Origin of the sequence: Acinetobacter sp. YH12102 (genome assembly GCF_013419125.1) — a bacterium.
GTDB lineage: Bacteria > Pseudomonadota > Gammaproteobacteria > Pseudomonadales > Moraxellaceae > Acinetobacter > Acinetobacter pseudolwoffii.
On the sequence record NZ_VPAS01000015.1, the window covers coordinates 1 to 48,835 of the forward strand.

General features: G+C 35.0%; 34 protein-coding genes, 1 pseudogene and 1 other annotated feature. Of the genes and pseudogenes, 32 read left to right on the top strand and 3 right to left on the bottom strand.

Going from position 1 to position 48,835, the window contains the following annotated elements:
- From FTU42_RS12730 to FTU42_RS12740, 3 genes are all read left to right on the top strand, one after another.
- Positions 1–96 (top strand): transposase domain-containing protein (locus FTU42_RS12730; RefSeq protein WP_141192730.1); only part of this gene is annotated, 96 nt, incomplete at its 5' end.
- Positions 97–179: 83 nt separating this feature from the next.
- Entirely contained in the window at positions 180–1,805 is a 1,626-nt protein-coding gene (locus FTU42_RS12735) for a tyrosine-type recombinase/integrase (RefSeq protein ID WP_180083488.1), read from the top strand.
- 115 nt (positions 1,806–1,920) lie between these two features.
- A complete protein-coding gene (locus tag FTU42_RS12740) occupies positions 1,921–2,211 on the top strand; it encodes a hypothetical protein (protein WP_125275018.1) in 291 nt (96 codons plus the stop codon).
- A 479-nt stretch (positions 2,212–2,690) separates the two neighbouring features.
- Here the strand turns inward: FTU42_RS12740 and FTU42_RS12745 are convergent, their stop codons facing one another.
- Entirely contained in the window at positions 2,691–2,873 is a 183-nt protein-coding gene (locus tag FTU42_RS12745; RefSeq protein ID WP_163120790.1) for a hypothetical protein, read from the bottom strand.
- A gap of 514 nt (positions 2,874–3,387) precedes the next feature.
- On the bottom strand, positions 3,388–4,137 hold the full coding sequence (locus tag FTU42_RS12750) for a metallophosphoesterase (protein ID WP_125275063.1): 750 nt from the start codon (positions 4,135–4,137) through the stop codon (positions 3,388–3,390).
- Between the two features lie 566 nt (positions 4,138–4,703).
- Between FTU42_RS12750 and FTU42_RS12755 the strand changes: the two genes are divergently transcribed.
- The 5 genes from FTU42_RS12755 (at position 4,704) to FTU42_RS12775 (ending at position 9,753) form a co-directional block, all read left to right on the top strand.
- Complete coding sequence (locus FTU42_RS12755; protein ID WP_125275062.1) at positions 4,704–6,329, top strand: HNH endonuclease; 1,626 nt, start codon at positions 4,704–4,706, stop codon at positions 6,327–6,329.
- Between the two features lie 145 nt (positions 6,330–6,474).
- A complete protein-coding gene (locus FTU42_RS12760) occupies positions 6,475–7,059 on the top strand; it encodes a class I SAM-dependent methyltransferase (protein WP_125275064.1) in 585 nt (194 codons plus the stop codon).
- The gene (locus FTU42_RS12765; protein ID WP_125275061.1) at positions 7,052–8,059 is read left to right on the top strand and encodes an HNH endonuclease domain-containing protein; all 1,008 of its coding nucleotides are present in this window, start codon (positions 7,052–7,054) and stop codon (positions 8,057–8,059) included. The genes FTU42_RS12760 and FTU42_RS12765 overlap by 8 nt, the downstream gene beginning before the upstream one ends.
- Before the next feature lie 17 nt (positions 8,060–8,076).
- Positions 8,077–9,090 carry a competence protein CoiA family protein gene (locus FTU42_RS12770; RefSeq protein WP_125275060.1) on the top strand — a complete coding sequence of 338 codons (1,014 nt, stop codon included), beginning with the start codon at positions 8,077–8,079 and terminating at the stop codon, positions 9,088–9,090.
- A 231-nt stretch (positions 9,091–9,321) separates the two neighbouring features.
- On the top strand, positions 9,322–9,753 hold the full coding sequence (locus FTU42_RS12775) for a hypothetical protein (protein ID WP_125275059.1): 432 nt from the start codon (positions 9,322–9,324) through the stop codon (positions 9,751–9,753).
- On the opposite strand, the gene FTU42_RS12780 is transcribed toward FTU42_RS12775, so the two are convergent.
- Entirely contained in the window at positions 9,750–10,859 is a 1,110-nt protein-coding gene (locus FTU42_RS12780; protein ID WP_180083490.1) for a hypothetical protein, read from the bottom strand. The two genes, FTU42_RS12775 and FTU42_RS12780, sit on opposite strands and share 4 nt — an antisense overlap.
- Positions 10,860–10,998: 139 nt before the next feature.
- Between FTU42_RS12780 and FTU42_RS12785 the strand changes: the two genes are divergently transcribed.
- The 24 genes and pseudogenes from FTU42_RS12785 to FTU42_RS12900 all read left to right on the top strand — a co-directional run.
- The gene (locus tag FTU42_RS12785) at positions 10,999–13,365 is read left to right on the top strand and encodes a class I SAM-dependent DNA methyltransferase (RefSeq protein ID WP_180083492.1); all 2,367 of its coding nucleotides are present in this window, start codon (positions 10,999–11,001) and stop codon (positions 13,363–13,365) included.
- Positions 13,366–13,373: 8 nt separating this feature from the next.
- On the top strand, positions 13,374–14,678 hold the full coding sequence (locus FTU42_RS12790; protein WP_218949828.1) for a restriction endonuclease subunit S: 1,305 nt from the start codon (positions 13,374–13,376) through the stop codon (positions 14,676–14,678).
- A 56-nt stretch (positions 14,679–14,734) separates the two neighbouring features.
- Positions 14,735–15,910 carry a DUF4268 domain-containing protein gene (locus FTU42_RS12795; protein WP_180083494.1) on the top strand — a complete coding sequence of 392 codons (1,176 nt, stop codon included), beginning with the start codon at positions 14,735–14,737 and terminating at the stop codon, positions 15,908–15,910.
- Positions 15,911–15,937: 27 nt separating this feature from the next.
- Positions 15,938–17,863 carry a DUF262 domain-containing protein gene (locus FTU42_RS12800; RefSeq protein ID WP_180083496.1) on the top strand — a complete coding sequence of 642 codons (1,926 nt, stop codon included), beginning with the start codon at positions 15,938–15,940 and terminating at the stop codon, positions 17,861–17,863.
- Positions 17,864–17,868: 5 nt separating this feature from the next.
- Positions 17,869–20,133 carry a DUF262 domain-containing protein gene (locus FTU42_RS12805; protein WP_180083497.1) on the top strand — a complete coding sequence of 755 codons (2,265 nt, stop codon included), beginning with the start codon at positions 17,869–17,871 and terminating at the stop codon, positions 20,131–20,133.
- Positions 20,133–23,195, top strand: coding sequence for a type I restriction endonuclease subunit R (locus tag FTU42_RS12810; protein WP_180083500.1), 3,063 nt, complete (start codon positions 20,133–20,135; stop codon positions 23,193–23,195). Before FTU42_RS12805 ends, FTU42_RS12810 begins: the two co-directional genes overlap by 1 nt.
- Before the next feature lie 555 nt (positions 23,196–23,750).
- On the top strand, positions 23,751–25,313 hold the full coding sequence (locus tag FTU42_RS12815; RefSeq protein ID WP_180083503.1) for an SAVED domain-containing protein: 1,563 nt from the start codon (positions 23,751–23,753) through the stop codon (positions 25,311–25,313).
- 33 nt (positions 25,314–25,346) lie between these two features.
- Positions 25,347–25,904: a 3'-5' exonuclease gene (locus tag FTU42_RS12820; RefSeq protein ID WP_180083506.1), complete on the top strand. Its 558-nt coding sequence runs from the start codon at positions 25,347–25,349 to the stop codon at positions 25,902–25,904.
- Between the two features lie 3 nt (positions 25,905–25,907).
- Positions 25,908–27,170, top strand: a complete 1,263-nt coding sequence (locus FTU42_RS12825; RefSeq protein WP_125274887.1) for a nucleotidyltransferase — start codon at positions 25,908–25,910, stop codon at positions 27,168–27,170.
- Position 27,171: 1 nt separating this feature from the next.
- Positions 27,172–28,950 (top strand): ThiF family adenylyltransferase, encoded by a 1,779-nt coding sequence (locus FTU42_RS12830; protein WP_180083509.1) that lies wholly within the window; start codon positions 27,172–27,174, stop codon positions 28,948–28,950.
- Positions 28,940–29,422, top strand: a complete 483-nt coding sequence (locus tag FTU42_RS12835; protein WP_373686738.1) for a Mov34/MPN/PAD-1 family protein — start codon at positions 28,940–28,942, stop codon at positions 29,420–29,422. The genes FTU42_RS12830 and FTU42_RS12835 overlap by 11 nt, the downstream gene beginning before the upstream one ends.
- An 825-nt stretch (positions 29,423–30,247) precedes the next feature.
- The gene (locus FTU42_RS12840) at positions 30,248–31,156 is read left to right on the top strand and encodes a YafY family protein (protein WP_125274943.1); all 909 of its coding nucleotides are present in this window, start codon (positions 30,248–30,250) and stop codon (positions 31,154–31,156) included.
- Between the two features lie 210 nt (positions 31,157–31,366).
- Positions 31,367–34,540 carry an ATP-binding protein gene (locus FTU42_RS12845; RefSeq protein ID WP_125274941.1) on the top strand — a complete coding sequence of 1,058 codons (3,174 nt, stop codon included), beginning with the start codon at positions 31,367–31,369 and terminating at the stop codon, positions 34,538–34,540.
- Positions 34,541–34,555: 15 nt separating this feature from the next.
- Complete coding sequence (locus FTU42_RS12850; RefSeq protein ID WP_125274940.1) at positions 34,556–34,795, top strand: hypothetical protein; 240 nt, start codon at positions 34,556–34,558, stop codon at positions 34,793–34,795.
- 1 nt (position 34,796) lies between these two features.
- A complete protein-coding gene (locus FTU42_RS12855; protein ID WP_151730859.1) occupies positions 34,797–35,498 on the top strand; it encodes a hypothetical protein in 702 nt (233 codons plus the stop codon).
- Positions 35,491–36,423 (top strand): hypothetical protein, encoded by a 933-nt coding sequence (locus FTU42_RS12860; RefSeq protein WP_168419107.1) that lies wholly within the window; start codon positions 35,491–35,493, stop codon positions 36,421–36,423. Before FTU42_RS12855 ends, FTU42_RS12860 begins: the two co-directional genes overlap by 8 nt.
- 2 nt (positions 36,424–36,425) lie before the next feature.
- Positions 36,426–37,316, top strand: a complete 891-nt coding sequence (locus tag FTU42_RS12865; protein ID WP_168419108.1) for a hypothetical protein — start codon at positions 36,426–36,428, stop codon at positions 37,314–37,316.
- 86 nt (positions 37,317–37,402) lie between these two features.
- Entirely contained in the window at positions 37,403–40,234 is a 2,832-nt protein-coding gene (locus FTU42_RS12870; RefSeq protein WP_180083515.1) for a DUF1566 domain-containing protein, read from the top strand.
- 60 nt (positions 40,235–40,294) lie between these two features.
- Entirely contained in the window at positions 40,295–43,036 is a 2,742-nt protein-coding gene (locus FTU42_RS12875) for a hypothetical protein (RefSeq protein WP_180083518.1), read from the top strand.
- A gap of 73 nt (positions 43,037–43,109) precedes the next feature.
- The gene (locus FTU42_RS12880; RefSeq protein WP_180083521.1) at positions 43,110–43,772 is read left to right on the top strand and encodes a HEPN domain-containing protein; all 663 of its coding nucleotides are present in this window, start codon (positions 43,110–43,112) and stop codon (positions 43,770–43,772) included.
- Positions 43,773–43,860: 88 nt separating this feature from the next.
- Complete coding sequence (locus FTU42_RS12885) at positions 43,861–46,350, top strand: dynamin family protein (RefSeq protein WP_180083524.1); 2,490 nt, start codon at positions 43,861–43,863, stop codon at positions 46,348–46,350.
- Positions 46,347–47,258, top strand: a complete 912-nt coding sequence (locus FTU42_RS12890; RefSeq protein WP_125275144.1) for a diguanylate cyclase regulator RdcB family protein — start codon at positions 46,347–46,349, stop codon at positions 47,256–47,258. The genes FTU42_RS12885 and FTU42_RS12890 overlap by 4 nt, the downstream gene beginning before the upstream one ends.
- Positions 47,251–48,351 (top strand): patatin-like phospholipase family protein, encoded by a 1,101-nt coding sequence (locus FTU42_RS12895; protein WP_125275145.1) that lies wholly within the window; start codon positions 47,251–47,253, stop codon positions 48,349–48,351. Before FTU42_RS12890 ends, FTU42_RS12895 begins: the two co-directional genes overlap by 8 nt.
- A gap of 80 nt (positions 48,352–48,431) precedes the next feature.
- A pseudogene (locus tag FTU42_RS12900) lies at positions 48,432–48,835 on the top strand (transposase); the annotation flags it as partial.
- Positions 48,707–48,823, top strand: a sequence feature (AL1L pseudoknot). Its footprint overlaps the pseudogene before it by 117 nt.

A 48,835-nucleotide genomic window follows, 5' to 3' on the forward strand; every position in this document is an offset into this window, starting at 1 on the left:
GCCTATTTAAGTGATGTTCTGAAAAGGTTGCCGACACATAAAGTGACCCAAATAGAAGAATTACTGCCACACCGCTGGAAATCCAACTCAAATTAAAAAATAGGCATGGGGTTCAGCGGACGCTTACTTATAAAACAGAGAATACTCAAGTTTGTCGTAGCGGATATATATCAAAAGATATGTTTAAATACATTATTGATAAATTATTGCCTAACTCAAAAAGACTTTTTAACCTAAAGATGGATTGTCATGACTTACGAATGGTAAGAATGATATGTATTTTGGGATATCGTTGTGGTCTGAGAATAAGTGAAATTTTAGGGCTTAAACTAAGTGACTTAACGACGTTAAGCTTAGAAAAACATGAAAATAATTCTAATAAAATTGAATATTGGTTATTTGATGAAAAAATAGAGTTTTTGAAAATACAAATTAGAAATAATTATGATCGACAGCTTAAAACTAGAAATGCACAACGTGCTTTGTGTTTAAGTGAATTACTGACTGAAGAAGAATTGCTAGAATTTTGTCATCTGCTCAAAATGATAGTTATAAATAAAAAAGAAAATCGTATTTGTTTAGGTGCTAACCGGTTCATCTTTGAAAAAAATGGTGCTGGACTTATTAAAGCAAGTTCAGTTAGACAAGTATTCAAATGTTGTTTGGATTTAATTTTTGGTGATGAACAATATAATTTCTCTTTTCATACATTGAGACACAGTGCAGCGAATAATCTTGCTATTGTGTTGAAGGGTAGTGATCAACTCAGAATAGCTTGGACAGATTATTCAGATAATCATGTTAAAAATATTCGAAACTATATTTTAGCTGAATCGACTTCTTTGGAAGATAGAGCCGATGTTTGGAAACATTTGGCTTATATGTTAGGTCATTCATCGATAGAAATGACAGCAAACCACTATTTGCATGTTGGAATGATTTTGTATGCCGATGCATGTAATCGACAAGAAAATTACATACCTAGAAAGTTGTTACAGCATTTGCTACCTAAGCATACTAAAGCGGGAGTAGGTCGTAGTAAAAAGTTTATTATTGATATTAATATTTTGAATTACAGAAAAATATTATGTGATTATTTGAGAAATAGGGTAGGTTATAAAAATGAATTGACCCCTGATTATAAAATGAATGGTCACCAGTCACACTTTTTGGGAGGGGATCATACATTGAGCTTAGACCAAGATGTTTTTTTAGAAGAGCTAAATACAATACAAAATCCTATAGTTTTTAGTTCAGACTCCGAACTAAGAAAATTTTTTTTAGAATATATAGAATTGATATATAGCAATCGGTATTACACCCAAAAACGTGGGAATCATAAAAGATCCTCTGAAGAATTATTGGAGTTTCTTGCAGAATATGCTCAGCATGATAATTATCAAGCAATGCGTTTGATAAAACAGGCTTATGGTAAAGCTCAAGATCAAATAAGATTTCAGGATCAACTGACTCGGTTATCAAATCTTTTTCTCGATCATGTTTTGATTGTAGATGCTAAAATTAAATTTTATATTAGAGATGAAATAAGTTATGCAAATTATTTGGAGTTTTTAGTAAATCTAAAGGCAATTGTAGGTAATGATTTTTTTCGCAATATCTATTATAGAGAGCATGAATGGGAAGAATTTAGTAAAGTGATGAAGATTCGGAAAAATAAAAAATATGAAGTACTAGTTTTAAAGAATATTAATCCTAAAGCTAAGTATATGCAGATATTGATTTCTATTCTTTTTTATAGTTTGTCTTTGAAGATTGTAAATAAACATTTAGATACAGTTACTTAAGCTGCATATTGAGCAAGTATTTTTATATGTTGTACTTTAAATAAAAGTATTTATACGTGCGTTAAATAATTTAACAGGTTTAAGAGTGCGATTTCAAAAAATGGAGGCGGACTAAATGAAGCATACGTATATAGATGTAGATCATTGTATTCAAGAAGCTTTACAAGGGAATATTGTCCACTTAAACGATAATTTATATTTTTTAAGTGCTGAAACAGCCTTACAGCAAGTCCTTATACCTGAGCATGTTTGCTGTACAGCACCATACTGGATCATTGGATATGAGTTGCCTAAACCGATTCAAAATAAACAGGAATTAGAGTCATTATTTGCATGGCATAACTTTTTTGTTAAATTTGCTAGCAATGCTGATGAATTTAAAGATTTCAATCCTAGAGATGAGTGATTAACCCTTATAGTGTCTCATCCATTCTAGTTTTTAAATTTATTAGTGCGAGCACGTGATAACTTCAGTATCAACTGGATATAAAAGGATTATTTGTGAGTAGAAGTATAAAAAGGCAACTCAGTTTCTTTTTAATCGTACTTTGCGGATTCATTACATATAATTATATTGCTACTCGTCAAGCGGAAAATATGGAATTGAATTCCAACGTTCAAGAGCGTGAGCGAGCATTTATGCTAAAACGAGCTGAATACATAAAAAATCACGGTGCGACCAGTATGCTGAGCAAGAGATTCATCAAGAATTGGCATTCAAAAGTGGGCATGCTTTAATGAATAGTTCGTCTTCGTATCAGAGTGTTGAAAAGCAAGAACTAGAGCAATCTGTAAAGTGAGGTAAATATTATGGTAGAGCGGATTGTTTCTAGAGAGAGCGCAAATAACAGTTGGGTCCGTAGTAAAAAATCAGCAAGATGAAATTCAGAGGGTCTTAAGGAAGTCCTCAACTGAGATTTCCTGTTCTACATAGAAAACACCATTTTGGTCTGCTTTCATTTTTTTAATAGAATTACCTTGGAGTTTGTTGATCTCGAGCAGATCTTTAAGTATTTGATCTGCAATTTTATTCTTCCAATCATTTTCTGGATCTAAAGAAATCGACATGAGTTTCTCCTAGTTCGGATGTGGTATAAATTTCATTATCAGTATCACAGAAAATTTGAAATAAATTGATGTGGTGGAAAAAGTGGCCAAATATAGGTATGAACATTTAAATGTGGATAATGAGCTTTATTTATAGGCAAGCTTTTGTAGTTCATCTCTATGTTGATGAATTATACGTTTTAAATGATGTGATACAATACGTTGCGTCGCTTGGTTGTTTTCAAATACCATAGGTATAACCTCAATAATTGGGCGTGATCTTTGTTCAATATTTTTAAAATCGATTAGTCTTCTCATTTTTCCATAAAATTTTAATGGTGTTATGTAATTTTATACTAATTAGAACCATGAGCTAAAGTTTAAAAGTCCTAATTGTACTATTGAGTATCAAAAAACCATGTGACATCACTTATTTTAGGTTTTGAAGGGACTGATGCTTCATCATTAATATTGCAGACAATTTTAAAATCGAGTTATCTGACGCTTTAAAAAGGTTTCAGAAAAATATATCTATTTAAACTTCGATAATCAAATTTTCTCTAAACCCATTTTTACCTTGCTCTGGCAGATAACCCAAAGGATTGATCACTAATCTACATCCGTCGACTACAGTATCCACTGATGTATGCGTATGTCCTGCAATCCATAACCTAAAGCCTTTTATATCTAGGTCATTAATAAAATAGGGATTGAGGGCTGATGCAACAGGATGCGTACCCCAATATGGATCAAGACAAGCTAAATGAGGCGGGAAGTGCGTAATGACAATCACATTATCTTGATCCTTAAATTGCATAATATTTTGATGATATTTTTTAAATAGTTCAATGTAGTCATTAGCAGTTATTGTTCGATGATCACTGCCAATCATGATTTGATCAAAATCATAAATCGATTGTTCAGCATCTTCTTTAAATTTTTGCAGATCGTTAGATGTTTTACGAGTTGAGTTGGAACGAAAGTTCGTAAACAATGTACCGCCAACAAATATTTTATCCTGTATCTTGATATGGTTGTCATCAAACAGAGCATTTTGAGGATAGTTTTCTTTTAAGAAATCCACGACTAAATCGTAGTTTGAGCAGTAATAATCATGATTACCCAAAACAAAGATAAATTTTTTATCCATCGTTTTACATTTTTCGGCAAACTCAATTGCACCACTTAAGCGATTAGAAAAATCGCCAGCGTGAATAATGACGTCAGCTTCATCTGATAATGAATATTTCGAATTGTGAGTATCCGATAAAATTTGCAGTTTCAATACACTTCCTTAATTAAACCGAATTACTAAATTTATAGAGTTTCGTAGCTAATTACTTTATACATCAACTAAATATTGTAGAAATTACACATATTAATCTGTATGGATAAGCTTTTAAAAATATTAGTTAATTATTTTTAAAGTCGATCGATTGTTTTTTGATCATTTAATTTGACCAATTGATTTTATGTACATAAGATAAAGATGTTGCAGCAAAATCTGTAATCAGGCGTAGGAAACCTGCATTTTCATAGGTAAGGAGCTATTTGTTATAAAAAGCTAATAGCTTCTTATAGGCTTTATTTTGCCCAAAATTATGGTGGGCTAAATAGGTGGCTTTACAGCCGGCCATCCCTATGAATGGTTTTCCTAAACTTATTTAGCTCGCCACCATTTCGCCGTAGGAAAGTGAAATGAATGGCCAAATAATCATAGGTGCAAAATGAGCCACACTACTATAAATACATCTTGAAGGTCTCCTCGGTCTACTGCGTATTTTCATGCAGTAGATCATTTCAACTTCACATCAAATTTATCTAACAAAATACGTGACTGGGAGATCTGTCATGGGAACAACTACGATTTTAAAAAATGTATTAGACCGCAAACCAATGGTCGCTTTTCCAACTCAATATGCTCTTAAACCTAGGCATTTTGAGGTAAAAATAAAAGATTTAGAAAATAGTCAAATTATTGAACAGCTGTATAAAGCAGATAATCAACGTTCTACAGAGTACTGGCGTCTGGAAGAAATTGTTGAGTTTATGCAGGAATGTATGTCCAATCCTAATACTTGGCTCACAGTGCTATATTGGATGGATGAAAATGGGAATATTTATGTAATTGATGGTGGGCATAGAGTTTCACTTCTCGTTGCATGGATTAAACGTTATTTTGCTGATGAGCAAGTTATTAGTGCCCCAAACTTTAATGATCAGCAAAAAGCTGATTTACGATATATTCGGGATAGAATAAAAGAATGCTCTGACTTTCAAAAAATAATGACTGATCCTAGTTTGATTAAAATAAAAGAAAATATCGAGAAGCTCAGTATTCGATTTATGCATGTAGTGGGTTCACCTGAAGATGCAAGAAAAGCATTTGAGTCCATTAATTCTAAATCAAAGCGTTTAGATCGTTGGGAAGAGGCCCATTTAAAAAATAGGGGAAGAGATACTTTCTATGCAATTTATGCATGCTGCTATCTGAGTGATAATAGAGCGAATTTAATTGATCTGGGTGAAAATGAAATTAACCGCATCATTGTTTTAGGCGAAAAAATTCATAATTTATTGTTTAGAAATATTTTACTAGATACAGACCTAACTCATGGTAAGCGGATTGGATTGGTCACAGAGCTACTTAATATCATATCTAACGATTCAGATATGGATTCAGATGAATCGGATGGCCAGGCTTTAAGAGTGTACGAAAGATTATCGGAGCTCTATACAATTCTATTTAGAATTGCCAAACCAGAGGGTGATAACCGAAATGTCAGTTTAGGTTTACATCCTCAATTATATTTCTTTAAAGATGGTCGTTTTCAAATCACATCGTTTTTGGCGTGGTTTGCAATTATTGCAGAATTACACAATGAAAATAAACTTCAGTATTTTACGAGTGTACGTAAAAGTGTAGAGACTTTAATTGCTAATTTTCCAATAGCAACTACAGAGACTGTTGGTAAATTTGGCAGTGGAATTAAAGGTTATGATCGACTACAAATCGTCTATAAAGCATTTATCAAAATTAGTTCTAAAGTTGACATTGATTTTGATGATGAATTAAACCTGAATACAATCATCTTGGCTTTGTCTAAATCATTTGATTATTTAAATTTTAATGAACACCTAGAAGCAGGCTTTCATGGGATCAGGGATGAACAGGCGATTAAAGATATTGTTGCCTACGTGCAAAAATTAAAACCAGATGAAAGACCAAAATCACATAAATTTTCATTAACAACCAAGACGATTCTTCGACAAAAATTTAATATTCATAATCAGAATTTTTGTCGTATATGTGACGGTCTTTTACATTCTTCTTCGACAGAAGTTGATCATCGTATTGCGATGTCATTGGGGGGAGAGGGTCATATAGATAATGCAGTTTTATTGCACCCTTACTGTAATCGTTTAAAATCGGATCGAACTGAGGAAGAAGCACGAGCAGCCTTGTTTGGTGCTTAGATTTTACTATAAAAGCACATCAAATTATGGTGTGCTTTTTTTATGAAAAAAATACATCAATAGCCTACGTTAATTTTTAAGTTGTTTAAATAATATAGTCGATTCTGATATGGTAATAGAATCAAATTTTTATTATTTTAAACGTATGAAAAAAATAGATTATTACAATCAGTTTGCGGATGAGTTTGCTCTAGCCACGTTGTATGTGGATATGGAAAGTATATACCAACCATTTTTAGCTGAGTTGCCCAATTCTGCATGGATTTTGGATTTAGGTTGTGGCTCAGGGCGTGACACTTTGGCTTTTAAAAATAAAGGTTATCAAGTAGGTGCCATAGACTATTCTGAAGTATTAGTCGAACGAGCGACTCAACTTACTGGTATCGCTGTTCAGCAGCAAAGTTTTTATGAGCTTGATATGCACGATGTTTATGATGGGGTATGGGCATGTGCCTCTTTACTACATTGTGCTCGTAATAGACTCCCTAATGTTTTAAAACGTATTCATGCTGCATTACGCCGTGGCGGTGTGTGCTATATGTCTTTTAAATATGGAACAGCAGATAGAGAAAAAGGCGGTAGGGCGTTTACTGACTTAAATGAAGAGCAGGCTCAGGAATTGTTAGACCAGTTGAATGGGGTTAGGGTATTAAAACAGTGGATTACAGTAGATCAGCGACCTGATCGACAAGAAAAATGGCTGAATGTACTTTGGAAAAAACATGCCTGACTTTATTCCTACTGCACAAGAACAACTTAAATTTCTAAAAAATATTCAGCTGATTTTACAGTCGGGTAGTTTTAGTAGCACCTATAAATTTGCATTGCTGATTAGCCTAAGCCGATTAGCTATTGAAAAAGGTGAAGATTCAGGTGAGAGTCTATCACTCGAATATACGGATATCGCTGAGAAGTTTATCGAGCTGTATTGGAAGCAAGCGGTACCCTATACCTTTAATGATGAAGGGCAGCTGATTTTAAATCAGAACAATGGTAAACAAGCTGCCATTGTGAATCGCATTATACAGCTTCGGCAAAGCTACTCTTCTTTGGGGTTATTAAGACGAGATTCATTGGTGTGGTTGAAGCTAGTTAAAGATGTCGCTCGCACTGTAAAAGACATGCCAGTCCGCTACTTGCAAAATATCAATGGTCAAAATTTTGAGTTTTTATATCAGCTTGATCGGTGTGGAAAGCAGCTCATCCTTTTGCCTCAAGTCATGTTTTGCTTACGACAGTTCAGTGAAATCATCGAAGAGCTTTGCCAGAAACGTTGGATTGACTATATCCGTAAGAACAGCAGCAATGCACCTATTTTGAATCAGTTGCCGAATCTTGAACAATTCATGTTTGAGCCGAGTCGGAACCAATTAAATGCTGTGGCTAATGTGTTGGTCGAGCTACAGGACTGTAAATGCTTCTACTGCAATAAACCGATGCGCAATGGCAATTACGCCGTTGATCATTTCATTCCATGGTCTATGTATCCCTCAGATACAGGTCATAACTTCGTGTTGGCAGATTCAAGCTGTAATTCTAAGAAAAGTAATCTACTCGCATCTGATGAGTTTTTGCATAAATGGCAGGAGCGAAATGAAGAGCAGAATTTGATTATTGTGGATCGGATATCAGTGCTCGGTTTTTTGACGGATAAAGAGCGGTCGCATAAGGTGGCTGAGTGGGCTTATGCACAGGGAAAAGAAAATAATTATTTGATGTGGACGGGTTAAATTTATAAGGAAGTGAAATGGCACGTTATCAATATGCAAAAAATGAACATGGTGAAATTGTCAAAGCAGTTGATTTAGTCGGACAAGAAGAAAAATCTGAATACATTTGCCTGGGCTGTGACAATCCTTTAATTGCTAAGGTGAATGGCAAAATCAAGAAACCTCATTTTGCCCATAAAACTGTACTAGAGTGCAATGGTGAAACTTACTTACACCGTTTGGGTAAACGTGCTTTTTTTGAAACATATCAAAAATGTTTAGCTGAAAATGAACCATTTTACATTACTTTTCATGTGCCTAAGAAATGCCAAAAATTTAAAAGAACCATTCGAAAACATTGTGATCTTGGTTATACAGAGAAATGCTTTGATCTCACAAATTATTTTTCACAAATACAAGTTGAAAAAAGGCACGATCAGTTTATTCCAGACCTATTGTTAACCCGTCAAAATAATGCCGAAGATTGTATTTATATTGAAATTGCTGTGACTCATTTTTTGAGTGAGAAAAAAGAAAGCTCAGGCAAACGAATTATTGAAATACCATTAGATTGCGAAGAGGATGTCGAAAAAATATATAGGGCAGATTTGAAGCCAAGCGATGCTCTCTTTTTGGGATTCAATCAAGAAAGTGCTCCCATAGTTGATGCTGATTGTAAATGTATGCACAAACGGTATTTTTTATTTCTTGTTTGGGATTCAGGTAAGGCTTGGCTAGGTTTGGAATATTTAGCAGATATAAAAGCTAAGTTATCGAAGTATCAAGATAAAATTGAATATAGCAATATTATTGAAACTGATTTAGAATTTGAGAACTCAAATGTACTGATGGGTTATGCACATGGGGATATGTTTATTTCACAGTTAAAACTTGCGGTTGAAAAGAAAGTACCTGTGAAAAGTTGTTTCTTGTGTAAATATAGTGGGGATAATTATAACTATACAGAAGGTTTACCTATCTATTGCAAAGCAAAAAAGAAAGCATGTAATTCAAATCAGGCTGCGGAATGTGATTGGTATCGTTTGGCTTGATATAAAAATAGGTAAAGTGATATTTGTTTAATTTTTATCCTGAATTGTTGGGTTTCCGGCAAAATCAAAAAAATACTTCTTCCATAATGAATCTATCAGCTCGAAGTGAAGCTGAATTTACATGAATGCAGGAGAAACATAATGAGTAAAGCTGGCTGGCCAAGTACAACAGGGAATCCTTCAGGCGGTGGTCGTGATAATAATCCACCACGGAAGTAAGGAGTTTTTTAGATGAGTCTTCATATCCAGATTTCAGGATTAAATGGTCAAGGACTGTATAGCCCGAACTCAATTAATGAAATGGAAACGCTAATAGGAGGCAAAGTTGTTCTTTTGAAAGAACCAAAGCCTCAGTTAGGGCTTGGTGGAATAGTGAATGTTTTTAGAACAGCAAAAGTGCTTAATATACATTTAGATATAGGTGATAAAGATGACACGTGGGGATTCTTAATAATTCCAGATGAAACGCTACGTGTAAACGGAATTAAGTCATTTGAGCGAGAAGCTTTATGGCAGATTAGAAGGTCGTATACGGATTATCCGTTATGGTCTAAAGAGGATTATGACGATACAGTAAAATTTTTTACTGAGTTGACAAATGAGGCGGGGTGGCCAAGTAAAACAGGCAACCCCTCTGGCTCAGGTCGCTACAATAATGTCTAAGTGATCTTCGCTATATCATTAAATTGGCTAGGCCACTGAAAAGTGGCCTTTTTGCCATTGGGTGCATAAAACATTTTCCATAAATCCATAAACTCACGGGAAGCGCTAAGTCCCTGTAAAACCTCAGGAGAATTTGTTTTCTGTGCTTCGTAGACTAGGAATTGGAAGTAGTAGATGAGCCACAGTGCGTTCATATCGTTGAAGGCTACGAAATCCTCATCGTTGATGGTTCGTGAAAGTAGAAAACGAGCATTCGATTCTGCAACTTTTTCATAGTTTTCATCGCTAAAGAAATCACTCATATCAGAAGCTAATTTAAAAAATAGATCAATATCGGTTAAGTAGCAAAAGCGATCCTCAGCTCTCATTTTCTTAATCAGTTGACGTATTTGTTTTATATTTGGATGGTCTTCATGTTCATCTATGTGATCTTGATTTTCAAACAATGTATTGAGGGGATAACTTTCTAGTGAGCTGATTGATGGCACTTTGTCTAAAGGCTTTTTAAATGATAGTGAAGTCACTAAATAAACTAGAAATTCTGAAAAACTATTTGATGGGCTATAAGGCTTTTTTTTGTTTTTAAATCGAAATTTAAATAACTGAGTAAAGCACAATGGTTCAAATTTACTGTCTAAGGTGATGATCGTATCAAGATGAATTAAGAGCTGGATAACGAGACAGGAGGGCTGTTTCATTTGCTCAAGGGATAGATGTACTTGGTTATGTCCTGTGACAACAATGCTCTGAATAAATTGATGCAACTCAGCAATACTTTGCTCTGAAAAACCAGTCAGTTCCGCTTGGTCGAATAGCGCAACATGCTTATTCCAATTTTGATACATCTCATTTTGCAAAGGGTAGAGCGATAGGCATTTCAAAATATACGCAAATGTGATCTGGATATTTTCACCCTGATCAACCACTTGACTGGAGTTGCTATCTAAAATATCTAACCCAAGAGCTTCACAAAGCATGCCCTTTAATTCAAAAGGTGCAAGTTCTTCATTAATCTGACTTGCTTTTTTAACCAGTTGTTCTAAATTTCCTTCAAGCTGTCTATCAAACTTATTGAGTATTGAATAATAAAACTGTGTTAAATCCACAAGATATCCTTTATTTTCTGGAAATTTTATGAGACAAGATTTGGTGTATAAGCCTAAAGAATCCACTATATAGTCTGCCGAATTACTTGAAAATAGTGTTAAATACAAACTTTAAAAATAATGTTTTATTTGGGTTCCTATGGATCATTCAGTACATAACAAATTGGTTTCATTTATCTGGTCTATCGCTGATGATTGTCTTCGAGATGTCTATGTACGTGGTAAATATCGTGATGTGATTTTGCCGATGGTGGTATTACGCCGTCTGGATACTTTATTGGAGCCGACCAAAGATGCAGTACTCGAAGAAGTCCGCTACCAACAAGTCGAAATGGAACTCACCGAGTTTGATGATGAGCCACTTAAAGAAGCATCAGGCTATGTATTCTATAACACCTCTAAATGGACATTACGTTCGCTGTATACCGCGGCATCAAACAACCCTGAAATTTTATTGGCGAACTTTGAAGAATATTTAGAAGGTTTTAGCGACAACGTTAAAGAAATTATTCAGTGCTTTAACCTTTACGCTCAAATTCGTCATATGTCGCATAAAAATGTGCTGTTAGATGTGGTTGAAAAGTTTTTATCACCATACATCAACTTAACTCCTGAAGATGCAGTTGACCCAGATGGCTACCGTTTACCTGCATTGACTAACTTAGGTATGGGTTATGTCTTTGAAGAATTAATTCGTAAATTTAACGAAGAAAATAACGAAGAGGCGGGTGAGCACTTTACCCCACGTGAAGTGATTGAGTTAATGACGCATTTTGTCTTTGACCCAATTCAGGAAAAATTACCTTTAACCATCACTGTCTATGACCCTGCATGCGGTTCAGGTGGGATGTTGACCGAAGCGCAGAACTTTATTGAAGAGCGTTATAGCGTTGAAAATGGCAACCGTGATGTACTTTTGTATGGTAAAGAGATCAATGACGAGACGTATGCAATCTGTAAGTCAGACATGATGATTAAGGGCAATAACCCTGAAAATATTCGTGTAGGTTCAACACTGACAACAGATGAGTTTGTCGGCACTAAGTTTGACTTCATGCTGTCAAACCCACCGTATGGTAAGAGCTGGGCATCTGAGCAAAAGTACATTAAAGATGGTTCAGATGTGGTTGATCCACGTTTTATCGTGAAGTTAAAAGACTATTGGGGCAATGAAGAAAATTGTGATGCAACACCACGTTCAAGCGATGGTCAGCTTCTATTCCTCATGGAAATGGTCAATAAGATGAAATCACCTGAGCATAACGGCATTGGTGGTCGTATTGCCTCAGTTCATAATGGTTCAAGCTTATTTACAGGTGATGCAGGTGGCGGTGAAAGTAATATTCGTCGTTATATCATCGAAAATGATTTACTGAATGCAATTGTGCAGTTGCCAAACAACTTGTTCTATAACACTGGTATTACGACATATATTTGGTTGTTGTCGAATAACAAGCCAGTACAGCGCAAAGGCAAAGTACAACTGATTGATGCAAGTTTGATGTTTCGCAAGTTGCGTAAAAACTTAGGCAATAAAAACTGTGAGTTTGCCCCTGAGCATATTGCGGAAATTATGCAGACTTATCTTGCAGGTCAAGACGTAGAGCGTCAGCTTGATGATCAAAATGATCCTTTCGGCATCGCAAGCAAGGTGTTTGATAACCAAGATTTTGGTTATTACAAAGTCAATATTGAGCGTCCAGACCGCCGTAGAGCACAGTTTAGTGCAGAGCGTTTACAAGGTTTACGTTTTGATAAGTCTTTGTCTGAGCCGATGGAATATATGTATAGCACCTATGGTGATGACATCTATACCGAAGCGAAGCTTAATGATGTGAAAAAAGAAGTATTGGCATGGTGTGAAGCGCAAGAGATTACGCTGAACAATAAAGCCCAAGCCAAGCTGTTTGATGTGAAGCATTGGAATGCTTTAAAAACAGCGTTGGACAATGCGTTAAGCATCATGCAACAGGTAGGCACGGATGAGTTTTCCGACTTTAACGTGTTTAAGAAAAAAGTCGATGAAGCAATCAAAGCGTTAAAGATGAAGCTATCGAATTCTGAAAAGAATAACATTTTAAATGCGGTAAGTTGGTATGACGAAAACGCAAAAAAAGTGGTGAAAAAAGTCGTGAAGTTAAATGACGCTGAGCTTGCCAATTTGCTTGCACATTTAGGTTGTACAGAAGCTGATTTGGCTGACTTTGGCTACTATGCAACAGCGAAGAAAGGCGAGTTCACAACCTATGAAAGCAATAGCGACTTACGTGATAGTGAATCTGTACCATTAAAACAGCAGATTCATCAGTATTTCTTAGATGAAGTGAAACCGCATGTGGCTGAAGCATGGATTAATCTTGATTCTGTGAAGATTGGTTATGAAATTAGCTTTAATAAGTACTTCTACCAGCATAAGCCGTTGCGTTCTTTAGAAGATGTGGCTCAGGATATTTTAAGTCTTGAGAAGCAAGCCGATGGTTTGATTGCACAGATTTTGGGTCTTTAAGGAGAAGCATGATGTTTGAAAAATATGATGCTTACAAAGATTCGGGTGTAGATTGGATTGGGAGTATTCCAAGTCATTGGTACATCAAAAAGGCTAAATTTCTATTTGTTGAAAGTGATGAAAGATCAAATACAGGAAGTGAGGAGCTTTTATCAGTTTCTCATATGACAGGTGTTACACCGAGAGCTGAAAAAAACGTTTCAATGTTTATGGCTGAAGACTATTCAGGTTCTAAATTATGTAAAAGAGATGATTTAGTCATGAATATTATGTGGGCATGGATGGGAGCATTAGGTGTATCAGCATATGAGGGTATTGTCAGCCCATCTTACGGTGTATACAGACAAAAAAATCCAAAATCATTTAATAGTAAGTATTTAGAATACTTATTAAAAAGTACCAAATATATTGAATACTATAATCAGGTTTCAACTGGTTTACATTCTTCAAGATTAAGATTCTATGGGCATATGTTTTTAAATATGAAGTTAGGTTTTCCTGATCTAAATGAGCAGGACAATATTATAGGTTTCTTGAATAAAAAAACTACTGAAATTGACCAAGCTATTTCGATTAAAGAACAGCAAATAGCCTTACTTAATGAGCGTAAGCAAATTGTCATTCAACAAGCTGTGACTCAAGGTTTAGATCCAAATGTGCCAATGAAAGATTCAGATGTGGAATGGATTGGTCTAATTCCTGAGCATTGGGAACTGAAAAAGATCAAGCATGTAACTTCAAAAATTGGTAGTGGAGTAACCCCATCAGGCGGAGGAGCTACTTATTTAGATGAAGGTATCCCTTTACTTCGTAGTCAGAATATCCATTTTGATCGCATAGACTTAAATGATGTAGCAAGAATTTCTGAAAAAGTTCATCACAGTATGTCAAATAGTAAAGTCCGTAAAAATGATGTTTTATTAAATATTACGGGTGGTTCTATTGGTAGATGTTATTTTGTTGAAACGTCAGATGAAATGAATGTTAATCAACATGTTTGTATTTTGCGACCAAAGAAAAATATCACTTCAATTTTCTTAAATGCTGTTCTTGCATCTGAAGTTGGTCAAGGACAAATTTGGTATTTCCAGCAAGGTGGCGGACGTGAGGGATTAAATTTCCAAGCTCTTAAAAACTTTGATATAGCTCTACCACCAATAGGGGAGCAAATTCTTATTTCTAAAAAGGTTGAAGAAATTTATCAACAGTTTGGGAATGTGAATGCACATATTCAAATGCAAATCGAAAAGCTAAAAGAATATAAAACCACACTCATTAATGACGCTGTGACAGGCAAAATTAAAGTGGCATAAAAAATAAAACCTAGCGAACTTTGGTTGGCTAGGTTTTTTAATATTTCGGGGGGAATATGAGCTTATATACAGTAGACACAACCAATAAAAAACTGAAACCATTAGACGGTACGAAACTCAGCGAACAACAGTTGACAGAGCGTTATGACTTGCAAGAATGGTTAGTCAGCCATCCTGAAGCATTGGGCGAAGAACTACTGATTATCCAAAAAGAATTTGATGGCTTTGATGGCACAGGCGAACGCTTAGACCTGTTGGCCTTAGACACCAAAGGACAATTGGTACTGATTGAAAACAAACGTGATGACAGTGGACGTGATGCCGTATGGCAGGCACTCAAGTATGCGTCTTATGTTGCGCCGTTTACCGCAAAAGATATTATTAACGTTTATGCCAATTACCTAAGTAAGTACAGACCAATTGATCCTGATCTAGATGCTGATGCTTATGAGCCTGAACATGTTCATCATACAGCACGTGTATTGATTGAAAAATTCTTAGGTGAAAACGCTGATATAGATTGGATGAGTAAGCTGAATCCCAAAGCCACGCAACGCATCATTCTCGTTGCAGGTGAATTTAGAAAAGAAGTCACCAATACTGCGCTTTGGTTAATTGAGCGCGAGATTGATGTTAAATGTGTAAAGATTTCGCCATATATATTGAATAGTCAGTTATTGGTCGATATTCAGCAAATTATTCCTGTACCAGAAGCATCAGAATATATGGTGCGTTTAAGCCGTAAAGATGCGGAAATCAAAGTCATTAAAGAAAGAGAAAGTTCACTTGGACAATTGAGAATAGCCTATTGGACACAGTTGTTAGAGGATTTTCAAAATCGGAACTTTGACCTTTTCCGCAATGTAAATCCAGTTGGTGCAGGATGGCGTAGTGCAGGTACAACAATTGCACAGTGTAACTACAACTTGATTTTCGCCCAAAAAGAACTCCGTGTAGAACTTGAGTTTGCAACAAGCAATATCGAAAAAAATAAAAAGCTCTTTGATTTCTTCTATGCACGTAAAGCAGAAATTGAGCAAAGTTGTGGTCTACAGTTAGATTGGCGTAGATCAGAAGATCAAAAATTATCAAAGATTGTGGTTGTTAACGCCGTAGAGGGTTATAACAAAGCATTTTGGCCTGAATATATTCAATGGCATTTTGAACACGTGCAAAAGTTTGAGCAGGTGTTTAAGCCGTATATGAAAGATGCGTATCAAGTAATTAAGTAAGTAAAGATTTAAAAATTGGGGGATAGGGTGAATACAGCAAATTTATTGGTACAGATTAGCCAACTTTTAGAGGATAAGCCTGACTTATCTGAAATAGCAGATGATCGATTAGGGCAACTCATTTCTTATTTAGAACAAAAAGAAAATTCATTGGAATTGAAAACCATTAATGAATTACAGAAGGCTCATTTTTTTGTTGATAGTTATCAACGAGGCTATAAATGGAAGGAACAACAGGTTACGGAATTGCTGGATGACATTGATGAGTTTGAACCAAAGCAAGAAAGTGATTTCTATTGCTTGCAACCTGTAGTTGTAAAAAGAAAGACCGAGGGAACCCAATACTATTGGGAACTCATTGACGGTCAGCAACGGATGACCACAATTTTTATTATTTTGACTTACTTAACCAATGAGCAATATTTCTCTCTTCGTTATGACACCAGAGAATCTAGTACAGAGCATTTAAATAACTTAGCTGGACTCACTGAAAATAACCTACCAACGATTGATGCTCATTACTTCTATACGGCTTATCAAGCTGTAAAAACATGGTTTGAGAAAAAGGGTACAGAATTTAACAGGGAGCATTGGAAAGATAAGCTCCTGCATCATACAAAAGTCATTTGGTACGCTGTACGTGTGGATCGAAATCAAGATTCTAAAAAGCAATCTATTGAAATCTTTAGCCGACTGAATCAGGGTAAGATTCCACTCACCGATGCAGAGCTGATAAAAGCATTATTCTTACAAAAAATTGCGAAATCTTATGGCAATGATCATCTGGCAGTGCAGAAGCAAACTGAAATGGCGAATCAATGGGATGCTATCGAGCAAGCCCTACAAAATGATGAATTTTGGGCATTCTTGAGTCCAGCACAACAAACCAATAAACACACACGTATTGAACTGATTTTTGATCTGATTGCGAATAAAAAAACGGATAGAAAAGCGTTAAAACTGAAAGAAGACCATCAAACTTTTATCTATTACGCAAATGAGTTTAAATCAACCCAAGATGTGAAAGATTTAATTGAAAAAGAGTGGCTAAAGGTTCTCACAGGATTTCAGTATTTAAATGAGTGGTATGAAAATGATCGTTTATACCATCTGATCGGCTATTTGGTAGGTCAGAAATATAAAACAATCCAAGAGATTTGGTTAGTTGCTCAGAACTGTAAACGAGATGAATTTGAAGCGAAGCTAAAAAACTTTATCCGAATTGAATTAAGCAATCTTTTTAAGAAAGATAAAAATGCTAAAGAATTAGATTTTGATTATGTATTCTATGATGCAGATGACACTTCATGTCGATCAAAAATTAAATCAATACTCGTATTATTTAATATTTTTAGATATGAGCGACACAATACACGTTTTTCCTTTAAACGCTATAACCAAGTAAAGTGGGATATTGAGCATATCCATGCCCAGCAAAGCGAGGAACTGTCCAAAAAGAATGATCAAATCAAGGTTTGGGTATCTGAACAAAAAGCATTGTTGGAGGAAATAACAGATAGTTTTTCTAAAGAGAAGCTTGGAGAAATATTAACTCAATATGAGACAGTCTCAGATCCTAAGCAAAAAGAGCATCTATATAATCAATATAATGAAACTTTAGAAACGCTGATCGGTAATTTCTCAGAAAATATTCAAACGCTTGATAATTTGTGTCTTTTACCAGAAAGTGATAATCGCTCTATAGGAAATGATCCGTTTTTTATTAAAAGAAAAAAGGTTTTACAAGCAGAGAAAGAGCTGTATGAATTAGGTAAAACCAACACATCAAACTTTATTCCTTTGGCATCACAACAGGTCTTTTCTAAATATTTTAGTGACGATGTAAACCACATGCTGAAGTGGGATACAGCAGATAGGAAAAACTATAAAAAAGCATTGTTAGACTGCTTTAAACAATATGGTATTGAATTTCACGATGAAAATGAGGGGTGATCAAAATGGCTAAATTGACATTGTGGAAAGCATTGGAACAATATCATATTGTTATTCCTACAATTCAGCGTGATTACGCACAGGGTCGAAAGAATGATCCAAAGATTACTCAAATCCGTAAAGCATTTTTGCAGGCCTTAGTACAAAGTTTGACGGAACATCACGAACTTGAACTAGATTTTGTCTATGGGTCTTTAAATCAAAAAACACTTGAATTGTTAGATGGGCAACAACGTCTAACGACTTTGTTCCTTTTACATTGTTATCTTGTGAATAAAAATAAGGCAAATATAAATGAAATTGATTTAATCAAACAACAATTACAGAAATTCAGTTATCAAACGCGCACAAGTTCTAAGCTGTTCATTTCTCAAATGATTGAGAAGTTAGTTGAAATGGAATGGGGTGGTAAACCATCCGTGGCGATTGAAAACGAAGCATGGTTTTTAGCAGTATGGCGTAAAGATCCAACCATTATTTCGATATTAACGATGTTGGATGAATTACATTCATTGCTGGGATTCAAGCATACAGATGAACTTGATGAATTATGGGTGAGATTGAGTAGTCATTCGATTTTGAATTTTTATCTGTTACCAATGAATGAATTTTCATTAACCGATGAGCTATATATCAAAATGAATGCCAGAGGTGTTCAGTTGACAGAATTTGAAAACTTTAAAGCATGGCTTCAGGGTTTTCTTGAAAATAAAATTGATACAAGTAAAGCAAATGCTTTTTTTCAGAGTATTGATACAACATGGACAGATTTAATTTGGACTACGAGTAAAGATTGGAGTAAATCTTTTGATGCGAGTTTTATCCATTTCTTTAAAATCTGTTTACTATGCGAGCATCAAAAATATTTATCGAAGAATAAAAGTGTTGGTAGCATTAACGAAGCTGACATCGAAAGTTTAGTGAGTCGTTTGAGGCTGAATTTATTTATTTCGCAAACTGAATATATAGATCTATTCTCAAATGAAGTGAGCAATACGATTGATCACATAACAGCGCTTTTAGATTTTACTGTTGTAAAGCAAAAAAGCCAAAACAATATTTTTGAAATCTTAAGTAAAGATAAGCCTTCCTATGAAGAGCAAGCAAATTTCGCAGCTGCTTATTATTTTACTAAGTATATTCAAAACATTGATCAATTTGAGGATTGGAACAGAATCAGTGGATGGTTGGTAAAAAATGCAAAAGGTTATTATAACTCTGAAAAATTGATGCTTTCGGTGCTCGAAGCGTTAGAACAATTAGCAATTTATATTGGTCATGACAGTGTCCTCAATAAAATAAGTACTTTGCACCAACATCAAAATATTATAGAGCTTTGTAGTAAGACTGCTTTTGAGAAATCACATATTGAACATGAAATTGAGAAAGCCAAACTCATACTTCAAAATCCAGCTTGGAAAGAATTATTAAAGAAATATGAAGAGCATAACTATTTCTATGGTCGCGTTGACTTTATACTTGACTATGCAAAGGCAGATGATGGCATCATTTGTAGTGATAAGTTTACTTATTATGCTGAAATTGCGGCACAGTTATTTACAGATGAATTTATAAAAGACAAGGAATATCGACTACATCGGTGTTTTTTAAGTCTAGGAAACTATTGTGTAAAATACGGAATAAATTTAAGCTTTTGTTCAGACTCATACAATTCCTATCGTGATAGAGCTGAAAATTGGCGGGCTGTATTTGATAAAAATAGAGTGTCTGAAGAAAATAAAGAACCACAACTTAAAATATTATTTGATTTGTTAGATGATGATGTAAGTTTTACGAAACTTGAAAGTATTAGAAATGAAAAGTTAGCTCAAATCTATGATTGGAGAAGATATTTTATCCTTAATGACAGAATATTTAGCTATTGCTCATATGCTCTGATTAGAAAGGAAAGCAATGATCTTATTTATCTTTTAAAAACTTCCGTGCTTAGAGGGAAACACGCTGAACTAAGAAGTTATTTTTTATATTTCACCTTGCTTTCCTCAGAATACGGTTTAGCAAAAACAGATATTGATTATGTATCTGTTTCCAACAGAGAGACAATGCCAAGTTTAAGGGTTAAAAATAAGCTTCGAATCACGTTTAAGAATGGTGAATTTATCAATGAAATAATTGAGAAAAATTTAGAAGATGGTGAGTTTTTTAGATCAATAACCAGTGAAGAAATGTACGAGTTTAAAAATATCATCAAAGCACAACAGCAAGTAATAGATGAAATTAAACATCCAGAAAGAGAAGAGGTTGCTTAATGGTCAGTTTAACAAATGAACGTGCTTTAGAAATGGCAATTGAAAAAGCCCTGACTGGAACATGCCTTGAAAATATCAAAGCAGGTTTAACCGACATTGCTCAACCTCATCATGGCTTTGTATCAGGTTCACCTGCAAATTTTGACATGCTGTATGCCTTAGATACTCAATATTTTTGGCAGTTTTTAGAACAAACACAAGCTGATGAACTGGCAAAGATTCAAAAATTTAATCCACACGATTGGCAACGTAAAATCTATGAACGCTTTGATCGAATGATCCGTAAGCATGGGGTAATTCATCTACTGAAAAAAGGTCTCGCCGTAGACCAAGCACATTTTCAGTTGATGTACCCAGCGCCGTTGGCAAGTAGTTCTCAGAAGATTAAAGACCGATTCAAGCAGAACATTTTTAGTGTAACTCGCCAATTACGTTACTCAAAAGCCAATCCACTACAAGAAATTGACATGGTGGTATTTGTAAATGGTATTCCAATTATTACTTTTGAATTAAAGAATGATTGGACAGGGCAAAATGCTCGTTATCATGGGCAGAAGCAATATAAACAAGATCGTGATATCACACAGCCCTTATTGAGCTTTGCTCGTTGTATTGTACATATGGCTGTCGATACCGATGAAGTCTATATGACCACGAAATTGGCTGGGGCGAACACCTTCTTCTTACCGTTTAACAAGGGACATAATGCAGGTGCAGGAAATCCGCCAAATGCAGAGGGGCATAAAACAGCATATCTTTGGAAGGAGCTACTTTCAAAAGAAAGTTTGGCAAATATCGTTCAGCACTTCGTACGACTAGATGGTGATGAGAAAACCTTATTAGATAAAAGGAATCTCTATTTCCCGCGTTATCATCAACTCAGTGTAGTACGCCGTCTCATTCATGATGTTTCAACATGTGGCGTAGGGCAGACATATCTTATTCAACATTCCGCAGGTTCAGGTAAGTCAAACTCGATTACATGGGCAGCATTTCAGTTGATTGAAGCCTACCCAGTAGAAAAAGACATTGCAGGAAGCCGAGGGCTAGAACATCCCTTATTTGATTCAGTGATTGTGGTGACGGATCGCCGTATTCTGGATAAACAGCTTAAAGAGAACATCAAGGAATTCTCAGAAGTTAAGAATATTATGGCACATGCCCATAAGTCTTCAGAGCTGAAATCTGCTTTAGAAAATGGCAAAAAGATTATTATTACTACGATTCAAAAATTCCCTTTTATTATTGATGGAATTGCAGACTTAAGTGAAAAGCGTTTTGCTGTGATCATTGATGAGGCGCATAGCTCTCAATCGGGTGTTGCACATGACAAAATGAATGAAGTCATGGGTAAAGGCAATGAAGACAGTGATAATGTAGATCCTCAAGACAAAATCTTAAGTGCGATGTTGGCACGTAAGATGAAAGGCAATGCATCCTATTTTGCTTTTACTGCAACGCCAAAAAACACGACTTTAGAAAAGTTTGGTGAAAAGCAAGTAGATGGTTCTTTTAAACCTTTTGATCTGTATTCGATGAAACAGGCAATCGAAGAAGGGTTTATTTTAGATGTCTTGTCAAATTACACGACATATAAGAGCTTCTATGAAATTGAGAAGTCGATTCTAGACAATCCGTTATTTGATACTAAAAAAGCGCAGAAAACCTTAAGAAGTTATGTAGAGAAAACCCAACAGACCATTGATATCAAAGCTGAAGTGATGCTGGATCATTTTATTCAGCATGTGGTAAATACCAAGAAATTAAAAGGCAAGGCCAAAGGGATGATAGTGACTCAAAATATTGAGTCTGCAATCCGTTATTACAAAGCGATTGACCGTTTGCTTGAGCAAGCAGGGTATCCATTTAAAGCCATTATTGCTTTCTCTGGTGAGAAGAAAGTAGATGGTATTGAATATTCAGAAGCGATTCTCAATGGATTCTCTGACAACGATACCAAAGATATGTTTGATCGAAGTTATGTGGGGGAAAAGAAGCCTGTAGGCGTGAATGAAGATCAGTATCGATTGCTTATTGTTGCGAACAAATACCTGACTGGTTTTGATCAGCCTAAGCTATGTACGATGTACGTTGATAAAAAGTTGGCCGATGTACTCTGCGTACAAGCGCTGTCTCGCTTAAATCGTTCTGCACCTAAATTAGGTAAGAGAACTGAAGATCTCTTTGTGCTCGATTTCTTCAATGAGATAGAAGATATCAAACAATCATTTGATCGTTTCTACACGTCGACTACGTTGTCACAAGCGACTGATATTAATGTACTCAACGAACTAAAAGATGAGTTGGATACTGTTGGAGTATATGAATCTACTGAAGTGGAAGATTTCGCTACGAAGTATTTCGATTCAGTCGATGCAGAAAAATTAAGCCCGATGATTGATATCGCCGTGGCACGTTTTGATGCTGAATTAGAACTCACTCCTGAAGATAAAGCTGATTTCAAGATCAAGGCAAAGCAATTCGTGAAGATTTATGGACAGATGGCTTCAATCTTGCCATATGAAGTTCCCGCGTGGGAAAAGTTGTATTGGTTCTTAAAGTTCTTGATTCCGAAACTCAAAATTGAAGATCCAGAAGCAGATGCTTTAGACGAGTTATTAAACTCAGTTGATTTAAACTCATATGGTTTACAGCGTAAAAAACTGAATGAACAAATTGAGTTAGATACTGAAGAGACAGTTCTAGATCCGACAAATTCGAATCCTCGTGGTGCGCATGGCGGTGAAACTGAAGAAGATCCATTAGATGAAATCATTAAAACTTTTAATGAACGCTGGTTTGGTGGTTGGGCTGCAACGCCTGAAGAGCAAAAAGTAAAATTTGTAAATATCTTAAAACAGATAAAAGAACATGCTGATTTCGAAAGTAAGTACTTAAATAATCCCGATCCGCATACCAAAGATTTGGCCTTTGATAAAATCATGAATGAAGTGATGTTACGTCAAAGAAAGATCGATATGGATATGTATAAGCATTATTCAAAAGATACTGCATTTAGAATGTCATGGAAATATAGTCTGCAACAGGGTGTTATGCGATAAGGACAATATATGTGGAATTGGATACAAGGGGGATTTTATATTTTTCTGATGGTTTTGGAACATTATCCAAAAGTATGGATAGTTCCTTGTATCTTTTTCCTATTCTGTGTTGGACTCATAGCATTGCTTAATGGGCAACTCGCGCATTATTTTGAGACACGTCATGTGAGGCAAATGTCATCTTTTTTAGATCAAGTTATTGTGAGTATTTACGATAAAATTCGTGGGAAAATGATAAGTCGCTATTTGATATTGGGGACATTAGTTTTATTTGTTATTGGATATTTGAGAGCAAGGAAGAAATGCTATTGAAGTTTTATTAAGCCAAAAAAATCTCAAAATTTGGAAGATTGGGATAAGTTTTTATTAAATATCACTTATTGTAAGCGTTCTAGATGAAGTTTGAGGTTGTTCTTATAATTTTCTGAACACTTATATATTTAAGGGTAGTTGTTTGCACGACAAAACTTGTCGTTTTTAAAGTTGGACTCACTTCTTAGTATTCTATATTAAAGTTAAAATATTAAAATATAAGTAAAATGAGATAAAGACATAATGTCACACCCATTTGATGATGCTGAATTTGCAACCGTTTTAAAGCAGAAAGTTTCTAATACTTCCTTGAAGGTTCTACTTTTTGTGAATAAGTTTTATACCAAAATTTATGTAAATAACGAAAATAATGATTGGATAGAGTTGGGGTATGGAGAATTAGGAAGAGAAACACGTGATTATCTAAAATCACTAATAAAGGCTAAAAGAGTAATGATACTTGAGTCTGCTACTAAAGATCTGACATTGGAGAAGCCTAAGTTTGAAGATGCGCAAGATTTATCCACTTTAAAGAAACTTGATGAATGGATCAAGATTTCTATCAATTTGACTGCAGGTAGATTGGGAGAGGTAAAAACTCATACTAAAAACAAAGTTATGTATGATGCAGCTTGGAGATGTCAATTCTCAGGTTGTGGAGTTGATTTAAGAGAACATTTAACTTCTAGTATGAGTGGAAACTATAGCTATTATGCTCATATTGTTGCATCTTCTGAGGATGGACCAAGGGGTAATAGTGATTCTGAAAAACTTGCGGATGAACCAACCAATATCATGCTTTTATGCGATAAGTGTCATCGTTTAATAGATAAAATTGAGCCTCATAACTACAGTGTTGAAATTCTAAGAGATATGAGGGAAAAAAGTGTAAACGAAGTAAAGCGATTATTAGATTGTTTGAAATTTCCAGAAGCGGAAATGATAGTTATTGGTGGAAAAATCGAGGGGCAACCTTTTATTTTTAATAGTCAAGATGCTGAGGAGGCTATGTGGCGACAAGAAATGAAAAGCTTTTCTCAACCGCACCGAATTTTAAAGAATCCAGACTATTTTAGTGCATCTAATAACCCAAATTATTGGGTGAATATATTTGAATTATTTAAATCAGAAGATTTTCCTATTTTAAAAAAGATATTGCACAAGGCTGCAAATGACTATAGACCAAAGATACTAGCAATCTTTCCATTACATGGAATGTCGGTTTTAATTTTGAGTGGGAGAATTATAGGTGATGCTTCAAGTATTGTGTTATTTCAGTTTCATAGACAAAAAGTTTTTGGTAAAGGCAAACAATGGGCATGGCCTGAAGTAGTTGAACCACAAGGTAATAAGTTTAAAGTCATAACACATAAAGACAACCTTGATGGAGAAAGTGAAGCTCTTTTATTGGTGAATATAACTGCTAAAATCCCTGAATCTGAGTTGCCTGAGTATTTATTTAATAATGGATATACTCTACCAACCATAGAAATAACACTTGATGAGTGTTCTTTTAATGCTATCTGTCACCCGAAAGATTTAGAGCATTTAGGTGAAGCGATTGATAGCGCTTATAAAAAGATTCAAGATGAATGGAGACTTCAGAAAGTTCACTTAATTATGGTTGCACCAACGACTGCATGTGTACGCTTAGGTCAAAAAATGCAGGCTCGCCATCATGCTGATTTTATCTTATATGAACGTAAACCTGGTACTGGCAACAAAGGCCCATTTGAACCTACTATCCAAATTGGTGCAAAAAAAGTTAGTTTAGTTGGAACAGATCAGGAAATAGATATTTCCTAAATTTTACTCAATAAGTATGCCTTGAACTAGAATATGACTATTAAGAAAAAAGAAGTTTTCATCTCAGTGGATGTAGAAACATCAGGTCCTATACCAGGTGATTATGATCTATTGTCAATTGGCATGTGTTTGGTTGATAAACCAACTGTTAATTTCTACTGTGAGTTAAAGCCAATCTCAAACAAGTATGACCCTGAAGCATTATCAGTGACAGGGTTTAACTTAGATACTCTATTAAGTACAGGGTTATTGGCAAATGTGGCTATGGCTGAGTGTTGTAAGTGGATTGATCAAAATGTTACAGCCAACGAAATACCTATGTTTGTTGGTTTTAACGTTGGATTTGATTGGTCATTTATAAACTATTACTTCCATAAATATCTAGGAAATAATCCATTTGGCTATACCTCAGTAGATATTAAATCTATGTATTTTGGCTGTTTTGGTGGTGATTGGTCAGAAACTAAATCAAGTAAAATAGTTGAAAAGTTAAAGCCGAAATTTACTGGTAATCATCACGCTTTGCAGGATGCGATATTTCAAGCAGAGTTATTTAATTTAATTTTAGAAGAAGTAAACAGAAGGGGGTGAATTATGAATTTGGTAGCACAAGCGCAGCATCCAACACAAATAGATAGTTGGGAAGTGGTTTTAATTAATATTGTTCAAAAAATTTCATTAACTCCTGCTCAATACGATCTAATAACAGATAGATATAGTAATCTACAAGCGATTTTAAATGTAGCTGAAGATGAAATATTAAAAGATGCTCATATTTTTGTACAAGGTTCAATTGGATTAAAGACAACAATTAAGCCAGCTCCTGAAGCAGAAGGGGATATGGTCAATGTTGATGCTGATGCTATTGTCTTACTTCCTAACGCACAAAATGTAGATTCAAAAGAAGTATTAGATGCACTAACAAGGCGTTTCGAAGAAGGGACTAGAACTAGTACCCCCATTAAACCTTTGCGTAGAGGCATTAGAATTGTTTATGCAGATGAAAATCCAGGTTTCCACATAGATGTTACACCAGCACGAAATGCACGAGGTAATGGTCAATCAGCTGGTTACGGAAATTTAGAGGTCCCAGATAGAGAGACTGGTTGGAAATGCAGTACACCTCGTGATTATTCACTGTGGTTAGAAAATTTGGCTAAGCTTGAAATCCAAATCATTCGAAAAATGGCTGATAATAAAGTTCTGATGGATAGTGCAACTCAAGATCCATTGCCTTTGTATGAAGACTACACTGAACATAATCCATTAAGAGCAACTATTAAATTACTAAAAAGACATCGCGATCAGTGGGCATTAAATTCAGAAAGTCCTGAGTATCGACCGATTTCTGCAGTGATAACAACTCTAGCTGCCAAAGCATATGAGAAAGTTTATAAAGAATCCCAGGCTCAGGCTCTAAGGCCAATTGAGGCAATTGTAAAAATCATTGCATACATGCCGCAGTTTATAACTCAAACTGAAGATGGTTTTGCTGTTCTTAACCCTATGGATAAAGGCGAAAACTTTGCCGAGAAATGGAATCGTCCAAATGGTGAGGGCGAATCTTATCGAGAAGCATTTTTTGAGTGGCATTCACAAGCTTTAGAAAGTATGAAGATAGGGCTTTATGATCTAGAAAGTCAAAAGAACTTCGAAGATAGACTTATTGAAAGCTTTGGCATCCCAAGAACGTTTATTCAAGAGCAAATTAGAAATGTTCCTGATAGGTCATGGACATTACCAGGGAGAAATTCAAATGTATCTCTCAATACAATTTCATTAGGTGCCTTAGCTGGGACGTCATCAACAGCTGCTTCTGTACATACATCAACAGAACCAGTGGGTCGTCTTGGTTAATATGAAAAAAATCACTCCAAAAATACAACAAGGTGTAGACTTTTTACACCAATATTTAGGCCAAGATGCTTCATCTTGGCTGAGAGTAGTAGATCCAAAGGACAAGGAAGTTGTGGCTTATGAGTTTCCTTTACCTGAGGACTTCTTAGGTGTTTCACGAATACTCAGGATTAGCTTTTGCGAAGGCTTTCCAACAGTTGGATTGCGTCTACAGATAAGTCCTTCACCTTGGCTCTTATGGCCCCATGCAATGCGACAATCTTTATGTTTGTATGGATTTGGAGAACATCCAGCAGCTAATTCTCCTGAGAGTGTAGTAAATGATGCATTGAAAAGGCTATTAAAGATCTTAGAGCTAGTATTGCCTTCCTCTAATATAGAAGAAAGAAACGAGGAATTTTATAGGGAAATAAGTTCTTATTGGAGATTACAATTAAATTTTAATAACCATCAGCTTGTTGTTTTGGAACATCCCTCAACTAATGGTGAACTTTTTGGACTCACTGATCAAAGGGGAGGAGTAAAACGTCATCAAGTTGTATGGTTAGCATCGCAGCAACCAATGATAGAAAAACATCTTTCTAAAATATTAAACAGGGTAGAGAAAGTATCGGTTTTAGCACCAGTGGCATATTTTATTCGCTTAAATTCTTATCCAACTGTTGAAATTCCTAATTCCAATAAAGTCTTTGAATGGATTGAAAATCATATATCTTCAGTAGATTTTCAGAAGTTATTAGAATGGGATAAAAGAAATAATAGTTATCCTATTAGATGGTTGCTATTAGAACTCCCGAATACTGAGCCACCCATTATTCAAGCGATAACTCTTAAACACAAAGGTATCAAAAGTGATAGCCATCAAGTTTATGGTAAACGAGCTGGACGTCGATTACGTGAGCAACAGAATAACAATGTAACATTGTCCAGTTTGGAACATAGTCCAGTTCATTTGCTAGCAAAAAATGTAATCCATTCAAGAAACATAGAACTATCAAATAATGATATAGCAAACAAAAAAATAGCAGTGATTGGTGCAGGTTCTTTAGGTAGTTCGGTCGTTATGCATCTAGTGAGAGCAGGTATTACTAACATCACCATTGTTGATCCTGATAGATTTGAAAGTGCAAATTTAGGAAGACATATTTTAGGGGTAGATGATTTAGGTAAATATAAAACCCAAGCATTAAAAGAGCGAATCCAAAAAGATTTGTCTCATATCACTATTACATCAATTCCACAATATATTCAGTATGAATGTATTAAGAATATTGGCATGCTTGATGAAATGGATGTGGTGGTAATTACAACTGCTGATTGGAATTCAGAAGAGTTTATATGGTTATTGCATGAAGTTAGGCAACCTAAGTGGGCTTTAATCCAAGCTTGGGCTGAGCCTCATGCAATTATAGGGCATGTGCTGATAACTAGGCCAAATAGTATTGTTGATGGACGCTACTTATTCGATGAGCATGGAAGCTTTTTACACCGACATTCAGAATGGAAGGATAATGGGGTCATCCCACTTCCTGGTTGTGGAGAAGCGTTTATCCCTGGTGGTCCTATTGGAATTAATACAATAGCGGCAATAACAGCTCAATCGGTATTTGATGTACTTACTGGAAAAGTAGAATCTGAGACATGGGTTACTAGTATAGGTGATATTGAAAAGATACGTGAATTGAATGGTATGTACGTTGGACCGAATGTACCTGAAGGTTGTAAGCAAATTGTCATTTCCAGAGAGTGGCCAAAGGAGCAGTGTACTAGTGAGCTATGATCTAGCTTGGGAATGGCGATGGAAAACGCTTGATGTTGAATTAAAAGTGTCCACAGAGGTGGTAGACATATTCTTTTCTCATCAACAAAAATTAAAAGAAGATGAGAAAGGCGGGCAGTTATTTATTGATACAAGTATGTCGGATGGTTTATGGCTTGCAGTAGCTACACCTCCACATAATTCTGACCTTTCTGGTCCCACATGGTTGGAACTAGATGTCAATAGGTGTAAGCAGGAGGCTATTGAGTATCAAAATCAAGGGTTAGTTTTGGTAGGATACTGGCATACCCATGCTGAGTTAACCCCTAATTTGTCCCCGCAAGATATAAAAAGCTTTCGTGAATTCTCACGAAAGAATATTAGCTCGTTACCGAACCCTTTAGCTGTAATTATTGGTAATGGTAGTAATCGCGATACAATTAGAGCTTGGTCCTTTCAAGAAAATGGGATGATATTGGCTTCTTTAAAATAGAGCAATATCCGATCGAGTTTGAACTAATATAGTTAATTATAAGAAGCATAACCTCCAGTTCAATTTCTGTTTTCACAGAGATGACCTTATACATGAGATATACAATTGGTTATATTAATTGAATTAAAATTTATTTATTTCAAATACTTATTTTTGAGTTAGGCTGACGCCATCATAAATTAATTGAATTTTTTTTAAACTAATTTAAGTCTTAAATATATGAACTAAAGATTACAGTAGTAATCTTTAGTTTGTTAAAACCTGCTATTTATAACTTTTATACTGGGTAAAATTTGGTAAAAATCTAACTTAATTTTCTCTTAATTATAAGTTTTTAAAGGAAACGGAAGTTGAGTTAAGATGCCACCATCTCAGCAAAAAAAAATCAAATAAGAAAAGTAGATATTCAATAAATTAAATAATTTTTAAGCTTTATGACATCACCTGTCATTTTCTCTTTCTATATTTGTCTTGTTTAGTTGAGGCTCTTAAGCTTAATCAACTGCCGCAATGAAAAGTACTCAGGAAAAGAAAATCGATATGATAATACGTTCAGGCCCATTTACCAATAAGCATAGGAAGAATGCTTTAAAGCGTATTTTTAGAGCATTAATACAGGGAAAAATAAAGTGGGCTGAATTAAAGAGATTCTATTTAGCAATGTTGCACCTAGAACGTTATTTAGAAAGACTAAACATTGTTTAAAATAAAATTAATGGTTTTTTTGTTATTTATTGTGAATTTTTGTTTTTGTAATGTGTTATATTTCAAGCATATCAAAACCTTAAAAGTTTGGTATATGTTTTAAATAATTAGAGAAAATTTATGCAACGTGATGATTCTATTCATGAGCGTTTAGCTGACCGATTAGCAAATATTTTAACAAAGTTAAATATGGGGTATCAGTTAAGTATAAAAGAGCTGGCATCTGAGTTTGGGGTAAGTACACGTACTATTTCGAGAGATTTTGATCGCATTAACACTTATTTGCCTTTGTTACAGGATAATGAAAATAAAAAATTTTACCTAGATTTAAATTATTTGGGAAAAATTGCTCCAAAGGATATCCGTAATTTTGCACAGCTCTCAGGAATTAGTCATTTGTATCCCTCATTGGATATGTCTTTTCTGCGTGAGCTTTTAGATAGTCGAGCGCATCAGATTTATAGTGCTAAGGGTTACTCTTTTGAAGATGCTAGTCAGTTTAAAGAATTATTCAAAGTTCTTGGAAAAGCAATTCAAGAGCAGCGACAAATTGGTTTTCTATATAAAGGAGAATCTAGACTGGTTCAACCTTATCGCTTGATTCATCATCATGGTAGCTGGTATTTGGCAGCAGTTAGAAAAGATCAATTACGTACTTATCGCATTTCACATATTCAACTTATGCACGCTACGCATGAATATCCTCAATTTATTCCAGATCAAGATATTGTAAAAGTTGTGGAAGATGATGACAGCATCTGGTTCGGACAGGATAAACAGGAAATCATTTTATCTATTGATAGTCAGGTTGCTTTTTATTTTAAACAGAGATCAATACTACCTGAGCAACAAATTGTAAGAGAGTTGGGGGATGGTGGGTTGTTGGTTTCTTCTAAAATTAATCATGATATGCAGTTATTGCCTTTAATTCGTTTTTGGATTCCACATCTTAAAATTGTAAATCCAGAAAGATTGCAAGATGAGATGGAAAAGGGACTAAAGGAATATTTAGAGCGTAGGAGTTCATAATGGCGTGGAAGCCTAAACCAATGAAAATACAATGCCATCAATGTAAAAAAATAGGAATTTTTGCACCAAAAAGTGATGTGATTTTAGGTTTTCCACGATGTGTAAAATGTGGAATGGTAATGAAAGTTGTAGGAAAAGTGACATTATTAGATTGGGTGATATATCCACTAACTTATATACGTAATATTTAGAATTTTTAGAGCATAAATAATGGACTTAATAAAACAGCAAAATTTAAAAGATGATGTTGATACTTTTATTGGGGAATTATCTCAGACACAAGGATGGAGTAATACTCCAATTTTAAGCCTGAATAAACACCAATGGGATGAAAAATTTGAGCTTAATAATGGCAATGCTCGTTTTTTTCGTATTACTGAGCTTTCTGCCGAAGAAGAAGCAATATTACGACAAGACCTTGAAAATGTAATCGCTTGTTTAGATTGTCCCGATTATTGTTGGATATACTATATTTCGGGTACATCGGAAGGGATTGAACTTTATCTAGGAGTGGTAAATAAGGTTCAAAAATCGGGTGTACATGAATATAGTGAGCTTCTAACCAGCCAGCTAGAGGGGAATCTGACAGGTGTACAACTGGAAAAAGTCAGTAGCGAAGATTTATCTGTAAAAATTATTCAGCCATTACAGGAATCGATATATTTTGGGTTGCTGCATGGCGTACCCTCTCGCAGTATCGACCAGCAATCACAGACTGGGCAGAACATTACACAGGGAATAGACCGTCTTGCTCGTGGTTTGTCAGGTGAGGTCTGGCAGCTTTTATTAGTGGCTGAGCCTGCACAGGAGTTTGAAATTAACCAGCAAATTGATGAATTGTTACAGCTTTCATCTGATTTACATCCACATATCAAGCGTTCACAGCAGTCAGGTGAAAATGACAGTACAACAACTTCAAAGACCACAGGGCGGAGTAGTAGCTATGGTTTAACCAAGAATACAGGAACGAGTTTCTCTAAAACGGATGGTACTGGAGATAGTAGAACTGTTAGCCATTCAAAAGGCGATAATGCTGGAGGAAGTAGAACTAAAGGAGAGAATAGTAGTTATTCTAGTAGTAGTGATACAACCAACTGGGGGAAAAATTCATCTAAGACGATTGCAGATGGAACAAGTACCAATGAATCCCAAACTGTAGGGAAAAATACAGGTAAATCTATTTCTAAAACTGATTCTGATAATAGCTCTACAAGTACTGGTACAAGTATTGGTTCATCAAAATCGGATACGTTTGAATACATCAATAAAAAAATTGAACGTGTACAAAGCCATATCAATGACAAATTGATTGAGCGTTTTGATTTAGGGCGTAGTAAAGGTATGTTCCGTACCGCAGTCTATTTGGCTGCACCAACACCTGTCGTTTATAATCGTTTATCTCGTGCCATGGTATCCGTTTTTCAGGGCAATCAATCGCATTTTTCGCCACTTAAAGTAACGGATTTTTCTTTACAAAAAAAACAAGTTCATAATCTATTTTTAGTACAGCGTTTGCCACAGTCAAATATGAGTAATCAACTGGCATTGATTCACAGTATTCCACAGGCTAAACAGGCATTTTCCGCAGCAACATGGCTTAATGCTAATGAGCTTTCCTTATTGGCAGGTTTACCAAGTCGTGAAGTAGCAGGCATTAAATTACGCAAAAATGTTGATTTTGCAGTAAATCCAGTAAATCCAAAAGATGGTTTTGATTTGGGTGTTGTGGTGCAGCATGGACGTAAGCTCAAAGATAATGTGGTGCGTTTAGATAAAAAATTACTCAATCAGCATATTTTTATTTCAGGGGTTACAGGAGCAGGTAAAACCACCACTTGCCAACAGATTTTGATTAACTCAGGTTTACCTTTTTTGGTTATTGAGCCTGCTAAAACTGAATATCGTAGCTTATCGAAGCATCATCCTGAAATTGAATATTATACTTTGGGTAATGAAAAAGTTTCACCATTTCGTTTTAATCCATTTGAATTATTACCGAATGAGCCTTTATCAGGTCATATTGACATGCTTAAAGCAACATTTGCCGCAGTATTTCCAATGGAAGCTTCAATGCCATATTTAATTGAAGATGCAATTGTTCGTAGTTATGAGCAGAAAGGCTGGGATATTCATTATGATGAAAACTATATTTATCCTGATCCTTGGAATTGTGGTGGACAAAGTTTTCCTATTTTTTCCGAAGTATTATTGACCTTAAAAGAGGTAATTAAATCTAAAAATTTTGGAACTGATTTACAGCAAAAATATGAAGGTTCATTAATTTCTCGCTTAGATAATCTGACCACAGGTGCAAAAGGTCGGATGCTGAATACTCGCAATTCAATTGACATCAATGAGATGCTTGATAAAAAAGTTGTGATTGAGTTAGAGGATTTACGAGATGAACAAGATAAATGTTTAATGATGGGGTTGCTGATTGGGCGTGTGGCTGAAGCAGTTAAACAACGTCATAAAAAAGACCATAGTTTTCAACATCTCACTTTATTGGAAGAAGCACACCGTTTGTTATCTAAACCACAAGGTGGGGAAGATAGTTCTAAACGTTTGGGTGTAGAATTATTCGCTAACCTTTTAGCCGAAGTCCGTAAATATGGTGAAGGTTTGATTATTGCTGATCAAATTCCGAATAAATTGACACCAGAAGTCTTAAAAAATACTAATACCAAAATTATCCATCGACTATTTGCTGCTGATGACCGTCATGCGATTGGTGATACGATTGGTTTAGACGATGAGCAAAAAGAGTTTTTAACCTTGCTGACCGCAGGTGAAGCGATTGTTTATAGTGCGGGTTGGCATGAAGCAGTCAGAGTGCAAGTACATACACCAAATGATACCAATGCACCTGAAATAGATGTGGATATCATTAAACAACTTGGACAACAACGAATATTTACTCAACAAGCAAAACTCTATCCACGTTTATCCAAGCATTATGATTGGAATGAGATTGGGGTAGAAGTCTTTAATCAATATCTAGTGGACGCAACTAGAATGTTAAATTTATTGATTCGTATGGGGATGAAAGCTGACGATTTAGATTGGAAAGCTCGTACCTTTGAAGCAATGCAAGTATTGGCAGAAAAATACCCATTTGTACCTGTAAAACCGACAGTATTGATATTATTTGAAGATATTGCACCGATCTCACCTGAACGTATTTATACACGTAACGCCCAAACAGTGAAATTAAAGGCTGTGGAATTATTTGCAATATTGTGGGATTTAGTCCAGTTAAATTTATTAGAATCTTTAGATGCAGAAAATACGCTCCAGCGGATTTTAGGTGAAGAAAATATTAAGGCTAGTGCAAATATTTGGTTAGATATTGTTGAGATGTGCAATAACATTAAATCAATTTAAGGAGAAATAAAAATCATGGGTTGGTTTAGTAGTTTGATAGGATCTGGTTCATTTTCAAGTCAATCGGAAACACCTGAAGACAATGCCACATATAAAAAATATGCTGCGGAAATCAATAATTTTGAACTGGATCCGAAATTAGTTAAACAATCGGTCAGTTCTAAAAATAGTAGTCTTCAACTCAGTCAAATCCAAGATGATTTAAATGAAATAGATAGTCTTGATGACGTAAAACAACATTTTCAGGAGAAATAAAATGGGTTGGTTCAGTGATGCCTGTTCTGCGGTTAGTTCCGCATTTAGTAGTGTCTGTTCTGCGGTCAGTAGTGCATGTTCTAGTGTGTTAAGTGGGATTTCCAATGTATTAAATAGTTCTTCAGGCTCATTTATTACAGCATTAGCACTTGCTTTACCTATCTCTGGTGCATTAGCAAAAGCTATTACAGCGATAGATGTGATTAGTAAAATTTTAGGAATGTTAGAGCCTAATGAAACCACAGAAGAGATTGGTGATCGTGCGATACAGGCACAGGATCATGGAATTAGTCCTGAGAACTATGCAACTTATAAAGAATATCTGGCTGCGATTAAAAGTTTTGAATTAGATCCTAAAAAATCTGCTGAAACAAGTGACCTCGATAAAATGGCAGCAGGTATTGGCGTACAGTATTGGGGTTTTGAAGAAAAATTTGGGGTTGGTACAGGAGACTTATTATCTAAAACTGTTGAGTCACCAGATTATTTCACAGGAGATCGTTTAGCTAGTTTCCTTGATAAAGTTGAAAATATATCTGATGTTGTCCAGTTTTTTGATGGAAAGCTTTCATCAAATGAACGTAATGCTGTGGAAGATAAATTGATTGAAGCTGAAAAAAGTATCAATCCAGATAAATCAACTGCAAATATTTTAAAAGAACTGAATGACAATACTCAATTTAGGGACTATACCCATGAGTAAACAAAAAGCCACTATTAACGATGACCTACAACATTACTTATGTATTTTGGCATTTAAAGAACATCTGGTCGCATACCAAAGTATGCAATCAGAACCCTGGCAGCTAATTCAAATTAAGGGTGGTCAGCAATATCTACACAAGGATAAGGCGAGTAGCTTAAAAGATGTATTAAGCGATATTTCTGCTAACTTGAATTTAAAAGATGGCTTAGAAAAAGTAAAAGTGAGTCTACTTTATCAACAGGGGCAAGATAAGCTATTTATTGATGCTGTGAAAAACTTACAGGAATATCACTGTAAGACATGGCAAATACTCAACTGGGACAGTATTTATCAATATGCTTTACAGATATTGAATATCGAGCAGGTATTTTTTGATACTCAAACAGTCGATCATCCATGGGTACAAGATCATATTTTGCCATTGGTTTGGCATGAAAACAGTATTGAGCACCAACAGCAGGCTTTAGCTGCTTTACGTCAGGAAAAAAATCAGATTGAAGAGCAGCTTGCATTAATGCGCTCTGATGCAGAACAAGCCTTGGCTCAACAAGTGAATAAACTTGAAAATGATAAGCAACAGTTACAACAACAGATTGTTGATGCAAGAGTGCAATTGCAAAAATTGCAGCAGCCTGACTTAGAAAGCCTTTTGGTTTTTCTACCTGTCATTTTTAAAGATTTCTGGAATGTGGTACGTCCTGATGAACTGGCGATGATTGTTGGGGTACTTAATACGCCATCAGTGCCATCACCATACCATTCACCAAGCCTAAGCACAGTTCAACAAAAGAAACGTCAATATTTAGCACTGTCAGAAGAAAGTCAGGGCAAAATTTTGGATTTATGTCGAGAGTTGGTACATAACCATAATGCGTTACAAGTACATCAGGAATTTAAAGCTTTAGTCGGGGCATTGGATTAATTATGGCAAAAGATGACAACATGCCTACTAAAAAAGAAATCATTCAATTTCTTGAACGTGTAGAACAATTAAACGAGGACGACAACGTGTTTAAAGAAAAATTGGGTGGCTTATTACGCAAAATTGTTGGTAAAACAGCAACCCAAAATGATACTTCGCCTATACGACATGATACAAAATCGGAAAATCATTTATTATCAAACTCAAAACTGACAGAGCTTGAACAGCGTATCCATGCTATACAGCAGGATAATGATAACTTAGGTCAAAAAATAACACAGCTTAAACATACTAATAAGAAATTAGAGGAAGAAAATATGGGGATTTTGGATTTATTTAAGCGAAAAGAACAAGATGTTAGTCATTTACAGCAGCAGATTAGTGGATTAAGTCAAGACAACCAAAAGCTTAAACAAAATAATGAGTCTTTAAGTACTGAAAATCAAGATTTAAATAAAAAACTTGGTTCATTTAACTGGGCAAATTCACTTAAATCAGAATTTAATTTTTTAAAACAAGTACAGTCACATCCAGAGCTTGCCAGTATTTTATTGCCAAATGGTGATGATAATGTCCTGCAATTAATTGCGATTGCATCTCAATGGAATAATGTGTTACGAGTTTGGGATGCTTTAGCAACACAAATTAAAAATACACAACAAGCAATTTCTGTAACAGAACAGCAGATTATTGAGCATGGTTTGGCTTTATTTAATCTGACTCTACAAAGTAATCAGGCAACCTTGAAAAATCCAGAGTTTGGTGAAAGTTATGATTATGATATTCATCAAAAAGTATCAGGTAGTGGTGGAAGTATTGAGCAAGTATTACTCGCAGGTTTATATAATGCCGCAGGCGAAAATGTAAGAGCTGCAATAGTAACTACACGTTAATTTTAGAAATGAATAAATTCCCTTTATATAGCAAAGAGACAAGGAGGAATAATGATGAATAGAAATAGCCTAAGAATAGGGAAGTCATGAGTCAACTCACCAATACGTATGATGTTTATTTACCTAAAGCCAAGCAACAGGTATTACAAAAACTTATAGCAAGTGACATCAAGAATAAGCTTGCTGAAACAGAAAAAGCATTGGTGAGCTATTTTAAGACACAACGTTGGTGGATAATTAATAATGGTGAAGCTATTTTAGATAACCAAACTGGGCTATTGTGGCAAGGTAAACCTAAATCAACGCAATATAAATATGACCAGCAAGATGCTGCACAAATGAATATTGGCCATATTTTGGGTTTATCACACTGGCGGCTTCCAACAGCATCACAATTGGAAAATTTGGTTAAAACTGAACCGAAATTTCCATTAAGGACAGGAGAGTATTATGAAATAAATAACTGGTGGGCATGGCTTACATCAGATAAAAAAGTAGCAAAGTTAAAAGAGAAAAATATTGGCTTTGGTCAGTTTTTTGAGAAAAGAACTAGAAATTTGAATAACTCCAATTTTGGTTATGCCATTTCTTCTGTATATCGCTCAAGAACTGAAGAATATAATGAATATCAAATCGCTAAAGTTATCTCAGTAAGCTCTTTCTTGAAAGATTTTTCTGATATTGAATGCATCAACGCATTTTTGGATATGGGTTGGAACTTTCAATCACACGCAGTAAGCAATGGAGATACAGCTTATAAAGCATTCTTAATGACTCTATCAAAATATAAATTATTGTTATCATTAAACTCAAAAGAGCAATTAGATATTATTACATCGTGGAAAAATATTGATTATTTTTCTGTTCGCTTACCTGTCATAGATGCTCCAGTTTTTACTGATAATCATAAAGGTTTATGGGAATTCTACGCTCCAGAATCTCAACAGGATAAATTTAATAAAGTTCAGTCCGAAACCTCTGTACGTGGTCGAAATCCTGCTTTAGATATTCAACATGCACCCGTTGCAATTGACTTTGGTACAAGTAGTACGGTCGTTGCCATTCGTCAAAATGGGCGCGATGAATTATTACGTATTGGAATACAGGAAAAAGACTTAAATAAAGCGATTAGTGCAGAGCAATTTGAAAACCCAACGATTTTAGAGTTTTTAAACCTTAATGAATTTCAAACTGCATGGCAAAGTGAAGCCTATCGTCCTTTGGTTAATTGGGATCATGTACATTGTTCGCATGAAGCCAAAGCCAGTTTAAATAATAATAAGGAAGCAGATAGCAAGGTTATTTCAAGTATATTCCCACGTTTAAAACAATGGGCATTACGTGATGCTCAACAAACCAGAGTTGTGATTACAGACCAACAAGGCACAGAATATACGGTTCAACCATTAACGGAATATAACCCTGTTAAAGGTCAAGCGATTCAAATCAATCAAAACTACCCTGAACTTGATCCAATTGAACTCTATGCTTGGTTTTTAGGTATGAATATCAATTGGCGTGGTCGTGGCATATTTCTTGATTACTACATGACTTTTCCAGTCGCATATCCAATTGAAGTAAAAGATAAAATTCTGGCTTCTTTCCGCCGTGGTTTAATGCGGAGCTTGCCAGAATCATTAATTGCTGATGAGCAGTTTAACCAGTTTAGTGTTCGGGAATGGGCTTCTGAACCTGCCGCCTATGTAGCCGCAGCTTTGGAAAAACTCAATATTGAACCGACTGAACAAGGCGTTGCTTATGCTGTATTTGATTTCGGTGGGGGTACAACCGATTTTGATTATGGTATTTATCGGGAACCAAATGAGCAGGAAGAAGATTTATACGACCATGTGATTGAACACTTTGGTGCATCGGGAGACAAGTTTTTAGGCGGTGAAAACTTATTGGAAAACCTTGCTTATATCGTTTTTAAATATAATCAGGAAATTTGCCGTAAACAAAAAGTGAGTTTTACTAAGCCATTAGATGTCGAGAAATTTATTGGCTATGAACAGCTTATTGACGATAGTCAAATGGCTTATACCAATACGTCTTTATTGATGGCAGCATTACGTCCATTTTTAGAAAAAGGTCAATTTGCGGATGGTTTTGCAGGAGCTTTGGACATTAAATTGCTCAACCGAAAAAATGAGGTTGTCAATTGTCAATTTACGGTCAAACAAGATGAATTGTTATCTTATTTAAAAAGCCGTATCTATCAAGGCTTCGTTAATTTCTTTGTAGAGCTAAAACAGGCATTTACAACACAGCATCAAGCTTTACCTAAAGTTATTCATATTTTGCTAGCAGGAAATGCTAGTCGTTCCAAATTGGTGAAAGAATTATTAGTGGGTATTGAAAAAAAAGATCAAAACCAAACCACACTATTAAATCTAAGCACAATTTTTCGTCAGGATATTCCTGAATTTAAAATTCATTATCCACTAGATGCTGACCTTAAACACCATGATGTTATTACTGCAAAAACAGGCGTAGCATTGGGTTTATTACGCCTTTGCCCAGGAGAGGGCTTAAAAGTCATTAACCATGCCATAACAAATGATGATGCAAATAGTCCATTCCAGTTTTATGTTGGTCGTCAAAAACGTGGAACGTTTGAAGTCAAGCTAAAACGTGGCGATGCCTACCATCAGTGGCAGCAAATTGGTGCTGTGAGTGAAGATGGGATATTCCTATTACTTTATAGCTCTTTAGCTCAAGCCTTAACGGATGAAGGAATGAAACGAGGAGCAACGGGTCTATTTGACCAGCGTATCCGTTTTGCAGGTAACACCGCAGGGCAAAAAGTTTTCGCTCGTATTCTCGCTCCAAGTGAAATTGAATTGTGTTCAGCAAGTGATCTGGACGAAATACAAGTAACAGGTGGTAATAATTTGCAGCAAATTAAATTGTCATAGGGACATAACCTGTCCCAACCAAATATCAAAATTTAGAAATAGTTAAATCGGGGAACATTAATGAGTCAAAGTTTTGAAACTTTTGTACCAACTTTAAAACATCAAAAACTACTTGCCACCGTAGAAGCAATTGCACTTGAAAAGGATAAGGTAGAAGATACGATAACGCTCAAACAAGCGACTGAAGATGCTGTAAAGTATTTTGAACAATATCGTTACTGGTCGATAGATAATGCAGGTATTATTTTTGACAGAAAAACAGGTTTATTGTGGCAAGAAAAGAAGACAGTAAATAATGCCACTGAAATGAAACAACTAAATTTATTAGGTTTACAAGATTGGAAGTTTCCAACACAAGGTGATGTAAAAACAATTGTAGAAGATAATAATAATCATTGGCGAAAAAATCAAAATAGTTATTATCTTCTAGGAAGTTCAATTATACAATTAAGCGAAAATCAAGCGATGTGGTTGGATAGAGATTATCCCTCCACACATAATAACACTGGATATTTAATTTTAGCGATAAATTTATACCTCAAAGGAAAATCTACACTACAAATTTTAAAAACATTCAACAAAAGGAAATGGGATTATAAACCTTATAATGTTAATGCTGCGGTAGAAATTAGTATATTGCATAAAAATGCAAATATTATTAACCAATTGTCAGAAAAAACCTATAACTACAAACCTGAACTAAGCATTGCCCAAGTCTGGCAAAATATTGACTATATCAGCAGCCGTCTACCAAAAATTGACGCTCTAAAATTTACTGATGTTGAACAAGGCATGTGGGAGTTTTTTGTTCCTAAAGCTTTACAGGGTAAATATAAAAAAGTTCAATCTAAACAATTCTGCCGTGATCGTAACCCTGTTTTGGATATTAGGGAAGCCAATGTCGCAATTGATTTTGGTACAAGTAGTACGGTGGTTGCCATTCGTAAAAATGGCAAAGATGAATTATTGCGTATTGGGATGCAGGAAAAAGATTTTGCCAAAGATGTAATTACTGACCAACAATATGAAAACCCGACTGTTTTAGAATTTTTGGATTTACAAAACTTTTTGAATGAATGGCAGAGCGAAAGTTACCGTCCATTGGTTGATTGGGATAATATCCATTGTTCACATGAGGCAAGAGCCGCATTACGCAACAATAATAGTAATACCAAAGTGGTGAGTAGTATTTTTGCTCGCTTAAAACAATGGGCTTTGCGGAATGAACAAACAGCGAAAGTTCGTTTACGTGACCAACAAGAGTATGAATATCAACTACAACCTTTAACTGAATATAATCCTGTCAAAGGTCAGCCAATTCAAATCGGTAAAGATTACCCACAACTTGACCCAATCGAAGTTTATGCGTGGTTTTTGGGAATGACCATTAACTGGCGAGAAAGGGGTATCTTCCTCAACTATTATTTAACTTTTCCTGTGAAATATTCCAATGAGGTGAAAGCCCGAATATTGGCAGCATTTCGCCGAGGACTACAACGTAGTTTGCCTGAATCATTGATTTATGATGAACGCTTTAATGAGTTTAGTGTGGAAGAGCTGGCTTCTGAACCTGCTGCTTTTGCTGCTGCGGCATTAGAGCGTCTGGAAATTGAACCTGATGATGGTGGTGTTTCCTATGCCGTATTTGATTTTGGTGGTGGCACAACCGATTTTGACTATGGTTTCTATCGTAATCCAAATGACGACGAACATGATGAGGGATGGGATCATGTCATTGAACATTTTGGTTCATCAGGTGACCAATTTTTGGGTGGTGAAAACTTACTAGAAAACTTAGCATATCTGGTATTTCAAGCGAATAGCAGCGAGTGTAATAAAAAGAAAATTGCATTTACTAAGCCATTGGATGCAGAAGTTTTTGCAGGTTCAGAACTACTCATCGCACAAACACAGGCTGCTTATACCAATACCACGCTAATGATGTCTAAACTAAGACCATTATGGGAAGCTGGAAAAATTGATCTTGATTCTAAAGGAACAGAAACGTTTAAACTGATTAATAAAGATGGGCAAACTGTAGACTGTGAGATCGCAATTAAACAGGATGAACTGATTAAGTTTTTGGAAAATCGTATTCGTCAGGGTTTAAAAGACTTCTTTATTGCCATGAATGTTGCCTTTAAACAGCAGCATCAAAAGTTACCTGAGCTGATTCATATTCTTTTAGCTGGAAACTCAAGTCGATCACGGATGGTATTAGGCCTGTTAGGACGTTTGGATGATGAGAAATCTAAAGCCTTACATCAATTGTTATTGGCAGATTTAGCAGAGATTTTTGAAGAATTACCTGATCTGGAAATTCATTTACCTTTAGATGCTGATCCTAAAAATGCTTATGCACCAACAGCAAAAACAGGTGTGGCGTTGGGGTTGTTACGTTTGTGTCCAGGGGAAACACTAAAAGTTGTCAACCATGCTGCGGAGGATAATACCGATAGTCCATTCCAATACTTTATTGGTGCATTTAGACGAGATACTTTGCAAGTGGCAATTCATCGTGGACAGACTTATCAGGAGTGGGCGGAACTCGGTAAGCCACTCAATGGCGTGTTGGTTATGGGTTATACAACTTCATCTAGCGCAGCGCTTGAAAATCAAGTTAAGCGTGGTGATAAAGGTGTGTTTGAACAAAATTTACGATTATCTGGTAATGTGCAAGGTCATAAGGTATTTGCTAAAGTACTTTCACCAAATGAAATTGAAATATGTACAGCGCAGAGTTTGGATGATGTTCATCGCCAGCAGACCAATAACAATCGTATCATTCAATTAAGTATTTAATTCAATAGATTGTGGTTGTTTACTGTAGGGTAAGCAACCTATTTTCACTTTCATTTTGCTTTGAGAAACAAACATGCCTTCAGATATCCAACAAACCTTTAAACTAAACCGTGAACACTTTAATGAAGATTTTCGTTTACGTATCCATCGTTCATTAAGCTGGTTACAGCGAGCAGAACAGGCCAAACAAGAACAGGACTTTGATTCACAGTTTATTTTTCTGTGGATTGGTTTTAATGCTGTTTATGCGAAAGATTTAGGTGCAGATTTACGCAGTGCGGATAAGGGGGCATTTGTACAATTTATCTATCGGATTTGTTATTTAGATAAAGAACAGAAAATTTATTATTCAGTTTGGAATACCTTCTCAGGTAGCATCCGTATTTTGTTAAATAATAAATTTACCTTTCAGCCTTTTTGGGATTATCACAATGGTTTAATCACAGAACAGATTTGGGTCGAAAGTTTTGAACGAAACAAGAAAAAGGCATTAAGTGCTTTAAGCCAAAAAGATACTCCGGAAATACTCATTGCTGTTTTTAATCATCTATATACTTTACGTAATCAAATTATTCATGGCGGAGCAACTTTTAATAGTACAGTGAATCGTGCTCAACTTAAAGATGCCTGCAATATTCTAGCGACATTAATTCCTGAAATGTTGAAAGTGATGTTAAATCATTCTCATGATAAAACATGGGGTAAGCCATTTTATCCTGTAGTAAAGATTGCTTAGGTATAAATATCAAATGATATAAAATATTTAATTTTATTAACTTAATAATATTTTAAAAAATTGGAATGTGGTCTATTAGGGTGATCTTATGAATCAAAAGATATCAAATGAAAATTTATTGGTTGGCTTAAAAAAGCAACTTCAAAAGGTTTTATTTAATCAACAGCAATTATTACTAAGTTTAGAGCAGAATGATTTAGTCCCACAGCATAATGCCGAGAAGCCTCGTGTATTTGATAACAAGACAGTACCTGAAATGAAAAATGTATTACAAGGAGAATATACAAAACTCGAAAATTTCGAAGTTGTATTAGCTGTTGTTGGTACGATGAAAGCAGGTAAGTCTACAACTATTAATGCGATTGTTGGTCGAGAGGTTTTACCAAATAGAAACCGTCCTATGACTGCGTTACCTACACTCATAGCACATAAAAAAGATCAAAAAGAACCGATTCTTACTTGTGATGTAAAGGACATTAATAAATATATTGCAAACCTTAAAAAAATTACACTATCTAAATTTCAAACAGATGAGAGAGTAAAAAGTTATAAAGAGATTGTCGAACTAATCCAAAATATACAACAAGGTTATAAATTTAAAAAACAATATAAAGGCGAGGAAGCAATTTTTAGCTTCTTGGCAAACTTAAATGATCTAGTTCGTTTATCTAGAATTATTACTGATAGCTACCCTGAATTAGGATTCCCTTTTGCTGCTTACAAAGAAATTAATTCTTTACCAAGGATCGATATTGAATTTACTGAATTAGCTAAGCAAGAAGATCAGTTAGGTAATCTCGTTTTATTAGATACCCCAGGGCCAAATGAGGCAAATATACCTGAATTAAGAAATATTTTTGAGCAGCAGTTGAAAAGAAGTTCTGCCGTAATGGTTATAATGGACTATACACAACTTAAATCTCAGGCTGATGCAGATATACGCGAAGAGTTAGAAAAATTACCAAAAATTGAAAAAGATCGCTTGTTTGCATTAGTTAATAAATTTGATCAAAAAAATGCAAATGGGGATGATCAAGAGACTACAAAAAATATTGTGTGTAACGATTTATTAAAAGATAAGGTCCATCATAACAATATTTATTGTATTTCAGCTCAGGATGCTTTTTTATCAACAAGGCTTCAAAATTACATTAACATGCATCAACAAAAACCAAGTTTTGATGAATTGGAATGGGTTCAAGACTTTGCAAAAAAAACCTATGGTACGAAGGCTAAGCGCTTCTGGGAAGCCTCTGAAATTAATGAAATAATAGAAGATAGTCAGACTTTAGCATTTGAAAGCCAAATAGCAACTCCTTTGGAAATGGTAATTCGAGAGAGTTATAAAAATGCGCCTAAGATTGCAATGCAGTCAGCTTTAAGAGATGTGGACAATATTTTTTTAAATATCTCTAATTATTTTAGTGTACATGGATATTTTAATAAAGAATATCAAATGACTGAAGGTGAACTAAAAAAAATCAAAGAATCTTTAATTAAATTAGATAAAGATAAGACTATTCTTAAAGAACAGTCGAAAAGATCAATTAAAGAGGTGAGTAGTACTGCAAAAAAGTCTTTAAATGAGATTGATTTGAAGTTTAATAAAATTAAGGAAAATAGTTCTATTATTATTAAATCTGAAATAAATGAAACAGTTAAATTTTTTCTACAAGAAAAAGAAGAGGAATATGGTGATAAGGTTGGTAAGGGTAGAGTAAGTAAATTTTTTAATGCCGTACTCTTAAATGAAAATTACTCGAAAGATAAAAGCCAAATTAGTGCAGATTTAGAAGATCTTAGGAAAGCTTCTAATACTACGGAGAATGATAATATTAAGCTTAAAAAACCTGAGATGGAAAAACTAAGTTTGAAAATTGATAAAAAAATACAAATTCTAGAAATGGGATATAAAAAATCTTTGAATGATGTATTGAATCCTATTTTAGTAAATTTCAATTCACTCATTAGCGAAATAAATAGTGATGTCATTGAAAATGTCTCACAAATTAGTCGAGAATTTGGTAAATCTGGAATTGAAATCGAGCTTTCACCTTTAGAAATTGATTTTGAAAAAACAAAAACATCCATGAATCTTAGTTTTTTAGATTTATCTGATGAAAAAATTGAGACTAGACGAGTAGAGGCTACATCAACATTTGCTGGGGCTAGAAGATGGCTAGGTGGTTTTTTTAGAAATAAATTAAACTATGAAAATGATTGGGGATATGAAGAAGAGAAAACTGCTTACCTAGAGTTAAAAATAGAAAAAATTTATCAACAATTAGATAAGCAACTTTCTGCAGAGTTGGTTAAACCTCTTCAATCTCATTTAGAACAGTGCTTCCAGAAATTTAATACAAAACTAGAGGAAGATTTATTTTATATCAATTTACAAATTGAAGAGTTAATTAATGAATTGCAATCTGCATTTGATGCTGAACAACTGCCATATGAGCAAAAGAAAAAACGTAAAGACATTATGAAAGATATAGATAATAGGAACAAATCTATTCAAATTGAAATTAATACAGTCAAGAAGAATTTACCTGTATTACTTGCTGGAGGAATATTATGAGTTCATTTGAAAACTTGTTAATACAAGATCAATCTTCTGAATTTAAATTCTTAAATGAAAAATTGATTGTCGATTTTGTGAATGGTATTAATATTTCTCAAGATTTGCAAAGTGTGATTAAGAAACGCTCATCACACAGTAACCGATTTTTTGATGCTGTTTCAGGGAAAGCGTATTTACGACAAGCACATTTAAATGATCATGTGCTTACAGGTTTGCGTGCATGTGAAGGGTGGTTAAACTCTTTATCTCACAATATGTATGAACATTCTGTTGCTATTTCACACATTTCAAGCTCTTTAAGTAAAACTCAACAACATTTAGCAAAAGTTACAGATGTTGTCATTGATATTCGAGATCAGGTGGGGATTCTTAGCCAACATACACAGGAGTTGATGCAGGATATTCAAATAATAAAAACAGCAGATGCTGCTAACGCACAATTGGATTTAGTGTTTTCATCATGGGAAGCTGGTGATCTAAACAATTATTCTATAATAGCGAAATCTTATATTTCATTAGATAATTTATTTTGGGGAAGCTTTTCAAAAATTGTAAATCTTCCTAATAAGGGTGATTATCTAAAAAGGTTGAGGAATAGATTAGTGACTTTATTAAAAAAAGAGTTTGTAACGAAAAGTGGAGATCAGATTTTTTTACGTGAAGATTGGATCCATTGTGAAAAACAAAGTCAAAATCAGCATGAACTTTTAGAATATATGGGAGACTGGAGTTTAGCTAAACCCACAATTGTACCAAATACTTTTTTAGCAACCCAATGGGATGTTTTAGATGAAAAAGAAATAAAAAGACCTGAGGTCAATCACTTACCTTTTCATGTTGCAGATATTAATACGGTTGCTGATAACATGATTAATGAGTTTTTTAAGGTGAGAAAAAATGGCTAAATTAGGGTTGGTGCTCTCTGGCGGGGGGGCAAAAGGGGCTTATCATGTTGGTGTTATTAAAGCCTTACAAGAACTAAATATCCGAATTGATATGTTATCTGGTGCGAGCATTGGCGCTTTAAATGGAGCAGTATTATTATCAGCTAAAGATCAAAGATTAGGGTTGGCTCATCTTGAACAACTTTGGGATAAACTTCCCGAAGTGCAACCAATACAATTTAAAGGAAAAGAGTCTGTATCTGATTTTTTTGGTTTAAAAAAGAATATTAATATATCAACCTATATTAGCCTTTTACTAGCTTCAGGTTTAAGACTTGCTACGCCTGTAGGAATCCCAGCAACGCTATTAGCACTTGCTTTTGAACGGCTAGATATTAAAGATTTAGAAGGCATTTGTAAGCAGGAACCTTTGTTTGAAATGATGGAGGAATTTCTAAATTTAGAAAATTTGAATCATTCTATCCCTTTTTATATATCGACTTATAAAATTAAAGATTATGAGAAAGCAATTGATAGATTGAAGGAAACATTAGCTGCAACTGTGAGTTTTCTTAAAGCAGAGTTTTTAGGGGTGGATAATCAATTTTCTGAATTCTACAAAATTCAAGATTTAACTCAAGATAAACAGAAGAGTTATATTCTTGCATCGGCTGCACTGCCTCTTATTTTTTTGCCTCAAAAAGATGGGCAAGGAAATAGATTCGTAGATGGAGGATTAGGAGGGGCCTTAAAGTCACAAGGTAATACTCCAATTACTCCTTTAATCGAAGCTGGATGCACACACATTATTGTTTCTCATTTGGATCATGGGTCACTTTGGCATCGGTACGATTATCCTCAGGTTAATATTATTGAAATTAGACCTAATGAAAAGTTAGATCTTTCAGCTGCGAAGCTTTTGGATTTCTCAAGAGCAAACATCGAGAGATTAAGGCTACAGGGATATTTAGATACAAAAAGCGAGATGGGGCGAATTTTGAGTACTTTTAGTAATATCAAAAATATTGATAGTAATAATTCCACACTTAAAGCGAGCATTAAAATGTTAAAAGATACTGAGAATAGTTTAGATGAAATTATGAAACATCTATAAGACGGACTTTGAGTTAAATTTGGGTAAGGGTGAACCGTACCGGGTTTGTCGGAGACCAAGCTTTCTGAGAGAATGTCCCGATGAAAAAAGTAAAATATACCCCTGAAATCAGAGAAAGAGCGGTTCAATTATTGATTGAATCCGAGAAAGATTATCCATCGAATTGGGCTGCGATCACCGCTATTGCTCCCAAGATAGGTTGTACTCCTGAAACACTACGTGTTTGGTATCAAAAATATTTAGATAAACAAAATCCAGTTAAAGTACAGCAGCTTTCAGACCAAGAACGTATCAAACAACTGGAACGCGAAAATAAAGAACTGCAACGCGCCAATGAAATTCTACGTAAAGCAGCCGCTTTTTTCGCCCAGGCGGAGCTCGACCGCCCACACAAATAATGGTGGATTTTATCCATAATAATAAAGAGCTGTACGGAGTCGAGGCGATTTGTAGAATTTTACCGATCGCACCTTCAACCTATTAC

What these genes read in the sequence shown, in the direction of transcription:
- FTU42_RS12735 (WP_180083488.1), top strand. Translation starts at nt 180, where the DNA reads ATGTTTAAATACATTATTGATAAATTATTGCCTAACTCAAAAAGACTT.
- FTU42_RS12740 (WP_125275018.1), top strand. Translation starts at nt 1,921, where the DNA reads ATGAAGCATACGTATATAGATGTAGATCATTGTATTCAAGAAGCTTTA.
- FTU42_RS12745 (WP_163120790.1), bottom strand. Translation starts at nt 2,873, where the DNA reads ATGTCGATTTCTTTAGATCCAGAAAATGATTGGAAGAATAAAATTGCA.
- FTU42_RS12755 (WP_125275062.1), top strand. Translation starts at nt 4,704, where the DNA reads ATGGGAACAACTACGATTTTAAAAAATGTATTAGACCGCAAACCAATG.
- FTU42_RS12760 (WP_125275064.1), top strand. Translation starts at nt 6,475, where the DNA reads ATGAAAAAAATAGATTATTACAATCAGTTTGCGGATGAGTTTGCTCTA.
- FTU42_RS12765 (WP_125275061.1), top strand. Translation starts at nt 7,052, where the DNA reads ATGCCTGACTTTATTCCTACTGCACAAGAACAACTTAAATTTCTAAAA.
- FTU42_RS12770 (WP_125275060.1), top strand. Translation starts at nt 8,077, where the DNA reads ATGGCACGTTATCAATATGCAAAAAATGAACATGGTGAAATTGTCAAA.
- FTU42_RS12775 (WP_125275059.1), top strand. Translation starts at nt 9,322, where the DNA reads ATGAGTCTTCATATCCAGATTTCAGGATTAAATGGTCAAGGACTGTAT.
- FTU42_RS12785 (WP_180083492.1), top strand. Translation starts at nt 10,999, where the DNA reads ATGGATCATTCAGTACATAACAAATTGGTTTCATTTATCTGGTCTATC.
- FTU42_RS12790 (WP_218949828.1), top strand. Translation starts at nt 13,374, where the DNA reads ATGATGTTTGAAAAATATGATGCTTACAAAGATTCGGGTGTAGATTGG.
- FTU42_RS12795 (WP_180083494.1), top strand. Translation starts at nt 14,735, where the DNA reads ATGAGCTTATATACAGTAGACACAACCAATAAAAAACTGAAACCATTA.
- FTU42_RS12805 (WP_180083497.1), top strand. Translation starts at nt 17,869, where the DNA reads ATGGCTAAATTGACATTGTGGAAAGCATTGGAACAATATCATATTGTT.
- FTU42_RS12810 (WP_180083500.1), top strand. Translation starts at nt 20,133, where the DNA reads ATGGTCAGTTTAACAAATGAACGTGCTTTAGAAATGGCAATTGAAAAA.
- FTU42_RS12815 (WP_180083503.1), top strand. Translation starts at nt 23,751, where the DNA reads ATGTCACACCCATTTGATGATGCTGAATTTGCAACCGTTTTAAAGCAG.
- FTU42_RS12820 (WP_180083506.1), top strand. Translation starts at nt 25,347, where the DNA reads ATGACTATTAAGAAAAAAGAAGTTTTCATCTCAGTGGATGTAGAAACA.
- FTU42_RS12825 (WP_125274887.1), top strand. Translation starts at nt 25,908, where the DNA reads ATGAATTTGGTAGCACAAGCGCAGCATCCAACACAAATAGATAGTTGG.
- FTU42_RS12830 (WP_180083509.1), top strand. Translation starts at nt 27,172, where the DNA reads ATGAAAAAAATCACTCCAAAAATACAACAAGGTGTAGACTTTTTACAC.
- FTU42_RS12840 (WP_125274943.1), top strand. Translation starts at nt 30,248, where the DNA reads ATGCAACGTGATGATTCTATTCATGAGCGTTTAGCTGACCGATTAGCA.
- FTU42_RS12845 (WP_125274941.1), top strand. Translation starts at nt 31,367, where the DNA reads ATGGACTTAATAAAACAGCAAAATTTAAAAGATGATGTTGATACTTTT.
- FTU42_RS12850 (WP_125274940.1), top strand. Translation starts at nt 34,556, where the DNA reads ATGGGTTGGTTTAGTAGTTTGATAGGATCTGGTTCATTTTCAAGTCAA.
- FTU42_RS12855 (WP_151730859.1), top strand. Translation starts at nt 34,797, where the DNA reads ATGGGTTGGTTCAGTGATGCCTGTTCTGCGGTTAGTTCCGCATTTAGT.
- FTU42_RS12860 (WP_168419107.1), top strand. Translation starts at nt 35,491, where the DNA reads ATGAGTAAACAAAAAGCCACTATTAACGATGACCTACAACATTACTTA.
- FTU42_RS12865 (WP_168419108.1), top strand. Translation starts at nt 36,426, where the DNA reads ATGGCAAAAGATGACAACATGCCTACTAAAAAAGAAATCATTCAATTT.
- FTU42_RS12870 (WP_180083515.1), top strand. Translation starts at nt 37,403, where the DNA reads ATGAGTCAACTCACCAATACGTATGATGTTTATTTACCTAAAGCCAAG.
- FTU42_RS12875 (WP_180083518.1), top strand. Translation starts at nt 40,295, where the DNA reads ATGAGTCAAAGTTTTGAAACTTTTGTACCAACTTTAAAACATCAAAAA.
- FTU42_RS12880 (WP_180083521.1), top strand. Translation starts at nt 43,110, where the DNA reads ATGCCTTCAGATATCCAACAAACCTTTAAACTAAACCGTGAACACTTT.
- FTU42_RS12885 (WP_180083524.1), top strand. Translation starts at nt 43,861, where the DNA reads ATGAATCAAAAGATATCAAATGAAAATTTATTGGTTGGCTTAAAAAAG.
- FTU42_RS12890 (WP_125275144.1), top strand. Translation starts at nt 46,347, where the DNA reads ATGAGTTCATTTGAAAACTTGTTAATACAAGATCAATCTTCTGAATTT.
- FTU42_RS12895 (WP_125275145.1), top strand. Translation starts at nt 47,251, where the DNA reads ATGGCTAAATTAGGGTTGGTGCTCTCTGGCGGGGGGGCAAAAGGGGCT.